This window comes from Actinoplanes sp. NPDC049265, from assembly GCF_043197135.1.
Lineage (GTDB): Bacteria > Actinomycetota > Actinomycetes > Mycobacteriales > Micromonosporaceae > Actinoplanes.
On sequence record NZ_JBICSP010000001.1, the window covers coordinates 584,771 to 640,379 of the forward strand.

At 70.1% G+C, this 55,609-nt stretch carries 53 protein-coding genes and 3 pseudogenes (2 of these 56 cut by a window edge); 26 read left to right on the plus strand and 30 right to left on the minus strand.

All coding sequences use genetic code 11. The annotated features are described in order from the left end of the window. On the minus strand, window positions 1-44 hold the 5' portion of the coding sequence (locus ACGFIO_RS02860; protein WP_392821179.1) for a hypothetical protein. 196 nt of this gene lie to the left of the window's left edge; only the first 44 of its 240 coding nucleotides appear in the window; it begins with the start codon at window positions 42-44; the stop codon falls past the left edge of the window. A gap of 57 nt (window positions 45-101) precedes the next feature. Continuing rightward, the gene (gene ychF / locus ACGFIO_RS02865; RefSeq protein ID WP_392821181.1) at window positions 102-1,187 is read right to left on the minus strand and encodes a redox-regulated ATPase YchF; all 1,086 of its coding nucleotides are present in this window, start codon (window positions 1,185-1,187) and stop codon (window positions 102-104) included. 183 nt (window positions 1,188-1,370) lie between these two features. Between ychF and ACGFIO_RS02870 the strand changes: the two genes are divergently transcribed. The 3 genes from ACGFIO_RS02870 (at window position 1,371) to valS (ending at window position 6,116) form a co-directional block, all read left to right on the plus strand. Beyond that, window positions 1,371-2,837 carry an AlkA N-terminal domain-containing protein gene (locus tag ACGFIO_RS02870; RefSeq protein WP_392821183.1) on the plus strand — a complete coding sequence of 489 codons (1,467 nt, stop codon included), beginning with the start codon at window positions 1,371-1,373 and terminating at the stop codon, window positions 2,835-2,837. Window positions 2,838-2,852: 15 nt separating this feature from the next. Beyond that, on the plus strand, window positions 2,853-3,350 hold the full coding sequence (locus ACGFIO_RS02875; protein ID WP_392821186.1) for a methylated-DNA--[protein]-cysteine S-methyltransferase: 498 nt from the start codon (window positions 2,853-2,855) through the stop codon (window positions 3,348-3,350). 240 nt (window positions 3,351-3,590) lie between these two features. After that, window positions 3,591-6,116, plus strand: a complete 2,526-nt coding sequence (gene valS, locus ACGFIO_RS02880; RefSeq protein ID WP_392821189.1) for a valine--tRNA ligase — start codon at window positions 3,591-3,593, stop codon at window positions 6,114-6,116. 82 nt (window positions 6,117-6,198) lie between these two features. Here valS and ACGFIO_RS02885 read toward each other — a convergent pair whose 3' ends face one another. Together ACGFIO_RS02885 and ACGFIO_RS02890 are read right to left on the minus strand one after the other, a co-directional pair. Then, window positions 6,199-6,744 (minus strand): hypothetical protein, encoded by a 546-nt coding sequence (locus tag ACGFIO_RS02885; RefSeq protein WP_392821190.1) that lies wholly within the window; start codon window positions 6,742-6,744, stop codon window positions 6,199-6,201. 22 nt (window positions 6,745-6,766) lie between these two features. Continuing rightward, window positions 6,767-7,477, minus strand: coding sequence for a hypothetical protein (locus tag ACGFIO_RS02890; RefSeq protein ID WP_392821192.1), 711 nt, complete (start codon window positions 7,475-7,477; stop codon window positions 6,767-6,769). Between the two features lie 54 nt (window positions 7,478-7,531). Between ACGFIO_RS02890 and ACGFIO_RS02895 the strand changes: the two genes are divergently transcribed. Together ACGFIO_RS02895 and ACGFIO_RS02900 are read left to right on the plus strand one after the other, a co-directional pair. After that, entirely contained in the window at window positions 7,532-8,704 is a 1,173-nt protein-coding gene (locus tag ACGFIO_RS02895; RefSeq protein WP_392821194.1) for a DNA recombination protein RmuC, read from the plus strand. A 13-nt stretch (window positions 8,705-8,717) separates the two neighbouring features. Beyond that, window positions 8,718-9,809 (plus strand): nucleotide disphospho-sugar-binding domain-containing protein, encoded by a 1,092-nt coding sequence (locus ACGFIO_RS02900; protein WP_392821197.1) that lies wholly within the window; start codon window positions 8,718-8,720, stop codon window positions 9,807-9,809. A 130-nt stretch (window positions 9,810-9,939) separates the two neighbouring features. Here the strand turns inward: ACGFIO_RS02900 and ACGFIO_RS02905 are convergent, their stop codons facing one another. The 3 genes from ACGFIO_RS02905 to ACGFIO_RS02915 are packed head-to-tail and all read right to left on the minus strand — an operon-like array spanning window position 9,940 to window position 12,126. Continuing rightward, complete coding sequence (locus ACGFIO_RS02905; RefSeq protein ID WP_392822560.1) at window positions 9,940-10,944, minus strand: 4-hydroxy-3-methylbut-2-enyl diphosphate reductase; 1,005 nt, start codon at window positions 10,942-10,944, stop codon at window positions 9,940-9,942. Next, window positions 10,938-11,567, minus strand: a complete 630-nt coding sequence (locus ACGFIO_RS02910) for a hypothetical protein (RefSeq protein WP_392821199.1) — start codon at window positions 11,565-11,567, stop codon at window positions 10,938-10,940. The genes ACGFIO_RS02905 and ACGFIO_RS02910 overlap by 7 nt, the downstream gene beginning before the upstream one ends. Before the next feature lie 46 nt (window positions 11,568-11,613). Continuing rightward, on the minus strand, window positions 11,614-12,126 hold the full coding sequence (locus ACGFIO_RS02915) for a hypothetical protein (protein WP_392821202.1): 513 nt from the start codon (window positions 12,124-12,126) through the stop codon (window positions 11,614-11,616). A gap of 9 nt (window positions 12,127-12,135) precedes the next feature. On the opposite strand from ACGFIO_RS02915, the gene xseA reads away from it, so the two are divergent. Both xseA and ACGFIO_RS02925 read left to right on the plus strand, forming a co-directional pair. Continuing rightward, on the plus strand, window positions 12,136-13,410 hold the full coding sequence (gene xseA, locus ACGFIO_RS02920) for an exodeoxyribonuclease VII large subunit (RefSeq protein WP_392821205.1): 1,275 nt from the start codon (window positions 12,136-12,138) through the stop codon (window positions 13,408-13,410). Further along, window positions 13,407-13,613 (plus strand): exodeoxyribonuclease VII small subunit, encoded by a 207-nt coding sequence (locus ACGFIO_RS02925; RefSeq protein ID WP_392821208.1) that lies wholly within the window; start codon window positions 13,407-13,409, stop codon window positions 13,611-13,613. The genes xseA and ACGFIO_RS02925 overlap by 4 nt, the downstream gene beginning before the upstream one ends. A 533-nt stretch (window positions 13,614-14,146) precedes the next feature. Here ACGFIO_RS02925 and glpX read toward each other — a convergent pair. Beyond that, window positions 14,147-15,196, minus strand: a complete 1,050-nt coding sequence (gene glpX / locus ACGFIO_RS02930; protein ID WP_392821210.1) for a class II fructose-bisphosphatase — start codon at window positions 15,194-15,196, stop codon at window positions 14,147-14,149. A 100-nt stretch (window positions 15,197-15,296) separates the two neighbouring features. On the opposite strand from glpX, the gene ACGFIO_RS02935 reads away from it, so the two are divergent. Beyond that, window positions 15,297-15,977: a DUF4245 domain-containing protein gene (locus ACGFIO_RS02935; RefSeq protein WP_392821212.1), complete on the plus strand. Its 681-nt coding sequence runs from the start codon at window positions 15,297-15,299 to the stop codon at window positions 15,975-15,977. Window positions 15,978-16,188: 211 nt separating this feature from the next. Here the strand turns inward: ACGFIO_RS02935 and rph are convergent, their stop codons facing one another. The 5 genes from rph to ACGFIO_RS02960 form a co-directional block, all read right to left on the minus strand. Next, entirely contained in the window at window positions 16,189-18,669 is a 2,481-nt protein-coding gene (rph, locus tag ACGFIO_RS02940; protein WP_392821213.1) for a rifamycin-inactivating phosphotransferase, read from the minus strand. Window positions 18,670-18,767: 98 nt separating this feature from the next. Continuing rightward, the gene (locus ACGFIO_RS02945) at window positions 18,768-19,430 is read right to left on the minus strand and encodes a rhomboid family intramembrane serine protease (protein WP_392821214.1); all 663 of its coding nucleotides are present in this window, start codon (window positions 19,428-19,430) and stop codon (window positions 18,768-18,770) included. Between the two features lie 38 nt (window positions 19,431-19,468). Beyond that, entirely contained in the window at window positions 19,469-20,218 is a 750-nt protein-coding gene (locus ACGFIO_RS02950; protein ID WP_392821215.1) for a S1 family peptidase, read from the minus strand. A 73-nt stretch (window positions 20,219-20,291) separates the two neighbouring features. Beyond that, window positions 20,292-21,017, minus strand: coding sequence for a lytic transglycosylase domain-containing protein (locus ACGFIO_RS02955; protein ID WP_392821217.1), 726 nt, complete (start codon window positions 21,015-21,017; stop codon window positions 20,292-20,294). Between the two features lie 312 nt (window positions 21,018-21,329). Continuing rightward, on the minus strand, window positions 21,330-22,739 hold the full coding sequence (locus tag ACGFIO_RS02960; RefSeq protein WP_392821220.1) for a PhoH family protein: 1,410 nt from the start codon (window positions 22,737-22,739) through the stop codon (window positions 21,330-21,332). Window positions 22,740-23,012: 273 nt separating this feature from the next. Between ACGFIO_RS02960 and otsB the strand changes: the two genes are divergently transcribed. Further along, the gene (gene otsB, locus ACGFIO_RS02965; RefSeq protein WP_392821222.1) at window positions 23,013-23,819 is read left to right on the plus strand and encodes a trehalose-phosphatase; all 807 of its coding nucleotides are present in this window, start codon (window positions 23,013-23,015) and stop codon (window positions 23,817-23,819) included. Between the two features lie 18 nt (window positions 23,820-23,837). Here the strand turns inward: otsB and ACGFIO_RS02970 are convergent, their stop codons facing one another. Beyond that, complete coding sequence (locus tag ACGFIO_RS02970; RefSeq protein WP_392821224.1) at window positions 23,838-24,413, minus strand: TetR/AcrR family transcriptional regulator; 576 nt, start codon at window positions 24,411-24,413, stop codon at window positions 23,838-23,840. A gap of 107 nt (window positions 24,414-24,520) precedes the next feature. Between ACGFIO_RS02970 and ACGFIO_RS02975 the strand changes: the two genes are divergently transcribed. Next, on the plus strand, window positions 24,521-24,949 hold the full coding sequence (locus tag ACGFIO_RS02975; protein WP_392821227.1) for an ester cyclase: 429 nt from the start codon (window positions 24,521-24,523) through the stop codon (window positions 24,947-24,949). Beyond that, window positions 24,946-25,416 (plus strand): DUF1772 domain-containing protein, encoded by a 471-nt coding sequence (locus ACGFIO_RS02980; protein WP_392821229.1) that lies wholly within the window; start codon window positions 24,946-24,948, stop codon window positions 25,414-25,416. Before ACGFIO_RS02975 ends, ACGFIO_RS02980 begins: the two co-directional genes overlap by 4 nt. Before the next feature lie 239 nt (window positions 25,417-25,655). Here the strand turns inward: ACGFIO_RS02980 and ACGFIO_RS02985 are convergent, their stop codons facing one another. Both ACGFIO_RS02985 and ACGFIO_RS02990 read right to left on the minus strand, forming a co-directional pair. Further along, on the minus strand, window positions 25,656-26,426 hold the full coding sequence (locus ACGFIO_RS02985; RefSeq protein ID WP_392821231.1) for an isoprenyl transferase: 771 nt from the start codon (window positions 26,424-26,426) through the stop codon (window positions 25,656-25,658). Between the two features lie 32 nt (window positions 26,427-26,458). Continuing rightward, on the minus strand, window positions 26,459-27,706 hold the full coding sequence (locus ACGFIO_RS02990) for an NAD(P)/FAD-dependent oxidoreductase (RefSeq protein ID WP_392821232.1): 1,248 nt from the start codon (window positions 27,704-27,706) through the stop codon (window positions 26,459-26,461). Here ACGFIO_RS02990 and ACGFIO_RS02995 point away from each other — a divergent pair. Further along, a pseudogene (locus tag ACGFIO_RS02995) lies at window positions 27,678-27,800 on the plus strand (methyl-accepting chemotaxis protein); the annotation flags it as partial. The gene ACGFIO_RS02990 and the pseudogene ACGFIO_RS02995 overlap by 29 nt on opposite strands. A gap of 100 nt (window positions 27,801-27,900) precedes the next feature. On the opposite strand, the gene ACGFIO_RS03000 reads toward ACGFIO_RS02995, so the two are convergent. Continuing rightward, the gene (locus tag ACGFIO_RS03000; RefSeq protein ID WP_392821235.1) at window positions 27,901-28,716 is read right to left on the minus strand and encodes a hypothetical protein; all 816 of its coding nucleotides are present in this window, start codon (window positions 28,714-28,716) and stop codon (window positions 27,901-27,903) included. Between the two features lie 110 nt (window positions 28,717-28,826). Next, window positions 28,827-30,623, minus strand: a complete 1,797-nt coding sequence (locus ACGFIO_RS03005) for a phosphoenolpyruvate carboxykinase (GTP) (RefSeq protein WP_392821237.1) — start codon at window positions 30,621-30,623, stop codon at window positions 28,827-28,829. 279 nt (window positions 30,624-30,902) lie between these two features. Here ACGFIO_RS03005 and ACGFIO_RS03010 point away from each other — a divergent pair, with 279 nt between their 5' ends. From ACGFIO_RS03010 to ACGFIO_RS03020, 3 genes are read left to right on the plus strand one after another with little or no spacing between them, the layout of a single operon-like run. Continuing rightward, window positions 30,903-31,664, plus strand: coding sequence for a sigma-70 family RNA polymerase sigma factor (locus ACGFIO_RS03010; protein ID WP_392821238.1), 762 nt, complete (start codon window positions 30,903-30,905; stop codon window positions 31,662-31,664). Between the two features lie 25 nt (window positions 31,665-31,689). After that, the gene (locus tag ACGFIO_RS03015) at window positions 31,690-32,223 is read left to right on the plus strand and encodes a GtrA family protein (RefSeq protein WP_392821241.1); all 534 of its coding nucleotides are present in this window, start codon (window positions 31,690-31,692) and stop codon (window positions 32,221-32,223) included. A 37-nt stretch (window positions 32,224-32,260) separates the two neighbouring features. Then, on the plus strand, window positions 32,261-32,827 hold the full coding sequence (locus ACGFIO_RS03020) for a GtrA family protein (RefSeq protein ID WP_392821242.1): 567 nt from the start codon (window positions 32,261-32,263) through the stop codon (window positions 32,825-32,827). On the opposite strand, the gene ACGFIO_RS03025 is transcribed toward ACGFIO_RS03020, so the two are convergent. The 4 genes from ACGFIO_RS03025 to ACGFIO_RS03040 form a co-directional block, all read right to left on the minus strand. After that, a complete protein-coding gene (locus tag ACGFIO_RS03025) occupies window positions 32,751-33,356 on the minus strand; it encodes a PH domain-containing protein (protein ID WP_392821245.1) in 606 nt (201 codons plus the stop codon). The genes ACGFIO_RS03020 and ACGFIO_RS03025 overlap by 77 nt on opposite strands. 4 nt (window positions 33,357-33,360) lie before the next feature. Next, on the minus strand, window positions 33,361-34,185 hold the full coding sequence (locus ACGFIO_RS03030) for a biotin--[acetyl-CoA-carboxylase] ligase (protein WP_392821247.1): 825 nt from the start codon (window positions 34,183-34,185) through the stop codon (window positions 33,361-33,363). Between the two features lie 51 nt (window positions 34,186-34,236). Beyond that, window positions 34,237-34,395 (minus strand): hypothetical protein, encoded by a 159-nt coding sequence (locus ACGFIO_RS03035; protein WP_392821250.1) that lies wholly within the window; start codon window positions 34,393-34,395, stop codon window positions 34,237-34,239. A 241-nt stretch (window positions 34,396-34,636) separates the two neighbouring features. After that, window positions 34,637-35,926, minus strand: coding sequence for a hypothetical protein (locus ACGFIO_RS03040; RefSeq protein ID WP_392821253.1), 1,290 nt, complete (start codon window positions 35,924-35,926; stop codon window positions 34,637-34,639). 78 nt (window positions 35,927-36,004) lie between these two features. Between ACGFIO_RS03040 and ACGFIO_RS03045 the strand changes: the two genes are divergently transcribed. Further along, window positions 36,005-37,594 (plus strand): acyl-CoA carboxylase subunit beta, encoded by a 1,590-nt coding sequence (locus tag ACGFIO_RS03045; protein ID WP_392821254.1) that lies wholly within the window; start codon window positions 36,005-36,007, stop codon window positions 37,592-37,594. Between the two features lie 52 nt (window positions 37,595-37,646). Then, window positions 37,647-37,934: a hypothetical protein gene (locus tag ACGFIO_RS03050; protein ID WP_392821257.1), complete on the plus strand. Its 288-nt coding sequence runs from the start codon at window positions 37,647-37,649 to the stop codon at window positions 37,932-37,934. On the opposite strand, the gene ACGFIO_RS03055 is transcribed toward ACGFIO_RS03050, so the two are convergent. The 3 genes and pseudogenes from ACGFIO_RS03055 to ACGFIO_RS03065 form a co-directional block, all read right to left on the minus strand. Next, window positions 37,920-38,657, minus strand: coding sequence for a M50 family metallopeptidase (locus ACGFIO_RS03055; protein ID WP_392821260.1), 738 nt, complete (start codon window positions 38,655-38,657; stop codon window positions 37,920-37,922). The genes ACGFIO_RS03050 and ACGFIO_RS03055 overlap by 15 nt on opposite strands. 137 nt (window positions 38,658-38,794) lie before the next feature. Then, window positions 38,795-39,004 carry a hypothetical protein gene (locus ACGFIO_RS03060; protein WP_392821261.1) on the minus strand — a complete coding sequence of 70 codons (210 nt, stop codon included), beginning with the start codon at window positions 39,002-39,004 and terminating at the stop codon, window positions 38,795-38,797. A 3,100-nt stretch (window positions 39,005-42,104) separates the two neighbouring features. Next, window positions 42,105-43,388: pseudogene (locus ACGFIO_RS03065) on the minus strand (serine/threonine-protein kinase); the annotation flags it as partial. A 102-nt stretch (window positions 43,389-43,490) separates the two neighbouring features. On the opposite strand from ACGFIO_RS03065, the gene ACGFIO_RS03070 reads away from it, so the two are divergent. The 6 genes and pseudogenes from ACGFIO_RS03070 (at window position 43,491) to ACGFIO_RS03095 (ending at window position 48,093) form a co-directional block, all read left to right on the plus strand. After that, window positions 43,491-43,700, plus strand: a complete 210-nt coding sequence (locus ACGFIO_RS03070; RefSeq protein ID WP_392821262.1) for an acyl-CoA carboxylase subunit epsilon — start codon at window positions 43,491-43,493, stop codon at window positions 43,698-43,700. 90 nt (window positions 43,701-43,790) lie between these two features. Beyond that, window positions 43,791-44,213: a hypothetical protein gene (locus tag ACGFIO_RS03075; RefSeq protein WP_392821264.1), complete on the plus strand. Its 423-nt coding sequence runs from the start codon at window positions 43,791-43,793 to the stop codon at window positions 44,211-44,213. Next, a complete protein-coding gene (locus ACGFIO_RS03080) occupies window positions 44,206-45,507 on the plus strand; it encodes a hypothetical protein (protein ID WP_392821266.1) in 1,302 nt (433 codons plus the stop codon). Before ACGFIO_RS03075 ends, ACGFIO_RS03080 begins: the two co-directional genes overlap by 8 nt. Then, window positions 45,507-46,607 (plus strand): S8 family serine peptidase, encoded by a 1,101-nt coding sequence (locus ACGFIO_RS03085; protein WP_392821267.1) that lies wholly within the window; start codon window positions 45,507-45,509, stop codon window positions 46,605-46,607. Before ACGFIO_RS03080 ends, ACGFIO_RS03085 begins: the two co-directional genes overlap by 1 nt. A gap of 213 nt (window positions 46,608-46,820) precedes the next feature. Beyond that, window positions 46,821-47,435, plus strand: a complete 615-nt coding sequence (locus ACGFIO_RS03090; RefSeq protein WP_392821270.1) for a Maf family protein — start codon at window positions 46,821-46,823, stop codon at window positions 47,433-47,435. Between the two features lie 5 nt (window positions 47,436-47,440). Continuing rightward, a pseudogene (locus ACGFIO_RS03095) lies at window positions 47,441-48,093 on the plus strand (O-methyltransferase). On the opposite strand, the gene ACGFIO_RS03100 reads toward ACGFIO_RS03095, so the two are convergent. The 3 genes from ACGFIO_RS03100 to ACGFIO_RS03110 are packed head-to-tail and all read right to left on the minus strand — an operon-like array spanning window position 48,090 to window position 50,446. Next, window positions 48,090-48,845 carry an ABC transporter permease gene (locus tag ACGFIO_RS03100; RefSeq protein WP_392821272.1) on the minus strand — a complete coding sequence of 252 codons (756 nt, stop codon included), beginning with the start codon at window positions 48,843-48,845 and terminating at the stop codon, window positions 48,090-48,092. The pseudogene ACGFIO_RS03095 and the gene ACGFIO_RS03100 overlap by 4 nt on opposite strands. 3 nt (window positions 48,846-48,848) lie before the next feature. Further along, window positions 48,849-49,799, minus strand: coding sequence for an ATP-binding cassette domain-containing protein (locus tag ACGFIO_RS03105; RefSeq protein WP_392821274.1), 951 nt, complete (start codon window positions 49,797-49,799; stop codon window positions 48,849-48,851). Window positions 49,800-49,843: 44 nt separating this feature from the next. Further along, a complete protein-coding gene (locus ACGFIO_RS03110) occupies window positions 49,844-50,446 on the minus strand; it encodes a helix-turn-helix transcriptional regulator (RefSeq protein ID WP_392821277.1) in 603 nt (200 codons plus the stop codon). A gap of 154 nt (window positions 50,447-50,600) precedes the next feature. Between ACGFIO_RS03110 and ACGFIO_RS03115 the strand changes: the two genes are divergently transcribed. After that, a complete protein-coding gene (locus ACGFIO_RS03115; RefSeq protein ID WP_392821280.1) occupies window positions 50,601-52,343 on the plus strand; it encodes an acetyl/propionyl/methylcrotonyl-CoA carboxylase subunit alpha in 1,743 nt (580 codons plus the stop codon). Between the two features lie 500 nt (window positions 52,344-52,843). Then, complete coding sequence (locus ACGFIO_RS03120; protein WP_392822562.1) at window positions 52,844-53,650, plus strand: DedA family protein; 807 nt, start codon at window positions 52,844-52,846, stop codon at window positions 53,648-53,650. Here ACGFIO_RS03120 and ACGFIO_RS03125 read toward each other — a convergent pair. Next, window positions 53,577-54,977 (minus strand): NAD(P)H-quinone dehydrogenase, encoded by a 1,401-nt coding sequence (locus ACGFIO_RS03125; RefSeq protein ID WP_392821282.1) that lies wholly within the window; start codon window positions 54,975-54,977, stop codon window positions 53,577-53,579. The genes ACGFIO_RS03120 and ACGFIO_RS03125 overlap by 74 nt on opposite strands. 92 nt (window positions 54,978-55,069) lie before the next feature. On the opposite strand from ACGFIO_RS03125, the gene ACGFIO_RS03130 reads away from it, so the two are divergent. Beyond that, a complete protein-coding gene (locus ACGFIO_RS03130; protein ID WP_392821284.1) occupies window positions 55,070-55,531 on the plus strand; it encodes a gamma-glutamylcyclotransferase in 462 nt (153 codons plus the stop codon). Window positions 55,532-55,538: 7 nt separating this feature from the next. On the opposite strand, the gene ACGFIO_RS03135 is transcribed toward ACGFIO_RS03130, so the two are convergent. Beyond that, on the minus strand, window positions 55,539-55,609 hold the end of the coding sequence (locus tag ACGFIO_RS03135) for a GNAT family N-acetyltransferase (RefSeq protein WP_392821285.1). Its footprint extends 886 nt past the window's final position; only the last 71 of its 957 coding nucleotides appear in the window; the start codon falls outside the window, past its right edge; the stop codon is at window positions 55,539-55,541.

The window sequence follows — 55,609 nt, forward strand, 5'->3', positions numbered from 1 at the left end:
AGCTCGACCGGAAGCGTGATCGTGACCTTCCTCGTCTTCGCCATGTCGTGACCATACCGCGGTATTACCGGCGGGCCGGTCCGCTACACGTTGAACCGGAACTAGACATTAAACCTGAATTCGACCACGTCGCCGTCCTTCATGATGTAGTCCTTGCCCTCCATGCGGACCTTGCCGGCCGCCTTGGCCGCGGACATCGAGCCGGCCGCCATCAGGTCGTCGTAGCTGATGATCTCGGCCTTGATGAAGCCGCGCTGGAAGTCGGAGTGGATGACGCCCGCCGCCTCGGGGGCCGTCGCGTCCTTCGGGATCACCCAGGCGCGGGCCTCCTTCGGCCCGGCGGTCAGGTAGGTCTGCAGGCCGAGGGTCTCGAAGCCGACGCGGATGAGCTGGTCGAGGCCGGGTTCGGTCTGGCCGGTGGACTCGAGCAGTTCCTGCGCCTCGTCGGGGGCCAGGTCGATCAGCTCGGACTCGATCTTGGCGTCCATGAACACGGCGTCGGCCGGGGCGACCAGGGCGCGCATCTCGGAGAGGAACGACTCGTTGTTGAGTTCCTCCTCGTCGACGTTGAAGACGTACAGGAACGGCTTGGTGGTCAGCAGGTGCAGCTCGCTCAGCAGGCTGACGTCGAGGCCCGCGCCGGTCGCGCCCTTGTACAGCGTCACGCCGTCGTTGAGCAGCTTGAACGCGGTCTCCGCGGCGGCCGCCACGGGGGCGCGGTCCTTCTTGAGCTTCGCTTCCTTCTGCAGACGCGGGATCGCCTTCTCGACCGTCTGCAGGTCGGCCAGGATCAGCTCGGTGTTGATCGTCTCGATGTCGTCGGCGGGCGAGACCTTGCCCTCGACATGCAGGACGTTCGGGTCGGAGAAGGCGCGGACCACCTGGCAGATGGCGGTGGCGTCGCGGATGTTGGCGAGGAACGCGTTGCCGCGGCCCTGACCCTTGGACGCGCCGCGGACCAAGCCGGCGATGTCGACGAACGACACCGGCGCGGGCACGATTTTTTCACTCTTGTGCAGCTCGGCGAGCTTCTCCAGCCTCTCGTCGGGCAGGCCGACCACGCCGACGTTGGGTTCGATCGTCGCGAACGGGTAGTTCGCGGCGAGAACGTCGTTCTTGGTCAGGGCGTTGAACAGCGTGCTCTTGCCGACGTTGGGCAGGCCGACGATTCCGATGGTGAGGCTCACAACCGGCCAGTCTACGTGTCCGCCGGCGAGCCCAGCGGGATCATCCACTCCGGCTCCGGATCGGCCGGAAAGTCCAGGATGATCCGGTTGATCGCGGCCGGCCGGGCCGGTCGAGACATCCGCTCACCCCCATGTCCGAAACCCGCCAGCCAGGCACCCTGGCGCGGGAGCAGACTCAACCGCATGGAGTTGGACTTCGAGCGCTGTTACCGGGCCGTGAGCAGCCGCGACCAGCGGTTCGACGGCTGGTTCTACACGGCCGTGCGGACCACCGGCATCTACTGCCGGCCGTCCTGCCCGGCGGTCACCCCGAAACGCGAGAACGTCGAATTCCATCCCAGCGCCGCCGCCGCTCAGCGGGCCGGTTTCCGGGCCTGCCGCCGCTGCCGCCCGGACGCCGCGCCCGGCTCGCCCGAGTGGGACGTGCGCGCCGACGTCGTCGGGCGGGCGATGCGCCTGATCGGCGACGGTGTGGTCGACCGCGAGGGCGTACCCGGTCTGGCCGTACGGCTCGGATACACCGAACGGCACCTGCACCGCATGCTCACCGCCGAGCTGGGCGCCGGCCCCCTGGCGCTGGCCCGCGCGCAGCGGGCGCAGACCGCACGCATCCTGATCGAGACCACCGACCTGGGGCTGGCCGAGATCGCGTTCGCCGCGGGTTTCGGCAGCGTGCGGCAGTTCAACGACACGATCCTCGAGGTGTACGCCCGACCGCCCGGCCAGTTGCGGGAACGGCGGCCGAAGGCGACCACGGAGGCCGGCACGATCGCGCTGCGGCTGGCCTTTCGCGCGCCGCTGCACATCCCGTCGCTGCTCGATTTCCTGGCCGCCCGCGCGCTGCCCGGCATCGAGGAGGTGACCGGCACCGCGTACCGCAGGGGTCTTCGTCTGCCGCACGGAAGCGCGACCGTCACGCTGCGGCCGGGTGATCGCTGGGTCTCCGCCTCGCTGCGGCTCGCCGACGTGCGGGATCTGGCGCCCGCGGTGGCGCGGTGCAGGCGTCTGTTCGACCTCGACGCGGACCCGATCGCCGTCGACGGCACGCTGGGTGAGGACCCCGCGCTGAGTGCGGCGGTCAGAGCCGAGCCGGGGGTACGGGTGCCCCGGTCGGTCGACGGGTTCGAGATGGCCGTCCGGGCCATCGTGGGCCAGCAGGTGAGCGTGGCGAGCGCGCGGACCACGCTGACCCGCCTGCTGCCGGCCGGCGCCGCCGATCTGGTCGGTTTTCCCAGCGCCGAGACGGTGGCCGAGATGCCGGACAGCGCTTTCCGGATGCCGGCGGCCAGGCGCGCGACGATCCGCGCGCTGGCCGAGGCGGTGGCGGACGGCAAGGTCGATCTGGAGCCGGGCGCCGACCGGGCCGAAGCGGTCGCGCGGCTCATGGAAGTGCCGGGCATCGGGCCATGGACGGCAGGTTATGTCGCGATGCGTGCGATCGGCGACCCTGATGTGTTCCTGCCCACGGATGTCGCCGTCCAACGTGGAGCCGGGCTACTGGGACTGCCAAGTACGCCGAAAGCGTTGGCGCAGCACGCTTCCCGCTGGCGGCCGTGGCGCTCGTACGCCGTCATCCGTCTCTGGCGGAGTTATCCACAGGCCGCTCCGGCGTCGGCCCGAAAGCGGCACTCTGTAATCCCCAACCGGTGATCGAAGGAGCTTCCGATGTTGCGGTACGCCACCATGCCCACCCCCACCGGCCCGTTCACGGCGGTGGTCGACGACGACGGCGCCGTCCTGGCCTCCGGCTTCACGGCCGACGCGGCGCTGCTGGTCAAGCTCATCCACCCCGAGCTGATCAGCGACCTGACCCCGGTCAACGACGTGGGGCCGGTGAGCCGGGCGGTCCAGTCCTACATGGAGGGTGACCTGACCGCGATCGACGATATTCCGGTACGGCAGAAGAGCGCCGGCGCGTTCATCACCCAGGCGTGGACGGTGATGCGCGACATCAAGCCCGGCGCCCCCTGCTCGTACACCGACTTCGCCGCGATGTCCGGCCGTCCGGCCGCGGTCCGCGGCGCCGCTCAAGCCTGCGCCCTGAACGCGGCCGCCCTGTTCGTCCCGTGCCACCGCGTCCTGCGCCTCGGCGGCAAGCTGGGCGGCTACCGCTGGGGTCTGCCGGTCAAGCAGTGGCTGCTCGACCATGAGTTCGCCGCCTGACGGCCTGGGTGCGATGGCTGCTCGACCACGAGTTCACGGCCTGGGTCAGGGGGCGAAGTCGCGATGCTTGAGCCTGGCCCGGCGTCCGTCGGGTGCCAGACGATGCCTTCGTACTCCGGATGGGCCAGGAGCCACGCACGCAGTCCTTCGAAGTCGCGCGGTGGGCAAAGCGAAATACGGGCGGGTGCCGCGTGGGTAAGTCGGATGCTGACCCGGACGCCGCGGTCCTACGCTGGGCGCATGACTGACCCTGGGCGTGGCCGCATGCCGGATCGCCCCTCCCTGGACGGCCTCGAGGACAAGTGGGCCGCGAAGTGGGAGGAGGCCGGAACCTATCGGTTCGACCGGCAGGCCGAGCGAGCGAATGTATTCAGCATCGACACGCCGCCGCCCACCGTATCCGGCGAGCTGCACATGGGGCACGTCTTCTCGTACACGCACACCGACCTGGTCGCGCGCTTCCAGCGGATGCGCGGCAAGGCCGTCTTCTACCCGATGGGCTGGGACGACAACGGGCTCCCGACCGAGCGGCGAGTCCAGAACGTGTATGGGGTCCGGTGCGACCCGTCGCTGCCGTACGACCCCTCGTGGGAGCCGGGGCCGAAGTGTAAGGACACCGTAAGCATCTCCCGGCGCAATTTCGTCGAGCTCTGTGGAAGGCTTACTGCCGACGACGAAAAAGCATTCGAGGCGCTCTGGGTCCGGCTCGGCCTGTCGGTCGACTGGGGAATGACTTATACGACAATCGGCCGCAAGTCGCAGCTCGTCTCCCAGCGCGCGTTCCTTGACAACTTGTTCCGTGGCGAGGCTTATACGGCCGAGGCTCCGACGTTGTGGGACGTCGGTTTCCGGACGGCGGTGGCCCAGGCCGAGCTGGAGGACCGCGAGCGGCAGGGCGCATACCACCGGCTGCTGTTCCAGGGCCCCGATGGCGCGATCGAGGTCGACACCACCCGGCCCGAGCTGCTGCCGGCCTGCGTCGCCCTCGTCCATCACCCGGACGACGAACGATTCGCCGGGTTGAGCTCGGTGCGCACGCCGGTCTTCGGGGTCGAGGTTCCGGTGTACGCCCACCCGGCCGCCGAGAAGGACAAAGGTACGGGCATCGCGATGGTCTGCACCTTCGGCGACCTGACCGACGTCGTCTGGTGGCGTGACCTGCACCTGTCCACGCGCGTGGTCATCGGGCGTGACGGCCGCTTCCTGCCCGACGCACCGGCCGGCGTCCCGGCCGAGCTCTACGCCGAGCTGGCCGGGAAGAACGTCAACCAGGCCCGGCGCGAGACGGTCCGGCTGCTCACCGAGGGCGGCGGCATGCTCGGCGAGCCCAGGCCGATCACCCATCCGGTCAAGTTCTACGAGAACGGCGACACCCCGCTGGAGATCGTCACCAGCCGGCAGTGGTTCATCAAGAACGGTGGCCGCGACCCGGAGTTGCGCGAGGCTTTGCTGGAGAAGGGCCGCGAGCTGCGCTGGGTGCCCGAGCACATGAAGCACCGCTACGAGCACTGGGTGAACGGTCTGACCGGCGACTGGCTGATCAGCCGGCAGCGGTTCTTCGGCGTGCCCATCCCGATCTGGTACCGGCTCGACGACGCTGGCGAGCCGATCCACGACGACCTTCTCATACCAGACCAATCCGCCCTTCCGGTCGACCCTTCGTCGGAGTGTCCGCCGGGCTACGACGAGTCCCAGCGGGGCGTGCCGGACGGCTTCGTCGCCGACCCGGACGTCATGGACACCTGGGCCACGTCGTCGCTGACCCCGCAGATCGTCGGCGGGTGGGGCACCGATCCGGAACTGTTCGACACGGTCTTCCCGATGGACCTGCGGCCGCAGGGGCAGGAGATCATCCGGACCTGGCTGTTCGCAACGGTGGTCCGCAGCCATCTGCGGCGCGGAGTCCTGCCCTGGCGTACGGCGATCCTCTCGGGCTGGATCCTCGACCCCGACCGCAAGAAGATGTCGAAGTCCAAGGGCAACGTGGTCACCCCGATGGGGTTGCTGGTCGACAACGGCTCGGACGCGGTCCGCTACTGGGCGGCGAACGGGCGGCCCGGCATCGACCTGGCCTTCGACCCGGCGCAGATCAAGGTTGGCCGGCGGCTCGGCACCAAGATCCTCAACGCGTCGAAGTTCGCGCTCGGGCTGGGCGCGCAGGAGGCGCTGCGGCAGCCGGTGACCGAACCACTGGACCGGGCGATGCTGTCCCGGCTGGCCACCGTCGTCGACACGGCGACCAAGGCACTGGACAACTTCAACCACACCGACGCGTTGCAGGCGGCCGAGGCGTTCTTCTGGACCTTCTGCGACGACTACATCGAGCTGGTCAAGGACCGGGCGTACGGCGACGGACCGGCGGCCCAGTCGGCCCGGGCCGCGCTGGCCGCCGGGTTGTCGGTGCAGTTGCGGCTGTTCGCGCCGTTCCTGCCGTACGTGACGGAGGAGGTCTGGTCGTGGTGGCGGTACGGGTCGGTGCACCAGGCGACCTGGCCGACCACGTACGAGCTGACCCGGGTCGCCCCGGATGGCGACGCCACCCTGCTGGGCCTGGCCGGCGAGGCGTTGCGGCAGGTCCGGCGGGCCAAATCGGACCGAAAGCTGTCGATGAAGGCCGAGGTGCCGCTGGCCGAGGCGCTCGGGCCGGCGGCGGTGCTGGAGCAACTCGCGCGGTTCGAGGGCGACCTGCGGGCGGCCGGGCGGATCACCAAGCTCGACTACCTGCCCGACCGCACGCCAGAACTGGTGATAGCCAGCGCCTTCTAAGAGCCGGCGCTGTCCTGGAGCCGACGCCTTCCAAGAGCCGGCGCCGCGTAGGAAGCCAGCGCCGACTCGGAGCCAGCGCCGACTAAGAGCCGGCGCCGGCGCTGGTGTGCATCCGGCGCTCGAGCTCGCGCCTCAGTTTCCGGGGTGAGGGCCAGAGCTGGGTGAGGTCGGCGGTGAACGCACGTCCGTCCATCGCCGGCCCGCCCACGTCCGTGCCCTCGACCGGGTGGACGCGGTCCAGGTCGACCGGGGTGATCTCGAGGATCGTCCGGGTGCCCGAGCGGCGCACCACCACATGCTCGATGTCGGCCCAGGCCAGCCACACCGGGTCGCTGCCCTGGGCGGCCAGCTCGACGCCGGCGCTGGACACACGGACCCAGGTGGCGAGCGACGAACGCGACGAGAACGCGAACCCGGCCGCCACCACGACCGCGATCACGACCGCCTGCACCAGGGTCTGCCACCACGGGTCGTCGTCGTCCCCGAGCAACCAGGAGACCAGCGGGGACACGACCAGGTAGGCGAGCGTGAACAGGATCGCCATGACCCCGAACGTACGCACCGGGGAAGAGCGGAAGAGGACCGCGTCGTCCGCCGGCGCGGCTACCTCGTCTGGCTCGACCGACATGAGCCCATGCTCCCGTCCGGAGCTAGAAATCGCCCCCGAAATCGCCGAAGTCGCCGCCGCCGAGGTCACCGCCGCCGAAGTCACCGGCGGCGTCCTGGTAGCCGTCGGCGAAACCATCCCCGTAACCCATGTCGCCGAAACCAGGCGAGAACAGCGCGTCGAAGACCAGCAAGCCGGCCAGGGCGCCGGCGCCGGCGCCGAGCGCGGTCCGCCAGATCGGCTGCGAATACCACCCGGCCGGCACCGGACGACCCTGCACGCGGCCGCCCGGGTAGTAATACGGAGTGTCCACACCGGGCTGCGGGCCGGCCTTGTAGTGGGCGCCCTGCACGTCGACCTCGCGCTCCTTGGTCAGCTGGCCGACGCCCTGCGAGCCGGCCAGCGGCGGGAGGTCGGGGCCGGGGTCGATGCCCATCGCCAGGCGGGCCGCGCGGGCATAGGTCAGACCCTCCAGCGAGGTCTCGCGGGCCAACTCGAACTGGCGGACGGTCTGGGCCTGCTGCAACTGGCCACCGGCGGCGTTGTACCGCTCGCTCGCGTCGGCCAGGGCCTGGCGGGCGGCCGCGTCCTCGGAGTGCAGGTTGAGGACCTGACCGCCGAGGCGTTCGTACCAGCGCTGGGCCTCGGCCCGCGCGTCGTCCAGACGGGTGACCTGACCGGCCTGACCACGCCGCCACGTGAAGAACAGGGCGACCGCGATCAGGATGACGATGACCAGCAGAAACGCCTTCATGTATTCACGGTACCCGCGGAAATCTCGTCGTACACGTGTGGCAAAGTGCTATACGTGACATTCCCGACGCTGGCCGTGGTGGTGATCTGCCTGGCGGTGGGCGGTGCGCTGGGCTGGCTGTCCGCCCGGCTGCGCGCCGCCGCCGACATCGCCCGGCTGGAGGCGACAGTGCAGGCCGGTCGGGATGGCGAGGCGCGGCTCGAGCAGTCGATGCGCGCGCTGACCTACGAGTCGACCGCGCAGTCGCAGGAGGCTGTGGCCCGGGCGGTGGCGCCGCTGCACGACGCGTTGCGCCGCTACGAGCAGCGGGTCGCCGATCTCGAGCACGAGCGTGTCGACGCGTACTCCGAGCTGCGCGAACAGGTCCGTTCGATGGGTGCGGTCTCGAGCGAGCTGCGCACCGAGACCCGCCAGCTCGTCGCCGCCCTGCGCGCGCCTCAGGTCCGGGGCCGCTGGGGCGAGCATCAACTGCGCCGGATCGTCGAGGCGGCGGGGCTGCTCGAGCACTGTGACTTCGCCGAGCAGGTCACAGCCACCACCGATGATCAGGGGGTACGCCCGGATCTGGTCGTCCGCCTGCACGGCGGCCGCTGTCTGGTGGTGGATGCCAAGGCGCCGTTCGAGGCCTACCTATCGGCCATGGAGGCGCGGGACGAGCGTACCCGTGACAATCATCTCGATCAGCACGCGCGGCACCTGCGCGCGCACGTCGACCAGCTCGCGGGCAAGCGCTACTGGACCGCCTTCGAGTCCACACCAGACTTCGTGGTGCTCTTCGTGCCGGCCGACACGTTCATGGACGCGGCGCTGCAGCACGATCCGACGCTGATGGAGCACGCGTTCCGGCGCAACGTGGTGCTGGCCACCCCGGCCACGCTGATCGCGCTTCTGCGGACGGTGGCGTTCAGCTGGCGCCAGGAGTCGCTGGCCCGCAACGCGGTGGCCGTGCACGGACTGGCTCGCGAGCTGTACGGGCGACTGTCCACACTGGGCGATCACGTCGGCAAGCTGGGCACGGCGCTGGGCAGCGCGGTCACGTCGTACAACAAGGCGGTCGGCTCGCTCGAGTCGCGCGTGCTGGTGAGCGCGCGCAAGCTGGCCGAGATGGGCGTAGCCGACCGCGACATCGCGGCGCCCGCGCAGGTCGAGCTGACCCCGCGCCAGCCTCAGGCCCCCGAGCTGCTGGAACCGCTACCGAACCTCAGCAACAGCTCAGTCGCGCCGTGATACAACGCGCTTCATGCGCATCGTGTTCGCCGCGGCCCCGCTCCAGGGCCACCTGCTGCCGCTGATCCCGCTCGCGGCGGCCTGCCGCGACGCCGGACACGACGTGGTCCTGGCCGCCGGCAACTTTCCCCCCGACGTCCGCGGCCTGCGCACCGCCGACATCGGTGCCTCGTTCAGCCTTCCGCGCAGCGCCGTCCGCGCCTCGCTGCGGCATCCGGCCCTGGCCCGGTCCGAGATGCGCGGCACCGCCGGGCACGGCTTCGTCGGCGAGCTCTTCGGCCGGGCCAACCTGGCCCTGGTCGATCCGCTGCTCGCGCTGGCCGAGCGGGAACGGCCCGACCTGATCGTCTTCGAGCCGCTGTGCGAGGCCGGCGCGATAGTGGCCGGGCGGCTGTCCGTCCCGTCGGTGCTGCAGGAGAACACGCTGTGGCCGGCCACCGAGCTGTTCCAGGCGGTGACGACCGGTTCGGCGCTGAGGCGGCTCGACATCCCGGCGCCCGAGCTGATCATCGGGGTGACCCCGCCGTCGCTACGCCCGTTCACCCCGGGGGCGCTGCCGATGCGGCCGGTCCCCTACTCCGGTGGTGGCAGTGTTCCGGACTGGTTGCGCACGCCCTCGGAACGGCCGCGGGTCCTGGTCAGCCGCAGCACCCTGGACGGGCCGAACGACGGCGACCCCGGCCCCGCCATCATCGCGGCGGCCGGCCGGGTCGACGCCGAGTTCGTGCTGGTCCGGCCGTCGGCCACGCGGGGGCTGCCGCCGAACGTCCGCGGCGTGGGCCGGGTGCCGCTGGCCGAGCTGCTGCCCGGGGCGGCCGCCTTCGTCCACCACGCGGGGGCGGGCAGTGTGCTCGGCGGGCTCGCGGCCGGCGTACCCCAGCTGGTCACGCCGGGCGCCGGCGACCGCAAGCACAACGCCGAGCTGCTGGCCCGCCGGGGCGCCGGGCTGGCCGTGACGGCCAAGGCGATCACCGCCGACGACCTCAACCGGCTGCTGACCGACCGGTCGTTGCGGACCTCGGCCCAGGAGGTCGCGGCCGAGATCGCCGCCATGCCCGACCCGGCGACGGTCGTGCCGGCACTGGAGAAACTGGTCAGCGGCTAGCCGCAGCCTCACGGTCATGCCGGCGCGGGAGAAACTGGTCAGCGGCTAGCCGCAGCCTCACGGTCGTACCGACACTGGAGAAAGCGGTCAGCGGCTAGCCTCACGGTCATGCCTGCGCGGGAGAAAGCAGTCAGCGGCTAGCCGCAGCCTTCATGTCGCGGCGCAGCTCCTTGGGCAGCGAGAAGGTCAGGCGCTCCTCGGCCGTGGTGAACTCGGTGACCTCGCCGAAGCCACGCCCGGCCAGGTACGCCAGCACGTCCATGACCAGGTCGTCGGGCACGCTGGCGCCAGACGACACGCCGACGGTGGTCGCACCCTCGAGCCACTCGTCCTGGATCTCGGACGCGTAGTCGACCAGGTGCCCGGACCGGGCGCCGGCACCCAGGGCCACCTCGACCAGGCGTACCGAGTTGGACGAGTTGGTCGACCCGACCACGATCACCACGTCGCACTCAGGCGCGATCTGCTTGACGACCTGCTGCCGGTTGGACGTGGCGTAGCAGATGTCGTCGCTCGGCGGCGACTGGAGCAGCGGCAGCCGCGTCTTCAGCCGGGCCACCGTCTCGAGCGTCTCGTCGACCGACAGCGTGGTCTGCGACAGCCACACCACCTTGGCCGGGTCGCGGACCGTCACGTTGGCGACGTCGTCCGGGCCGTCGACCAGCTGGATGTGGGCCGGCGCCTCGCCCGCCGTACCGATCACCTCTTCATGGCCCTCGTGGCCGATGAGCAGGATGTCGTAGTCGTCGGCGGCATACCGTTTCGCCTCCTGATGCACCTTCGTCACCAGGGGGCAGGTCGCGTCGATCGCCTTGAGGTTGCGCTCGCGGGCCTGCTCGTGCACCTCGGGAGCCACACCGTGCGCGGAGAACACGACGGTCGAGCCCTCGGGGACCTCTTCGTTTTCCTCCACGAAGATCGCCCCGGCCGCCTCGAGCGTGGTCACGACGTGTTTGTTGTGCACAATCTGCTTGCGTACGTAGACCGGAGCCCCATACAGCTTCAGCGCCTCCTCGACCGTCTGCACGGCCCGGTCGACGCCGGCGCAGTAGCCCCGGGGCTTGGCCAGCAGGACACGCTTACGAGATTCGGTCACCCGACCATGGTAGCCAGACCCGGCCGTCCGGCTCAGGATCCGTCGGCACGCTGACGGAGATCCTCGGCACGTGGCGTGGCCTCGATGATCGTGTTCTCGTCGGCCAGCGCACGCTGCTCGGCCCGGGCCTCTTCGAACGAAGAACCGTCGCCGGTCACCGCCCGGCGGACCGAGGCGGCGATGACCAGGGCGATCAGGCCGACATAGCCCCAGAAGAGCAGGTCGGCCAGCAGGTGCTGGCTGTCGATGTGCCAGCGGGCCCCGGTGTCGCGCGCGGCGAACGTGAACGGCCAGCCGTGCCGGATGTCGAACGCCGTCATGCAGCACACCGACGGCGTGACCGGCACCCCGGTGATCACCAGGCCGGCCGCCGTGACCAGGCCACCGGTGAGGAAGCCGGGCAGCCCCGGGCGGCGGCCGAGCCAGCCGACCGAGAGCAGAGCGATCCCGCCCACGAAGAGCATCGCGTGGAAGACGAAGTACGGGGTGTCCGGCGGATCGCCGCTGTTCCGGTCAACCTCGACGAGCAGGTTGAGCACCCCGATGGCGATGCAGAACCAGCCGACGATCAGCCGCAGCGCGGTCGCGAACGACGTCCATAGCCCGGGCGCCTCATCCTCGAGCTCGTCCTCGTCCACCTCGGCGTTACCCGTGCTGCTCACGGCCCGAGTATCGCCCCGATCACCCAGCGTACGGGGCGAAACGGACTTACCGCCTCCGGCGCAGCAGCGTGACGAGGGTCAGGACCAGGATTCCGGCGTACGCCCAGACGAACACGTCCAACAGCAGGGGCGCCACGCCCACGTCCCAGCCGGCACCGAGGGCGACCCGGCGGGCGGTCTCGGCCGAGTCGCCGGTGCCCAGCCGGGACAGCCACTCGAACGGCCAGCCCCGACCCTCGCTGAAAGCGTAGGCACAGCACGTCGCCGTGGACTCGATCAGCAGGCCGGCCAGCGCGCCGGCCACCGCCGCACCCAGCGCCACCAGCCCCGCGGCGCGGCCGGGCAGGCGTACCCGATGGGGCATGAGCAGCACCAACCCACCCAGCGCGATGATCGTGCCGACCGCGACCCCGGCCCAGTCCGGGGGTGAGCCGAGGTGCAGCAGGATCCAGGTGAGGCCGGCGACCAGGCTCACCGCGCCGAGGATCCAGGACCAGAAGCGACCGCTCCCGCCCTCGCCCGCCGCCACGTCAGCATCTTCGTCCGCCACCTCAGCCATCGACGAAGTATGACGCCCGGCCGGGCGCGCGGAACTGTCGGACCACTTCCGTACCCTGATGCCGTGACCCCGGAGCCGAAGAGCAGCGCCGACGAGCCCTGGCCGGTCCGCGTCGTCAGCCAGAAACTGCAGGCGTGGGTGGCCCGGCTCGGTTGGGTGTGGGTCGACGGCCAGGTCGCCCAGATCAGCCGGCGACCCGGGTCCACGGTGGTCTTCCTCACCCTGCGCGACCCGTCGGCCGACCTGAGCCTGACCGTCACCACGCACCGCGACGTGCTCGACGCGGGCGCGCCCGAGCTGGCCGAGGGCGCCCGGGTCACGCTGCACGCCAAGCCCGAGTTCTATCCCGCGCGGGGCACGCTGAGCCTGCGCGCCGACGAGATCCGCCAGGTCGGGCTGGGTGAGCTGCTGGCCCGGCTGGAACAGTTGAAAAAACTGCTCGGCGCCGAGGGCCTGTTCGCGCGGGAACGCAAGCGGCGGCTGCCGTTCCTGCCCCAGCGCATCGGTCTGATCACCGGCCGGGCGTCGGCGGCCGAGCGCGACGTCCTGATGAACACGCGCCGGCGCTGGCCCTCGGTCGACTTCCGGGTGGTCAACGTGCCGGTACAGGGCCCGACCGCGGTGCCACAGATCATCGACGCGCTCAAGGTGCTCGACGGCGACGACACGGTCGACGTGATCGTCATCGCCCGCGGCGGCGGCAGCGTCGAAGATCTGCTGCCGTTCTCCGACGAGGCGCTGTGCCGGGCGGTGTTCGGCGCGCGGACTCCGGTGGTCAGCGCGATCGGCCACGAGACCGACGCGCCGCTGCTCGACTATGTGGCCGACGTACGCGCCTCCACCCCGACCGACGCGGCCAAGCGACTCGTCCCCGACCTGGGCGAGGAACGCCAGCTGATCGACTCGGCCCGCCGCCGCCTCGACCGGGCCGTACTGACCATGGTCGACCGCGAGCAGCACCGCCTCGACGCCTGGCGTTCCCGCCCGTCGCTGGCCCGCCCCGAGACCCTCGTCGAGGCCCGCGCGACCGAGGTCACCGCGCTGCGCGACCGTGCCGTCCGCAGCCTGGAGCACCGCCTCCGCCGCGCCGACGACGACCTCCGGCACACGGTGGCCCGCCTGCGAGCCCTGTCCCCGCGGTCGACGCTGCAGCGCGGCTACGCGATCGTGCAGCGTGCCGACGGCCATGTGGTCCGCGCGGCCGACGAAGTCAAGACCGACGACCATCTCCGGGTACGCCTGGCCGAGGGCGAAGTGCGAGTGACGGTGGGAGAGCCCGAATGACCGACGACCAGAAGCTCACGTACGAGCAGGCCCGCACCGAGCTGGCCGGCGTGGTGGAACGCCTCGAGACCGGCGGCAGTTCGCTCGAGGAGTCGCTGTCCCTGTGGGAACGCGGCGAGAAGCTGGCCGACATCTGTCAGACCTGGCTCGATGGCGCCCGCACCCGCATCGAGGAGGCCCGCGCCGCCCGCGCCGCCGACTGACCGCCCCCAATCCGCCTCGGCCAACCGCTCGCCGCGCCAGCTTCACGACAGCGCCCCGGTCGCCGAAGTGCTGGGGCCCCCGTTCTCCGGGGTGAGAGTCTGGCCGTGGCGGGCCGCTTGCGCTGAGCGGCTCGCCCTAGGCACGCGGGCCGCTTGCGCTGAGCGGCTTGCGCTGAGCGGCTTGCGCTGAGCGGCTTGCGCTGAGCGGCTCGCGCTGAGCGGCTCGCGCTGAGCGGCTCGCGCTGAGCGGCTCGCCCTGGGCGCGCGGGCCGCTTGCGCTGAGCGCGGGCCCGACCCGGGATCGCCAGGCGGCCGGGCTGCCCACTCACGGCCACTGCCGCCGCTCCGGGTCACGACCACAGTCAGCGCCCTTGGCTACCACGGCGCCTTCAAGTGGTAGCCAAGGGCGGTGTATCAGCCCCCACAGCGCCTAGCTACTACTCCAGGTCGAGTGGTAGCCCTTGGCGGTATGTCGGCCTCCGGACAGCGCCGCTGGCTACCACGGCCAGGGCGAGTGTTAGGTCCGTGTGGTCTCAGGGGATCTCGGCGATCTCCGGGCTCTGGCCGACCGTCGGCAGGTGGCCGTCGAAGTCGACCGCCGAGTAGAGCGCCAGCTTTTCCAGTCGGTGCCAGGAGTCGATGACGCGGATCGTGCCCGACTTGGAGCGCATCACGATCGACTGGGTGTGCGCACCACCAGCGCGGTAGCGGACGCCCTTGAGCAGGTCGCCCGAGGTCACCCCGGTCGCCACGAAGAAGCAGTTGTCGCCGGTGACCAGGTCGTCGGTGGTGAGCACCCGGTCGAGGTCGTGCCCGCCGGCGACCGCCTTCTCGCGCTCGGAGTCGTCCAGCGGCCACAGCTTGGCCTGGATCATGCCGCCGAGGCACTTGAGCGCGCACGCCGCGGTGATGCCCTCGGGCGTGCCGCCGATGCCCATGAGCACGTCGACGTCGGATTCGAGCCGGGCCGCGGAGATCGCGCCGGCGATGTCGCCGTCGGAGATGAACCTGATGTTCGCCCCGGCGTCGCGCACCTCCTTGACCAGGCCGGCGTGCCGCGGCCGGTCGAGGATGCAGACTGTCACGTCGGAGATGTTGGAGCGCTTGGCCTTGGCGATGCGCCGTAGGTTCTCGGTCGCGCCGGCGTTGATGTCGATCACGTCGGCGCAGTCGGGACCGACCGCGATCTTCTCCATGTAGAAGACGGCACTCGGGTCGAACATCGCGCCCCGCTCGGCCACCGCCAGCACCGCGACCGCCCCGGGCATGCCCTTGGACATCAGCGTGGTGCCGTCGACCGGGTCGACCGCGACGTCCACCTCGGGGCCGGTGCCGTCGCCCACCACCTCGCCGTTGTAGAGCATCGGGGCGTTGTCCTTCTCCCCCTCACCGATCACCACGACGCCGCGCATCTGTATCGAGTTGATCAGCTTGCGCATGGCGTCGACGGCGGCACCGTCGCCGCCTTCCTTGTCGCCGCGGCCGACCCAGCGGCCGGCCGCCATGGCCGCGGCCTCGGTGACCCGAACCAGATCGAGGGCGATGTTGCGGTCGAGATCCTGCGGGACACGGGCGCCGGGCATGCGAAGGGCCTCCTCGCGACTCTGCGATTGTGGATGTCCCGATCCTCACACGAGCCCAGCCGCAAAGTCCCGCCCACGCGACATGGTTAACAATGGTCCCGTGGCAGATGACGCAGCCAAGCAACCGGCCCGGCCCGGCTCCGAGCCGTCGTCGGCCACCCCGAACGACGGTGGTAGCCCAGAGCGGCAGCAGAGCGCGGTGGAGGCGGGCGGGGTCGTCACCGAGGGTGAGCGCGGCGACGACCAGGAGGCGGCGCCGGCTCGGCTGGACCGTCGCGCCGGGCGTTCGCCCCGCGACATGGTCATCTCGCTGCTGGTGTTGCTGATTCCGATCGCGCTGCTGCTGGTCTTCTACCGCGTGGTGCTCGACGGCGACGCCCCGGCCACGGTCGACCCCTCGGACGCGATACAGCAGGCCCGGGCGGCCGCCGTCTTCCCGGTCGAGGAGCCGCGCGGCCTCGGCGACGACTGGCACACCACCTCGGCCAACTGGGCCAAGACCGCGGACGGCGCCACCCTTCGGCTCGGCTACGTGGCCCCGGACGACGACTCGGCGCTGGTCGTGCAGAGCAGCATCGCGCCCGACAAGCTCCTCCGGACCGAGCTCGGCGACAAGGCCGAGCCCCGGGGCACGGTCCGGGCCGGCAACGCGGCGTGGCGGAGCTATCTGGCCCGGCCGGGCGAGACCGCCCTGGTCCTCAGCGACCAGACGCACACGGTCATCGTGACCGGCAACACCGACCCGAAACACCTGACCGCGCTGGCCGCAGCCCTGAACTGAGCCGTCAAAAGGCTCAGCTGGCAAAGGGCTCACCCGGCACAAAGGCTCAGCTGACAAACGGCTCACCCGGCACAAAGGCTCAGCTGACAAACGGCTCACCCGGGCAGAATGGCCCAGCCGAAAAAGGGCCCAGCCGACAGAAGGCTCACCCGGCACCAAGGCTCGGCCGGCAGATGGGCCAGCAACAGAAGGGCCCGGTCGGCAGAAGGGCTCAGCCGAGGATCTCGACGTACCCCTCGGTGCCGTGCACGCGGATCCGCTGCCCGTCCCGGATCAGCGTGGTCGCCCCCTCGACCCCGACGACGGCCGGCAGCCCGTACTCCCGAGCGATCACCGCACCGTGCGTCATAGTGCCGCCGACCTCGGTGATCAGCCCGGCGACGGCGACGAAGACCGGCGTCCAGCTCGGGTCGGTGTAGGCGGTGACCAGGATGTCCCCGGGCGACAGGTCGGCCGCGTCCAGGTCCCGGACGACGCGGGCCCGGCCCTCGACCGTCCCGGCCGAGACGGGCAGCCCGGCCAGCGCGCCGGCGGGCAGATCGTCGTGACCGTACCGGCCGGTGATGATCTCGCCCTCGGAGGTGAACACGCGTGGCGGGGTGAGCGACCGGTACGACTCGAAGGCCGCGCGCCGCGAACGGATCAGCGCCTCGTCCACGTGTTTCGTGCGTACCACCTCCTGAAGCTCGTCGAACGAGAGGAAGAAGGCGTCCGCGGGTTCCGGGAAGAGCGGACCGACCTCGGCCGTCAGCGCCTGCTTGTAGACGAAGTAGCGGCTGACCATGTGGTATTTCGGGTACTCGCGGTAGCCGATGAACGTGCGGACCCGGTCGATCATCGCTTTGGTCTCGGCCGCCTTCGCCTCGCCGCCGGGCAGTTCCCGCAGGCGCGCCAGCACTTCCCGCTCCTTCTCCCGAGCCTGCCGGCGGCCCTCCTCGAAGAGCCGCCGGTGCGCGCCGGGCTCGAAGTTGCGGATGTTGGCGCGGATCAGCGGTACGAGCGCGGCCGGCTGCTCGGCCCACCGCGTCCTGGTGATGTCGATCTCGCCGACGCAGCGCATCCCGTACGTCGCCAGGAACGCGTCGACCGCCTCGCGCGCCGGCGGGGGCAGCTCGTCCAGGCTTTCGAACGGTGCGTACGGCCGGATCGCGTCGGCCACGTCGAGCAGCGCCAGCCCCATCTCCGAGGTGATGTTGTTCGGTACGGATTGACTGAGCGTGTCGGCCGCGTTCTTCTCGCCCAGCCATTCCCGCAGCCGGTCGTTGAGCCACCAGGTGGCTTCCATCCCGGCCATCACCACCTGCATGCTGCGCTGCCCGAACTGCACGCCGCGCATCTGCTGGATGTCGGACCGGATGAAGTCGAACAGGCCGGTCCCGGATCTGGTCCGGATCTCGTGGCGCAGGGTGACTATCGCGGCTTGGATGTCCTCGATCAGCCCGGTGACGATGGCCGGATCGGTCTCGATCGGTGACGTCTCGCCGCCGCCGGGCGGCACCCAGACCGGGCCGTCCTCGGTCGGTGCGGGCAGGAAGCCCTCGCGTTCGGTGACGGTCCGCAGGGCGTCCCCGATCAGCGGATCGGATTTACCGAGGGCCTCGATCAGCCCGGCCCGCCCGGCGACGGTGGACATCGGCCCGGAGACGTCGACGAACAGCCGCCCGCCGGCCTCGGCCATCGGCCGGGGTGTGGTCATCTGCCAGAACGCGAGCCCGAGCGGCTTGAACGGGTCGGTCATCATCTGCTGATGGCCGACCGACACGTAGACGTGGTTGGCGTCGTCGGCGACCGGCGGCACCGGGAACAGCGTGGTGATCGGCCGGCTCTGCACGATCGTGAACTCGTCGCCGGTCAGGCACCACTCGATGTCCTGCGGCCGGCCGAAGTGCGCCTCGATCCGCCGGCCGAGCCGGACCAGCCGCCGCACCTGGTCGTCGGTCAGCGCCGGCTGTTCCCGGCGGTCGGGTTCGATCACCTGTTCCTCGGTGCCGCCGCCGGGTAGCGCCCGCACGGCGAGCCGCTTGGCGGCGATCGTCCGGCTGATGATCGTGTCGTCCCGCACCCGGTAGACGTCGGGGTTGACCAGGCCGGAGACCAGTGCCTCGCCGAGGCCGTAGCCGGCGTCGACCGAGGCGACGTTCCGGTTGGCGGTGACCGGGTCGGCGGTGAACAGGATGCCGGATGCCCGCGGGTCGGCCATCTGCTGCACCACGACGGCCATCCGGACGGCGCGGTGGTCGATGCCGTGGTGACGGCGGTAGCTGATCGCCCGCTCGGTGAACAGTGACGCCCAGCAGCGGGCGATGTGCTCGAGGACGGCTGCCGGGCCCAGAACGTTGAGGTACGAGTCGTGCTGGCCGGCGAAGGAGGCGGTGGGCAGGTCTTCGGCGGTGGCGCTGGAGCGGACGGCGTACGCGACCCGCTCGTCGATCCGTGCGGTGATGGCCGAGGCCAGGTCGCCGGGGATCACGGTGGACCGGATGGCCTGCCGAATGCCGGCGCTGCGGGACGGGTCGAGCGGGCCCGGGGGCGGGGAGACGACCCGGGCGAAGGCCTCGGTGGTGACGCAGAAGCCGGGCGGCACGCGGACGCCGTCGATGCGCGTGAGCTCACCCAGGTGCGCGCCCTTGCCCCCGGCGAGCTCGATCTGGTCCGGGCCGACGTCGGTCAGATCCAGCACGTACTCGGTCATGGTTTCCTTCCCCTGGCGATTGACCTGGGAATTGTCGGTCAAACCGGGGGTCTTGCGGCAAGCCGGGCACTCCGATATATGTTGAAGTGGGGCCGAGGTCAGTCGCCGTAGAGGTTGGGGCCGCCGAGCAGCGGCTCGGGTGCGCGTGGGCGACGACGGCGGAAGACGACCGCGGCGACCGCGCCGCCGAGTAGGCCGAGCAGGTGGCCCTGCCAGGAGATGGGCTGGTCGGTCGGCAGCACGTTGTAGAGCTGGTACCAGTAGAGCAGGCCGATGAACGCGGCCACCCCGAGGTTCCACCAGCTGCGCTCGACCAGGCCGCGGGTGACCAGCAGGCCCAGGTAGCCGAAGATCACGCCGCTGGCCCCGACCACCACGCTGTTCGGGTCGCCGATGAACCACACGCCCAGGCCGCTGATCAGCATGATCAGGAAGGTCGACCAGATGAACCGCTTGGCCCCGCCGGCCAGGGCGAACGTGCCGACCAGGATGAGCGGGACGGCGTTGCCGTAGAGGTGGTCCCAGCCGGCGTGCAGGAACGGGCTGAACAGCACGCCGTCGAGGCCCTCGACCTGGTGCGGGATGATGCCGCCGGCCACGTCGAGCTGACCGTGTGTGCCGATGTCGAGCACCTCGACCAGGAACAGGACCGGGATCACCGCGCACATGGTCACGAACGCCCGGCCCAGCGACGTGTAGAACGGCGTCGTGCCGAATCTGTTCGCGGCGTCGTCGCCGGTGTCCCCCCACCCGATAGCCATGTCGCCCATGGTGACAGGCGTCAGCACGGTCGGCCACCTCAGCCCAGCTTGCGTACCGCCGCCCTGATCGCCGGCCGGAACGTACCGACCTGGCTGTAGACGCCCGGATATCCTTCCCGCGCACAGCCGTAGCCCCAGCTGACGATGCCGACCTGCAGCCACCGGTCGCCGGCCTTGGCCACCATCGGGCCACCGGAGTCACCCTGACAGGTGTCGACGCCCTTGCGCCCGGCGCACAGCGAGTCACTCTTGACCAGTTCGACGTCGGCCTTCAGGTATGCCTTGGCGCACGCGTCGTCGCCGATGGCGGGCACTGTCGCATAGCGCAGCCGCGTCTGCTGCTTGTCGCCGGTCTCGCTGGTCAAACCCCAACCCATGATGGTGTACGGGCCGGCCGGTGTCGCCTCGTCGGTGAGGTCGAGCGTCGGCAGGTCCAGCGCCCGGTCCAGTTTGATCACCGACCAGTCGTCGCCCTTGGTCTCGCTCTGGAAGCCGGCCGCGCGGATCACCCGTACCGACTTCGCGGTGACCTTCTTCGACGACGTGAGGTCGGCGACTCCGGCGGTGACCTTGATGCCTTTGGTCGGGCCGCTGCCGCTGACGCAGTGCCCGGCGGTCAGCACCACCTTGGGCGCGATGAGCGAGCCGCCGCACCCCATGGACAGCCGGACCACCCACGGGAAGCGCCCTTGCGGCGCGAGGTCACCGCCGACGACGACGTCGGCGGCCAGCGCCGGAGCCGGAGCGAGCAGGAGAGCGGCGATAACGAGCATCACTTTCCGGACCATGTGGACATTTGACCACCGCCCAGACACAAAAGAGGGGGGTACGCGCCAGGCGTACCCCCCTCTCCGTGTGCGTCTAATACCAGCCGGAACTCTGCGAGTGCGACCAGGCACCACAGGGCGTGTTCCAGCGGCCCTTGATGTACTTCAGGCCCCAGCGGATCTGGGTCGCCGCGTTGGTCTTGTAGTCGGCGCCCTCCGACTTCATCTTGCTGAACGGCAGGGCCTGCGGGATGCCGCCGGCGCCGGACGAGGAGTTGTACGCGCTGGTGCTCCAGCCGCTCTCCTTGTTCCAGAGCTTGTTCAGGCACGGGAACTGGTCGATCCCGAAGCCGGACGAGAGCATCAGGGCGCAGCCGATCGCGCGGTTGCCGCTGAACTCGTCACAGGAGGCCGGGATGTCCCCGGTGAACGGCACGGACTTGCCCGTACCGCCGCCCTCCTTCTCGGCCTTCTCCTTGGCTGCCTTCTCGTCGGCGGCCTTCTTGTCGGCAGCCTTCTTGTCGATCGCCTTCTTCTCCAGCGTCCGCGCCTTGCCGGCGGCGGCCTTGGCTTCGGCGGCGGCCTTGGCGGCGGCGTCGTTCTCGGCCTGGCGCTGCCACGCGCGGGCGGCAGCGTGCTGAGACTGGCGTTGCTTGAGCAGGTGCTCTTCTTCAGCGTCGGCCTGAACGACGAGTTTCGCTTCGGCACTCCGCTGCTGGACTGTCCGGTTCTGCCCGAAGTACACGCCGGCGACGATGCCCAGAACGAGCAGACCGACCGAGGTGACGCGGATTCCGACCCGGCTCCAGAGCCGATTCACGAAGTGATCCCTTCGTAGGGGGCAATGACGCGACACGGAGAGTCACCGGCGAATCGCACCGGCGGCGGACCGTGCCGCGAGCACCGCGACCCTTTCCGGGGCCGTCGCCTCGACCGGTCTCGATCGAGGCGGTGGCCACGAAGTCGATCACAACAAGGTGGGCCACGCGATGGCGCTCGCCAGACACCATGGCGCACCGTGAAGTCGATGTGAAACGGCGGCGCGCTCTTGTGAAGCAGCTCACACGCCATTCCCCATCAAACTACGACAGAATCCCCCATTTGAGGGTCACCACCTAGAGCAGGCATGCGGTTACTGAGGGATTTCCTCCAACAGGTCGGTGACCACCTCGGCGATCGGCGAACGCTCGGACCGAGTCAGTGTTACGTGGGCGAAGATCGGGTGTCCCTTCAGCGCTTCGATGACGGCGGTCACACCGTCGTGCCGGCCCACCCGAAGGTTGTCCCGCTGCGCGACGTCGTGGGTGAGCACAACGCGTGACCCCTGCCCGATCCGGGACAGCACGGTCAGCAGCACATTGCGTTCCAGCGACTGCGCCTCGTCCACGATCACGAAGGCGTCGTGCAGGCTCCGGCCCCGGATGTGGGTCAGCGGCAGCACCTCGAGCATCCCGCGCGCCATGACCTCCTCCATCACGTTCGCGTGCACCACCGCGCCCAGCGTGTCGAAGACCGCCTGCGCCCACGGCGACATCTTCTCGGCCTCGCTGCCCGGCAGATAGCCAAGCTCCTGGCCACCGACCGCGTAGAGGGGACGGAACACGACCACCTTCTTGTGGCGGTTGCGCTCCATCGTCGCCTCCAGGCCCGCGCACAGCGCCAGAGCCGACTTGCCGGTGCCCGCGCGGCCGCCCAGCGACACGATCCCCACCGACTCGTCGAGCAGGATGTCCAGGGCCACCCGCTGCTCGGCGGAACGGCCACGGAGGCCGAACGCCTCGCGGTCCCCGCGTACCAACCTGACGGTCTTGTCCGGTCCGACCCGCCCCAGCGCCGAACCCTTGGACGAATGGATGACCAGGCCGGTGTGGCAGGGGAGGTTCTCGGTCTCCTCCAGCTGGAGCTCCTCGCCGCCGTAGAGCCGGCTGACGTCCTCCTCGGCCAGCTTCAGATCCGCCATGCCGGTCCAGGTCGGGTCGCTGGCCTGGCCGTGGCGGTACTCGTCGGCGGCGAGGCCGACCGACGCGGCCTTGACCCGCAGCGGCATGTCCTTGCTGACCAGTGTGACCTCACGGCCCTCGGCGGCCAGCCCGAGAGCGACCGAGAGGATCCGGGTGTCGTTCGAGTCGTTGCGGAAGCCTTGCGGGAGCACGCTCTGGTCGGCGTGGTTGAGCTCGACCCGCAGCGTGCCGCCCTCGTCGTTGCAGAGCACGGGCTGGTCCAGCCGGCCGTGCTTGATCCGCAGCTCGTCGAGCATCCGCAGCGACTGCCGGGCGAACCAGCCGAGCTCGGGGTGGTGCCGTTTGCCCTCCAGTTCGGAGATCACCACGAGGGGGATGACCACCTCGTGGTCGGTGAACCGGCGGAAGGCCGCCGGATCGGACAGCAGGACCGAGGTGTCCAGCACAAAAACCCGCCCGGCGGGGGCGGGTTCCTGTTCGGTGTGCCGATCGCGGGCCCGACGGCGGCCCGATGCGGCGCGAGTGCTGGAGGCGTCGGCGGCCGGGGAGGGAGTCCCGGCGTCGGTACGGCGAGATGTCACAGGCCTGCTCCAGCGGGCGTGCAACCCGGTACGCCCGCGGTCCGCCACCTCCGGCGCCCATCGCCAAGGCACGGGGTCGGGATGCGGGCCCCGTGGCGCTCTCTGTCGCAGGTCCGGGCGGCCGGCTGGCTGGGGTTGACCCCCGGCCATACCTGAAACGCTAGCGTCCATCCGCCTTACGCGGTAGTAGCGTCGTCACACGCCGCGCCGGACGCCGTGAGATCAGGACTTCACGTGCATGAACCACCCGGCTGTACGGGTATTCTCAGGCTCGTGGCAGAGACCGCACGCCCCTCTCATCCACCGACCCTCTCCGATGCGTGGCAGTTCACCGCCGAACGCGCCAAGGACTCCACCTTCTTCTTCGACTTCGACGGTGTCCTCTCCCCCGTCACCGACGACCCCGACGCCTCCCAGCCGCTACCCGACGTGCTGGAGGTGCTCGACGGGCTGGCCGGTGCCGTCGCCCGGGTGGCGATCGTGTCCGCCCGCCCGGTGAGCTTCCTGCGGTCCCGCTTCGAGCGGCTGGGCCGGGTCGACCTCTACGGGCTCTACGGCCTCGAGGTGTGGCACGAGGGCGAGGTGGTCACCGAGCCGGCCGCCCTGCCGTGGGTGCCGGCCATGTCCGATCTGGCCGAGCGAGCCCGCACCGAGCTGCCGCCGCAGATCCTGGTGGAATACAAGCGGCTCTCGGTCGCCCTGCACTACCGCACGGCGCCGCAGCTGTCCGACGCGGTCGAGCGCTGGGCGCACGAGCAGGCCGAGTCGCTGGGCCTGCGGATTCAGGGCGGGCGCATGGTGTCCGAGCTGAAACCGCCGGTCGACCAGGACAAGGGCATGGTGATCAGCGAGGGCGTCAAGACGTCCGGCTGCGCGTGGTATTTCGGCGACGACATGAGCGACATCAAGGCGTTCGACGCGCTGCGGGCCCGTGAGGCGGTCGATCCCGGCTTCTTCGGCATGTGTGTGGCCGTGGCCAACCCGGAGACCGGGGCCGAGGTGTCCAGCGCGGCCGACCTGACCCTGGAGTCACCGGCCGCGGTGGCGGAATTCCTGCGGGCCGGGCTGAGCAACTTCTAGACGACCAGAACGGGCTGGTCAGCCGCCGCGGACCTGCGCCACCAGCAGTTCCAGGCGGCCGGCGGCCCGCTCCGGGCGCAACCTGCCGTCCCGGCTGAGCACGACCAGCCCGTGCAGCGCCGCCCAGACGACCTCGGTGAGCGTGACGACATCGCGCGGCCCGACGACGGTGGCGACGGCCTCGCGCAGCTCACCGAACGACCCGGCCAGCGGCGCGGGGGTGCCCTCGGCGTTGAAGTCGAGCCGGCTGAACCGGGTGAACATCGCGTCGAAGAGCGCCGGGCTCCTCGCGGCGAAGCCGTAGTAGGCGTCGGCGACCCGGCTGAGCTCGTCGCCGGGGCCGGTGCCGTCGAGCCGGGCCGCGCGAAGCGTCTCGGCCAGTTCCGCGAATCCCTCCAGCGCGACGGCCTCGACGATGTCCTCCATCGATCCGAAGTGCTGGTACAGCACCGGCTGGCTGTACTCGATCTCGGTGGACAACCGGCGCGAGGTGACCGCCTCCCAGCCCTCGGTCTCGGCCAGGGTGCGCGCTGTCGCCGTGATGAGCCGGCGCCGGGCCATGCGCTCGCGTCGCCTCCGGTCTTCGATAGCCATACCCGACTGTAGCACCGCTAACTTTCCTAGCAACGCTATTGACGCGAGTGGCCCCAGGGATTAGCTTCGGTGTTGCTAGCAACGCTAACCAACGCACGGAGGCAGTCATGACCACACCGGAACGCCGGCTCGCCGACCTCTTCGTCGAGATGACCAACACCCACAACCCCGACCTGGTCGACCAGTTCATCGCCGCGGACTACATCAACCACAACGACTTCGTCGCCGACGGGCCCGAGGCCAACCGCCAGTTCTGGGCCGCGTTCTTCACCGGCCTGCCCGACGTGCGGGTCACCATGGAGGATCTGATCGTCTCCGGTGACCGCGTCGTGGGCCGCTTCACCTACCGGGGCACCCACACCGGCGACCTGCTGGGCATCCCCGCCAGCGGCGCGGCCGTCGAGATGCGCAGCATCGACATCTGGCGCGTCGCGGACGGCAAGTTCGTCGAGCACTGGGACGAGCTGAACCTCATGCAGATGTTCCAGCAGGTCGGCGCCCTGCCGCCGCTCGGCGGAGCCGAGGCCGGAGCATGACGCTGCTCTCGCAGCTCGCCGCGCTGCTGGCCATCGTCAGCACCGGGATCGTCTACGGCACCGACGCCTTCTGCGCCCTGGTCCAGCGATCCGCGCTCGCACGGGTCGACGACGCCACCCTGACCACCGTCATGGGCAACCTGCACGGCGTCGCCGACCGCCGGATGCCGGTCCCCGGAATCCTCGGCGTCATCGCCGCCGGCGCCGCGGCCGTCACCGCCGCGGTGGCCGGCCGCACCGCCGGAGCGCTGACCGCGGCCGCCGCCTTCCTGCTGCTCGTCATCTGGGTGCTGCTCTACCTGCGGATCAGCGCACCTATCAACCGCAGGCTCACCGCGGCCGCCAACGCCCACGAGACCCCCGCCGACGTCCGCGCCTGGCAACAGGACTGGGACCGCGTCATCGTCCCCCGCGCCGTCCTGCAGGGCCTGGCCATCCTCGCGCTCGGGGTCAGCCTCATCAGCTGACCGACGCCGACTGGTTCTACGTCAGCCCGCCCCTGACCTTCGGCGCTCACGCGCCGGGGGAGCGCACCGGCACCTATCGGACCGGCGACGACGTCCCGGTCACCGACGCCATGGGAAACTCGGCGATCGGTGGGGCGGATTTCGGGATCGCCATCGTCGACGAGATCGAGAAGCCGGCCCACCACCGCACGCGCTTCACGGTTGGCTACTGACCGCGGCCGAGATGCCCGGAACGAGTGTCAGGCGCCGTATCGGCGCTGGCGGCTGCCGTACGACCGCAGCGCCCGCAGGAAGTCGATGCGGCGGAAGTCCGGCCAGTTGGCGTCGTGGAAGTAGAACTCCGAGTGCGCCGACTGCCAGAGCAGGAAGCCGGACAACCGCTGCTCGCCGCTGGTCCGGATGACCAGGTCGGGGTCGGGCTGCCCGCGGGTGTAGAGGTGCTCGGCGATGTGCTCGACGTCGAGGATCTCGGCCATCTCCTCGATGGTCCGGCCGGCCGCCGCCTGCTCGTGCAGCAGCGACCGCACGGCGTCGGCGATCTCGCGCCGGCCACCGTAGCCGACCGCCATGTTCACCTCGACGCCACCGGTGCGGCTCCGAGTCTTTTCCTGGGCCGCCTTCATCGCCGTAGCCGTGGAGGCGGGCAGCACGTCGAGCGCGCCGACCATCCGCAACCGCCACGGGTTGCCCTCCTCGGCCAGCTCGGTGGCGAGGTCCTCGATGATGGTCAGCAGCGGGTCGAGCTCGGCCGCCGGCCGCTGCAGGTTGTCGGTGGCCAGAAGATAGAGCGTGACGTGCTTGATGTCGGCCTGGTCGCACCAGGCCAGCAGCTCTTTCACCCGGGTGGCGCCGACCCGGTGGCCGTCGTTGGGGTCGACGAAGCCCATCTCGCGCGCCCAGCGGCGGTTGCCGTCGCACATGACGCCGACATGCTGCGGCACCGGCTTGCCGGCCAGTTTCCGGGCGAGCCGCCGCTCATAAAACGAATAAATGAGGGACCGCAGATTCATCGCCCCAAAGCCTAGCCATCTCCCGCCAGCGCTCAAGTGCGGCGGTGCAGTTCCCGGCCGATCCGGCCGATCGTGCGAAAGTCGAACATTCCGTCAGCGAGCCCCAGAGCGGTCATCCGGTCGAAGACCCGCTGATCCCGGGCGGCGGCACGCACCGCCGCGTCGACCGCCGACGGCCGCCGGGTGAGAAAAGTCGCAGCACGCGAGTGACGCAGGTGACGTCCGAGGCGCGTACGCAACGAGCTGAGGTAGGCGGCGGCCGGGTCGGCGGTCAACGCGGCCGCGCCGGCCAACGCCCCCGACAGCACGGCGTAGAAGATGCCCTCGCCGGTCAGCGGGTTGATCAACGAGAGGGCGTCGCCGGCCAGCAGCACCCGGCCAGTGGCCGGCGGCGGCCGGTGGGTCGACAGCGGCAGGTGGTGGGCGCGCAGGCTGTGCGGCCGGGTTCCGGTCAGCAGGTGGTCCAGGCGTTCCAGGAGGTAGGCGCGGCTGAGCGCCGCCCCGCGCAGGACCTCGCCGTACCCGACGTTGGCGGTGCCGTCGCCGATCGGGAACGACCACGCGTACGCCGGCCAGCGCGCCTCGGTCGTCACAATGACCTGCTCGGGGCTGGCCGCCGGGGCGTACCCGCGGATGGCGATCGCCACGTGGCCGGGCGGGTTGGGCCGGTGCCCGCACAGCCGCCGGACCACCGACCCGGCACCGTCCGCCCCGATCAACACGCCCGCCCCGAACCGCCCGTCGATCACCACCCGGCCGCCCGCGTTCCCGCCGGCCTCGCCCGCCGAGCTCCCGTCCGCCTGCCCCGCCGGGGTCCGGCCGGGCTCTTGGCGCAACTCGCGCACGGTGTGGCGGCAAAACTCGACGCCGGCATCCTGGGCCGCGCGGACCAGCCGGTCGTCGAAGACCCGGCGCGGCACGGTGTGCGCCGGTCGGGGCAGCGGACGGGCCACCGCCCCGCCGCCCGGCCCGACCAGCCGCAGCCGCTCCACCGGCGGGTAGCCGTCGGTCACCCCGGTCACGCCCAGCCCGGCCAGCACGTCCAGCGCCTCGGCCGCGATGCCGTCCCCGCACGGCTTGTCCCGCGGGAAGGCGGCCTTGTCGAGCAGCAGCACGCGCGCACCGCCCCGCCGGGCGGCGATGGCCGCGGTGGCGCCGGCCGGCCCGGCGCCCACGACCACCACGTCGACATCCATTCGCCCGTCATACCCCGCGGATCCTTCACATACGGCCACGTACCCGCCGTTCCTTGCCTCGGCCGAGATCGGCAACGTGATCAAACTGATCACGTCGATCGCCGAACCGACCAACCTGCTGGCGTTGAATGCGACGATCGAGGCGGCTCGGGCCGGTGACGCGGGTAAGGGTGCCGCCGAGGAGTTGGCGCGCATGTCCAACGAGCTGCAGAAGCTGGTCGGCACGTTCCGCGTCTAGTTCCAGTGGTAGGCCCGGACACCGCCCGGGGCTACCACTGTCAGCCTTTGACCAGCGCGTACGACGCCAGGGCGACCGCCACGACCAGGGGCGCGCCGTCCCGGATCAGGCCGTCGGTGCCCAGCAGCAGGTAGCACAGCGGCAGGTCGATCAGCAGCACGCCGACGCCGGCCCAGCCGAGGACCACCTTGGCCAACCGCTTGCCCCGCAACAGGAAGAACGTGTTGAGCAGCACGACGTAACTGACCCCGAAGCCGGCCACGAACCAGAAGATCACGGCCAGCAGATATTCGGGCTTGTCGCCGAGCTCCCCCACCGAGATCAGGCACGGCACCAGCATCAGCGGGCTGTAGGTGAAGGCGGCCACCCGAGCCGTCATCAGCCAGCCGCTGACCACCCGCCGGGGCGCGCCCTCCTGCCAGGACAGCCCGTCCGGCCCGAAGGTGAGCCGCTTCGCCGGCCGGGTCAGGTGCTGATCGATCGCCGGATGCTTGTACAGCAGCGCCACCACGCTCACGCACAACACCACCAGCACGCCGAACCCGACCACACCGGGCAGCGCGGGACGGCCGGTCGGCGGCACGATCAGCCGGCCCACCGCGAAGATCGTCGTGACCGCCAGGATCAGCCCGAACGGCCTGGCACCGGTGCGGCCCTTGCGGACCTGGTTCAGCAGGATCAACCACGCGAGGGTACGCATCAGCGCCCACCCGGTCCGCACCCAGAGCCCGAGGCCGGGCTCCGGGGCGTACCAGAAGTTGAGCAGCTCGACCACCACCGTGGCCGCCGCCGTCGCCACCAGCAACCAGGTCAGCGCCCGGACCGCGACCGGGCGCACACCGCTCTCGACCGTCATGCCCTCAGCGCTCCCATCGAGAACGCTTCTTACCCGAACCGAACGCCCCTCACCCTCCGCACGAGCGCACGGCCCCGCCGCGCACGGACCCGCCGCGCACGGACCCCCGCTCAGGCTTTCGCTGATGTCAGGCGGGCCCGGAGCGCGTCCAGCTCGGACCACAGGACCGTCGGCAGCTTGTCGCCGAAGCGCTCGAACCACTCGGTGATCTGCGGCAGCTCGGCCTCCCACTCGGCCCGGTCCACGGCCAGCGCCGCCGCGACATCCGCCGGCGGGATGTCGAGGCCGGTCAGGTCGAGCGCGCCGGGCGCGGGCACGTGACCGACCGGCGTCTCCACCGCCTCGCCGCCACCGTCGAGCCGCTCGCAGACCCATTTCAGCACGCGCGCGTTCTCCCCGAACCCGGGCCACAGGAAGCGGCCGTCGTCGCCCCGGCGGAACCAGTTCACGTAGAACACCTTGGGCAGCTTGGCCTCGTCACCGGACGCGCCCTTGGCCATGTCCAGCCAGTGCTGGAAGTAGTCGCCGGCGTGATAGCCGATGAACGGAAGCATGGCCATCGGGTCGCGGCGTACCACCCCGGTCCGTCCGACCGCGGCGGCCGTGGTCTCCGACGACAGCGTCGCGCCCAGGTAGACGCCGTGGGTCCAGTCGCGGGCCTCGGTGACCAGCGGGATCGTGGTGCGCCGGCGGCCACCGAAGAGGATCGCGTCGATGGGCACGCCGCGCGGGTCGTCGTATTCCGGGGCCAGGATCGGGCACTGCTCGATCGGCGTGCAGAACCGGCTGTTCGGGTGGCTGGACGGGGTGTCCGAGGCGGGCGTCCAGTCTTGGCCGCGCCAGTCGGTCAGGTGGGCCGGCGGCTCGCCCATGCCCTCCCACCAGACGTCGCCGTCGTCGGTCAGGGCGACGTTGGTGAACACCGAGTGGCCCCGGGCGAGCGTCCGCATCGCGTTCGGGTTGGTGTGGAAATCCGTACCCGGGGCGACGCCGAACAGGCCGTACTCCGGGTTGGTGGCCCACAGCCGGCCGTCGGAGCCGAACCGCATCCAGGCGATGTCGTCGCCGACGGTCTCCACCTTCCACCCGGGCAGCGTCGGTTCGAGCATGGCCAGGTTGGTCTTGCCGCAGGCCGAGGGAAACGCACCGGCGATGTACCGGACCCGCCCCTCGGGCGAGGTCAGCTTCATGATCAGCATGTGCTCGGCCAGCCAGCCCTCGTCCCGGGCGGCGACGCTGGCGATCCGCAGCGCGTAGCACTTCTTGCCGAGCAGCGAGTTGCCGCCGTAGCCGGAGCCGTACGACCAGATCTCCCGCGTCTCGGGGAAGTGCGAGATGTACTTGGTCTCGTTGCACGGCCACGGGACGTCCTCGTCGCCCTCGGCCAGCGGCGCGCCGACCGAGTGCAGCGCCGGCACGAAGGGCGCGTCGTCGCCCATCGCCTCGAGCACCGCGCGGCCCATCCGGGTCATGATCTTCATCGAGGCGACGACGTATGGGCTGTCGGTCAGCTCGACCCCGAACATCGGGTTGGGCGCGTCGAGTGGGCCCATGCAGAACGGGACGACATACATCGTCCGGCCGCGCATGCAGCCGGCGTAGAGCTCGGTCATGGTCGATTTCATCTCGGCCGGGGCCATCCAGTTGTTGGTGGGCCCGGCGTCGGCCTGGTCGACCGAGCAGATGAAGGTGCGTTCCTCGACCCGTGCGACGTCACCGGGGTCGGTGCGCGCCCAGAACGACTGCGGACGCTTCTCGGGGTCGAGGCGCACCAGTGCGCCGCTCTCGACCAGTTCGTCGGTGATCCGGGTCCATTCCGCCTCGGAGCCGTCGCACCAGACCACGCGGTCGGGGGTGGTGAGGGCGGCTACTTCGGCGATCCAGTTCAACAGTCGTTGATGCGGCATGGGTGATCTCCTGAAGGTCGGCTCTGACCAATGGCGAACCCGGCCGTGTGGGCGGCCGGTATCCAGTGGAGTCACGTCAGCCTAACCGTCAGTTCATCGGCTGACCCTGTGGACAACCGCACAATCCACGGCGGCTTTGCTCAATGACGATCGATCCTTCACCGCTTGGCGCAGTTATGCGCAGCACGCCCTGCCGACGCTACTTTCACAAATCAGACTTAACGTCATAAGCTGGTCGTTAATCGGGCTTTCCTCACGCTCCCGGCTCAGGAGGCAGGAATGACGATGGCGGGCACGGACGACACGGACACCGATTTACTAACCGCGGTGCGGCAGGGAGACACCGCGGCGTACGGGACGCTCTATGAACGGCACCGTGCCGCGGCCCGGCAGCTCGCGTACTCCCTGGCCCGCGATCCGGCCGAGGCCGACGACCTGGTCGCCGAGACCTTCGCCCGGGTGTTCGCCACCCTGCGCGCCGGCCGGGGCCCGCTGGCCGCGTTCCGCGCCTACCTGGCCACCACCCTGCGGCACGTCTGCTACCACCGCGCCCGCCGCGACCGCCGCCTCGAGTTCACCGACGACCTCAGCCGGTACGACGCCGGCGAACCGTTCCTCGACCCGACCCTGGAACGCCTGGAGCGCACCTACGCCGCCCAGGCCTTCCGGCAACTGCCCGCGCGCTGGCGGGACGTGCTGTGGATGACCGAGGTCGAGGGGGCCGGGCCGGCCGAGATCGCGCCCCGGCTGGGCCTCACCCCGAACGCGGTGGCCGTCCTCGCGCACCGCGCCCGCGAGGGTCTACGCAGCCTCTACCTGCAACAACACGTCGCCGTGGCGGATCATCCGCAGTGCCGGTTCGCCGGCGAGCGGCTCAGCGGGCACGTCCGCGGCCGCCTCTCGCCCCGGGACGCGGTGCGGGTCGCGGCCCACCTCAACGGGTGCGCGTCCTGCCGATCGAAGGCCGCCGAACTGACAGAGGTGGACACCCTCCGCTACCCCACGTATAGGCAACGTCACCATTCAGCACCGACCTGTTAAGAGTCGCTCACGAAAAAGGCAGCGCATGACGGCCGCCGGTAGTCTCGAATCCGTGTCCGCAACCTCGCCGCAGCCCCGCACGCTGCGCGGACGCCTGCTCGCGCTGGTCCGCGAGGTGGGCAAGTTCGGCACCGTGGGCGCGATCGCGTTCCTGATCGACCTCGCGATCTTCAACGTTCTGCTGAGTACGGGCACAGAGAGTCGCGTCGCCAAGACGATCTCGATGATCGTCGCCACCACCGTCGCGTTCCTGGGCAACCGCTTCTGGACCTGGCGGCACAGCCGGCACACGCACATGGCCCGGCAATACACCCTCTTCTTCGTGATCAACGGTGTCGGGCTGGGCATCAGCCTCGCCTGCCTGACGATCAGCCACAACCTGCTCGGCGACGTCTGGCCGGTGCTGCGGACCCAGGCCGCCGACAACATCTCCGGGCAGCTCATCGGCACTGCCCTGGGCACTCTGTTCCGTTTCTGGTCCTACCGCCGATTCGTCTTTCCCGCCGATGACGACGACCACGCCGATCCTGTGACCTCGGTTTCAGTCACCCGGCCGTGACCCCTCTTCCGCGTCCCCTTCCCCGTAAGGTTGCCGAATGCCATCAGCCCGCACGCTGACGGAACGACTGCGCCGGATCGCTCCCGAGGCCTTGGCCTTCGGGGTCATCGGCGCGGCCAACGCCGCCCTCTACTTCGCGATCACGTACGTCGCGATGCCGATCGGCGCCGTCAAGGCCACCGTCATCGCGACGGTAGTCACCACCACGCTGGCATATTTCGCGAACCGTTACTGGACCTACCGCCACCACACCAAGACGGCGCTGCGTCGCGAGTACGCGCTGTTCTTCGGCTTCAACCTGGTCGGCATGGTGATCCAGTCGGGGTCGGTGGCCGTGGCCAAGTATGGCTTCGGGCTCAGCGAGAGCGACCACCGCTGGCTGATCATGGGCGTGACGGTGTTCGCCGCCGGGGTGGCCACGCTGTTCCGCTTCTGGGCGTACCGCACCTTCGTCTTCCTCAAGCCCCCGGTGGACGGGCACGAGGCGGCGATGGCCGAGATGGACGTGGCGGCCGGGCTGGCCGAGCTCAGCGCCGGAGATCCTGCCTTCGAGGCCGAGCTTTCTGTGCTGGAGGAGTCGGAGCGGGCCGACCGCCGGCACTGAGCTCGTCCTCCTCGTCGTCCTCCTCGTCCTGGTCGTCGACCCGCAGGTGATCGTCCTCGACCAGCTGATAGAGCGTGGTCTGCAACTCCTGTGCCCGGGGCACCGACGGCAGCACCAGCGGCTGGTCGCCGATCGAGGTGATGGTCACCGTGCCGCAGCCGAACATCCGGTCCCACAGTGACTGGCGCACGGTGTGATCGTTGACCCGGCCCAGCGGGATGTCCCGCCGTATCCGGGTCAGCACGCCCTCCTGGGTCAGCACCCGCTGATCGGTGAAGACGTAGTGCGTGCACCGCCAGACCACCAGCGGTGCCACGCCCCGGGTCAGCGCGAAGAACAGCGCCAGCGCCGCGACCACGCAGACCCCGATCAGGCCGCCGTCGTTGTCCGGCAGCATCACCCAGGCGACGATGGTCACGGCCAGCGAGAAGAGCAGCGCGAGGACCGGCCGCACGGCCGCCTTGGCGTGCGGGTGGAGGTGGAGGACGAGCTCCTCCTCCTCGGTCAGGACGTCGTCGGGGAAGGGCACGCGGTCAGCGTACGTGGCGCACGTCACCGGCCGAGACACGGTTGTCCCGCCCGTCAGCCGTTCGGATCACCAGCTGCCCGTCGGCATCCACGTCGACCGCGGCACCGACCAGGTCCCCACCGGCCGGCCGCTCCACCCGGACGTCGCGCCCGATCGTCGAACACCCTCGCCGGTACGCACCCAGCAGCCCGCACATCTCGGCGTCGCCGCCGGCCTCCCGCCAGCCCGAATACCACTGAGCCAGGCTTCGCAGCAACGCCTTGAGCAGTGGATCCCGGTCGGTGCTCTTCGCACCGGCGATCTGCAGCGAGGTGGCCGGCAGCCCGGTGACCACGGGCAACTCGTCCACCCGGGTGGTCACGTTGAGCCCGATGCCGACCACGACCCCGTCCTCGACCACCTCGGCCAGGATGCCGGCGCACTTCGCGTCGTGTACGAGCAGGTCATTGGGCCATTTCAGGGCGGCGTCGAGCTCGGTGATCCGGTGCACCGCCTCGCGCAGCGCGACCCCGGCCAGCAGCGGCAGCCAGCCCCACTGCCGGCTGGGCACCTCGGCCGGACGCAGCAGCACGCTCAGCGTCAGGCCCGCGCGCGGCGGCGAGGTCCAGGTGCGATCGCGGCGGCCACGGCCCGCGATCTGCTGCTCGGCCACGACGATGAGGCCCTCGGGCTCGCCCGAGCGGGCGGCCTCGGTCACGTCGGCGTTGGTCGAGCCGGTTTCGGCCCGGATGTCGAGACGTCGCCACAAGCCGCCGGGTACGAGCAGAGCACGCTCAAGACTGCGACGACTGAGCGGCGGACGCTCCAGATCTCCGTACGGCGAGCCCATCCGTCCAGGCTAGCCCCGTCCCGTGCCCGCCCCCAGCTACCGCCCCAGCCGTCATCGCCCCAACCACCGTCGCACCCGCACCCGCACCCGCCCAGCCACCGCCGCGCCCGAACCCGCCCAGCCACCGCCGCACCCGGCCCGTACCCAGACCCAGGCCCGGACCCGGACCCGGACCCGCACCCGCACCCGCACCCGCACCCGCACCCGCACCCGCGAACAGTGCAGTGCATTGCGGCAATGGGTCGCTGCCGGCGGCGGCTGTACCCGATCGCGTTACGGACCCCTGCCGTGGGGCGTCGTCTGAACAGCGGGACGCAGGGCAGCGGACACCGCCCTGGCCTACCTCGGAGCCGCGCCTTTGCTCTGAGCACAAAGACGCATCACTTGGATACCGCCGGTCTGTGAACGATGCATATTTGTGCTCAGAGCAAAGGGCGGTGGGGCGGGGGGCTCAGCTGGGGTCGGCGGCGTGCCGGCTGCGGTAGACGGTGCTGCGTTCCGGTTGGGCGCCGGTCGAGGGGCGGGGCCGGGGGCGAGGCCGGGGGCGCGGCGGGTTCTCCGGCTCGGCGCCGGCCGGCTCGGCCGACCCGCGGACCGGGCGCTGTTGGACGTTGCGAGCCGACCAGGTGGGGGGCAGTTCGACCCGGCCGCTGGGCTGCGCGGGTGGCCACGGGGGCGCGACACCGGTGGGTTCGGGCCGGGAGTCCGTCCGCGTCTCAGCCGAAGACTCCGGGCTGGGCTCCGGCTCGGCGGCGGTTTCCGACTCGACGTTGGGTGGGTTCTCGCCCAGCGGGCCCGGGCGGACCCCATGCAGGCTGGACCGGGACACGTCGGAGCTCGTACGAGACACATCGGAACCCGGGCGGACCGCGTCGGAACCGAGGCGGGATGCGTCGAAAGTCGGGCGGGTCTCTTCCGCGGGCGGGCCGAAGCGGAGCGGGCCGGTGGGCTCGGGCTCGCCGATCGGGTCGAAGCGCGATGACGGGTACGGCGGGGCCTCCGGCAGGCGCTGCAGCGGCGTGGGCCAGCCGTACGACTGTTCGGGCACCGGCATCCAATAGTCGCCGGCTGCGGGCTCCTCGTCCTCGTACTCGGGGCGGACCCATCCTTCGATCCGGTCGCCCTCGCGGGCCGGGCGCTTGCGGTCCGGTGGTGTGGGCGGGACGGCGGCGACGGCGCTGGTCGGCTCGTCGACGATGCCGCGCGGGGCGAACCGGGTCTTGACCGACTGGGTCGGCCCGTCGAGGTCCTTGGCCCGGGAAGTGAACGTTCGTGCCCGCGACGCGCGCCGCCCGGCCTTCCCCGAACGCGTCACCGGGGCATCGGCCGCGTGCTTGGGCTCATCCGCGGGGAACGAAGGGAGTACGGCCGCGTGCTTGGGCTCGTCACCCCAAAAGGAGGGCAGGTCAGCGACGCGCTTCGAGTCGCCGGCCCGGAACGAAGGCTGGTCCGGCGGGGTAGAGACCGGTGCCGACGGTTGGTTGGCCGGAGTCGGGGGCAGGGCGGCCGCGGGTGGTGCCTCGATGGCCGCTCGGGTGGGCGCCGCGGGCAGGGCGGCCAGCGCCTGGCGCCGGCGGCGGGCCCGGATCTGCGAGCGCACGGTAACCGGCGAGCCGCCACGTCGTCGTTCGCCGCGCGGGGCCGGCTCGACCCGGCCGAGCAGGACGTGCCGGAATCCGATCAGGGTGGCGACTCCCCCGGCGATCAGGGCGAGGCCGGCCGCGGTCATCCAGTTCGTCACGGCAGGAGTAACGAATAGGGCATTCGGTACGAAACGCTACGGGGTACCGGGCCGGACGGACATGGATACGATCGCCGGGTGACACTCCAGCAGGATGCGCCCACCCCGGGCGAGCAGCAGATCGACGTGCACACCACGGCCGGCAAGCTCGCCGACCTCGACCGGCGCATCGAGGAGGCGGCACACGCTGGTTCCGAACGCGCGGTCGAGAAACAGCACGCCCGCGGCAAGAAGACCGCCCGCGAACGCATCGAACTGCTGCTCGACCCGGGTTCCTTCGTGGAACTCGACGAACTCGCCCGGCACCGGTCGACCAACTTCGGGCTGGAGCAGAACCGCCCGTACGGCGACGGTGTGGTCACCGGCCACGGCACCGTCGACGGCCGCCAGGTCTGCGTGTTCTCCCAGGACTTCACGGTCTTCGGCGGCTCGCTCGGCGAGGTCTTCGGCGAAAAGATCGTCAAGGTGCTCGACCTGGCCATGAAGATCGGCTGCCCGATCATCGGGATCAACGACTCCGGCGGCGCGCGCATCCAAGAGGGGGTGGTCGCGCTCGGGCTCTACGCCGACATCTTCTTCCGCAACGTACGCGCCAGTGGTGTGATCCCCCAGATCTCGCTGATCATGGGCCCCTGTGCCGGCGGCGCCGTCTACTCACCGGCCATCACCGACTTCACCGTCATGGTCGACCAGACGTCGCACATGTTCATCACCGGGCCCGACGTGATCCGCACGGTCACCGGCGAGGACGTCGGCATGGAGGAGCTGGGCGGCGGGCGTACCCACAACACCCGCAGCGGGAACGCGCACTACCTGGCGTCGGACGAAGAGGACGCCATCGACTACGTTCGCGCGCTCCTCTCGTACCTCCCCAGCAACAACCTGGACGACCCCACCACCTTCGACCTGCCCTCGGACCTCGACCCGACCGAAGCCGATCTTGCTCTTGACACCCTGATCCCCGACTCGGCCAACCAGCCCTACGACATCAAGACCGTCGTCGAGACCGTGGTCGAGGACTTCCTCGAGGTGCAGCCGCTGTACGCGCAGAACATCGTGGTCGGCTTCGGGCGGGTCGAGGGGCGGCCGGTCGGCGTCGTCGCCAACCAGCCGATGAACCTGGCCGGCACGCTCGACATCGCGGCGTCGGAGAAGGCGGCCCGGTTCGTGCGCACCTGCGACGCCTTCAACCTGCCCGTGCTGACCTTCGTGGACGTGCCCGGCTTCCTGCCCGGCACCGGCCAGGAGTGGGACGGCATCATCCGGCGCGGAGCCAAGCTGATCTACGCGTACGCCGAGGCCACAGTCCCCAAGGTCACCGTCATCACCCGGAAGGCGTACGGCGGCGCGTACGACGTGATGGGCTCCAAGCACCTCGGCGCCGACTTCAACTTCGCCTGGCCGACCGCCCAGATCGCCGTGATGGGAGCGCAGGGGGCGGTGAACATCCTCTACCGGGGCGAGATCTCGTCCGAAGAGAGGCGCGCCGAGCTCATCCGGGAGTACGAGGACACGCTGGCCAACCCCTACGTCGCGGCCGAACGCGGCTATGTGGACGCGGTCATCGCGCCGTCCCGCACCCGGGAACAGGTCACCCGCGCGTTGCGAGTACTCCGTACGAAGCGCGAGACCCTCCCGCCGAAGAAACATGGAAACATCCCACTGTGACCGACCATTCGGGCTAGTGACAATGCGTTAGGACGCGAGCACCCTCGTACGCATGTCATTGAGCTCGATGTCCCTGCTCACGGCCATCCTGGTCGGCATCGCGGTGTTCGGACTCGGCTACGTGTGGAACGGCTTCCGCGCATCCCGTGTCGTCCTCAAGGGAGCGAAGGGTAGCGTCCCGAAGGCTCGCGCCCTCTACTGGGGCAACCTCGGCCGGCTGATCAAATGGGGCCTGGCAGTGGCCGCGATCCTCTTCGTGCTCGTCACCTGGAGCGCCCGCGACGCACCGGCCGCCCCAGCGACTCCGTCGCCTTCGTCGTCGCCGTCAGCTCGCCGATAGTTCCGGCAGCCACTGCCCCGCCAGCATGAACGCGCCGACCACCAGCACCGCGATCGTCACCAGATAGAAAAATCCCACCCACATGACCGCGGGTACGCGCGTGAGATGCGCCAACTGATCGGCGTCGGACTCGGGCATCCGCCCCCGGCGCCGCAGCTTCTGCAGCTCGCCGACCGGACGCACGCCCCCGATCAGCAGGAACCACACTCCCGTGTAGGCGAACGCGGCCTGCACCTCCGGCGACGCATACCACGACACGGCGAAGACGATCGCGCCGGTGACCAGCAGCGAGATCACTCCGAACAGGTTCCGGATGTTGATCAGCATGAGCAGCAGCAGCACGATCGCCAGCCAGAGCAGCAGCGTGATCCGGTTCCCGCCGAGAATCCAGGCACCGGCCAGCCCGACCAGCGACGGCGCGATGTAGCCGCCCAGCAGCGTGAAGATCATGCCCGGGCCGGTCGGGCGCCCCGCCGACAACGTCAGACCGGAGGTGTCGAACTCGAGCCGAATCCCCCGCAGGCGGCGGCCGGTGAGCAGGGCGGCGAGCGCGTGGCCACCCTCGTGGGCGATGGTCACCGCGTTGCGGGCGATCCGCCACACCGGGCGTACGGCCACCGCGACCAACGCCACCAGGGCCGTAATCAGCGCCAGCAGGGCGGGCGGGTCGGGCTGGGCGCTGAACAGCTCATCCCAGATGCTCGTCACACCGTCGATCGACACAGCCCGGGAGCGTAGTCGATCTGCGCTTCACAGGGTCGAGCGGCTGTTTCGACGGGCCTGGCGGCTGACGTACTTCTTCCGGTCGCTTCGCAGCTTTTCAGTGCGGCCGGGCGTTTCCGCCCGGCCGCGGCGCACGGCTAAGCTCGTCTCCGATATGTCGCCTTCGCCGGCTGCGGGCGGTTGAGGACCCACTTTCCGGCGAACGCACCGGCCACGATCACCAGACCGGCGATGACCAAAATGGTCACCAGCGGACTGGCAGCCGCGGCGAGCAGTGCCACGTCAGCCACGGCGACGAGCATCCACAACGCCAGTGTGGGCATGCGGCCGTGTTTCCTGCGTACCATGGTGCACCTCCATCCGTGTCCGGATGGATCAATACCCCGCTCAGAGCGGCTTGAACCCCTGGTAGATCTGCGCCAGCACGTCCTTGTTGGCGTCCCAGTCCTTCGGCGACGTGTAGAACGAAATGCCGAACGCCTTCTTCGCGCTCACGATGACGCCGCGCTTCTGGGCGTGCTGCGGGTTCCCCGAGGGATTGAGGTACGTGAATTCCCAGTCGGCCGCCTTCTGGAAGTAGCCGTCCACCGCGACCAGCCGGATCCGCTGGTAGTCGCGGTACTGGCTGCCCCGGCGGTCGGCCTCCTGCTGCTCCCAGTCCTTGACCGGGTCCGGCTTCGGCTGGTCGGTCTGATCGATGATCAGCAGCCGGAACGTCTTGTCGTCCTGCAGATAGACCTCGGTGCCACGCTGCGACTGGACATGGAAGCCCTTGGGCAGCGGCACCGTGAAGCCGTTCCCCTTGTAGACCGTCCAGCCCGCCGGCACGGTCCCCTGCGTGGACGGCTTGTCACTGGTCTTCGGCGGCGTACTGGCCGGAGTCTTGCCCTCATCCGGCGTCCGTCCACCGTCGCCGGACCCGGTGGCCGGCGCCGCCCCGGCGTTGTCGGTCGGCACCGCGGGCGGCTGCGTACTCCCGCCGCCCTCCTCGTCGTCCCCCGCGAAGGCCAGCGGCACCAGAATCCCGACCAGCAGCACAACCACCGCGACAATGGCGACGCCGATCGCCGTCTGCTTCCGGGTCAACGTGGTCCCGAAGATCGTCACTCCCCGCGACCGCATGGTCGGCGGAACCATCGGCTGCCAGGCCGGCCGGTTCGACCGCGGGAACGACGGGCTGTCGCTGGTCCGATCGGCGGTCACCCCGATGACAGCGGTCCCCGCCGCGGTCTGAGCGGTGCCCGAGTCATCGTCGTCCCGCCCGGTCAGGTCGCTCCGCGTAGCGTTGGCCAGCGAAGCGGTGGTGACCCGGGTCCTGTCGTCATCGGTGCTGCTCGTGGCGCCGGGCTTGCGAGCGGCGGGCACCGAGGCCGCCCGCTGGGGCGGAGTCGCCGAGCGTTCGTTGATCTGGGCGGCCACCTGGGTAGCGGCCAGCTTGGCGTCGGTGTCGGTCAGCGGCTTGGCGTTCGCCTTGCCGGCCTTGGCCTCTGATTTGCCGGTGTCGCCCTCGTCCTCGGCTGCGGCGTCCGTCGTGACGCCATCTTGGACCTGCTCCGCGGAAGCCTCGCCGCCCTTGGTCCCGCCTTGGGTGTCGGCTTTCGCGGAATCGTTGCTGGTGGCCTTGGCCTCGGTGGCCGACTCGGAGTCGGTGGGCTTCGAGTCGCCGGCCGTCGCCACGTCAGCCTTTGCGCCATCGGCCTTCGCCATGGCTGCTTCCGGCTCGCTGGTCCCGTCTGCTTCGGGGTCGCCGACGTCGCCGGCTGCTTCCGCCTCGCTGGTCCCGTCTGCTTCGGGGTCGCTGACCTCGTCGGCTGCTTCCGCCTCGGTGGCGACCGCTCCGTTCGCCTGGTCGGCCGGCTTCGAGTCGCCGGCCGCCACGGTCTCAACGGCATCCGCTTCGACGGCACTCACTACGCCGGCAGCCGCCGAGTTCGTGTCCTTGTCACCGGCGGTCGGCTTGGCTCCGGTGATCGACTTGAAGCCGGCGTCCGGCTTCGCCGCGGTCGTGCGCCCGCGTCCCTTGCGATTCCGCGTGGCCTTGCCCGGCGCCTTCGATCCGGTCTCGGACTCCGCGCTCGCGGATTTCGTTTCGGCCGAGGTCTTGGAGCTGCTCTCCGGATCAGGCTCAACGGCATCGGCGGAGTCCTGCTTCGACTTCGAAGCCGAGGCGTCCGGTGTCGTCTTCGACGCTTCCGCTTTCGACGACTCGGTATCAACCTTCGACGCGGCGGAACCCGAGGTCGCCCCGGAACCGTCCGCCGCCATGGAGGCCGAATCCGCCTTCGTCGTGGCAGCGCCCGACGTCGCCGCCGGACCATCCGCCTTCGTCGCAGCAGCACTCGACGTCGCCACGGGACCGTCCGCCTCGGTCGCAGCAGCACTTGACGTCGCCACCGCACCATCCGCCTCGGTCGCGGTGTCACTTGACGTCGCCACGGGACCGTCCGCCGCCGGATCCGCCTTCGTCGCGGCGGCACTCGACGTCGCCACAGGACCGTCCGCCGCCGGATCCGCCTTGGTTACGGCGGCACTCGACGTTGTTGCCGGATCGTCCGACGACTTGGGGTCGGCCGAGGGGGCTGCGCTGTCTGGCTTCGGGGCTGCTTCGGTGGAGGTTGCCACGGAGCTTTCGGGCGTGGCGGGCTCTGTCTTTTCGGGCTCGTCGGTCAGCGGGCCGCCTGCGCCGGAAGCCTCGGCGGGGGCGGTGGCAGCGTCGGCCTGAGCGGCGGTGAGGCCAGTCCGGGCGGCGCCGGTGTCGGGCGTGTTGCGGGTGGGTGGCTTACCGCCGGGCACCACGGTCGTGCGGTCGTCGGTCCTGGGGGCCGGTGGGCGACGGACGATCGACGTCGCGGCGGTGTCGGTCGGTGTCGGCGTCTGGTTGCCCGGGATGACGACCGGAGCGTGGGAGCTCGGGGCCGGAATCCGCGGGGACCGGGTGCGCGGCTGCTCGGTCGGCGGGGCCACGGCGGCGTTGCGGGGCGACGGCGCCGATGCGCTGCCAGGCGACGCGGGCGCGGATGCGCTGCCCGGTGAGCCCGGAACAGACGCGCTGCCAGGAGACGCCGGTGCCGACGCGCTGCCAGGAGACGTCGGTGCCGACGTGGTGCCGGGCGAGCCCGGTGCCGATGCGCTGTCGGGGGTGGCCGGCTGGGAGGGGCGGTGAACGACTGTGGTCGGGTCGGCGGTGGGGCGCTGGCGGGACGGGGGCAGGCCGCGGGCGGCGCGGCGGGCCTCCTGGGCGGCCAGGTAATGCTGGGAGGCTTCGGCCAGGCGGGCCTCGGCCTCGGCCTCGGAAAGTGCGGGGCCGCTGCGGGTCTGCGCCGATGGCGGCTCAGCTGCTGTCGGCTGGGTGGGCGGCTGGGCGCGGCCGGGGCGGCTGGGACTCTGCGGGCCTGGGACGGTGCCGTAGGTGCCCCGGCTGCCGTGTGCGAGCGCGCCATTTGCGCTCGACGACGCGGGACCCGGTGCCGCCGCTGAGCCGTCCCGGCCCGCTGTTGCTCCTGTCGAGCCCCGGGAGCGCGTACCCCCCGAAGGATCTTGATCTTCTCTGACCGGAGGGGTGTCCAGGCGGGTGGAGTCGAGGCGCGGGCCGTCAACGCGGGTGGGGGTCTCGGGCGCGGGGCGCGCGACCGACGCCTTGCCCGGCGCGAAGACCGGACGGCCGGTGGGCGGCGGACTACCCGGAGCGACCGGCGGCTGCGACGTGGATTGACCCGGAGGCTGCTGGCGGGACGCGGCCGGCGGCTGCTGGCGGGAGACGCCGGGCTGCGGGCGCGAGACCGGCGGGCGCGGACCTGGTACGACCGGAGCGGCGCCCGTGCCACCGCCGGGGACGACCGGCGGGGCGGTGCGCTCGCGGCCGACACCGGGGCGGCGCATCGTCGGGCTCATCGGGAACGACAGCTTCGACCGGCGGCCGGTGGCCCGCTGCAGAAGGCGCTCGGCCTCGACGGCGTCGATGCGGTGGGCGGGATCTTTGCGAAGCAGGCCGTTGAGCACCGGCTTGAGCGGACCGGCGTTGCGGGCCGGCGGCGGATTTTCGGTGGCCAGGGCGGCCAGCGTGGCGATGGCGGACGGGCGCGCGAACGGCGAGCTACCCTCGACAGCGGCGTAGAGGGTGGCGCCCAGCGACCACAGGTCGGCGGCCGGGCCCGCTGTGCCGTCGCGAGCGCGCTCGGGGGCGATATAGGCCGGCGAGCCCAGCACCAGGCCGGTCCGTGTGACATCCGGGTTGCCGGGCAGCGTGGCCAGGCCGAAGTCGGTGAGCACGACCCGGCCGTCCGACCCGATCAGCACGTTGCCGGGCTTCACATCGCGATGCACGACGCCGTTGCGGTGGGCGGCGCGGAGGGCGTTGAGCACGCCAAGACCAATTTCAGCGGCGCGTACGGCGGGGAAGGGCCCGTCGGCGGCCAGCTTGTCCTGCAGGGAGCGGGACGGGACGTACTCCATGACGATCCACGGGTCGGCATCCGTCCGCAGCACGTCGAAGACGCGCACCACGTTGATGTTGTTGAGCCGGGCGATCGCGCGCGCCTCACGCAGCGACCGCTCGCGCATCTCCTGCCGCTCGTCGTGCGTCAGCCCCGGCGGCGGCACGAGTTCCTTGATGGCGACCTCGCGGTGCAGCACCACGTCGGTCGCCCGCCAGACACGACCCATCCCGCCCTGACCGAGCGGCGCGACGAGCCGGTAACGGTCAGCGACAATGAGCGGGGGGGAAGTAGACATCACGCAGAAAATACCCGGTCATGTCTAGGCGCAGCTAATTGATCAGCCGAGTGTGGGATGCGTGTCACCGCCCGCCCCCCGACATTGTCGTACGCTCTGTCGATGGATGCGGAACCGCAGGTCAGGGTCACCCGAGGCACACCGACCGCGGAAGAGCTGGCCGCATTGGTCGCGGTGGTCGTCGGCCGGGCCCACAGATCATCCATGTACGCGGTTTCACATTCGCCCCGGTCGGAGTGGGCTCGCAGCGCCCGCCCGGTAGAGAAGCCGTCGTCGTGGCGCGCGTCGGGCTTCGTCCACAGGGTGCTCTGAGGCTCTGGGGTTCCGCTACCCTCGCGGTGGATCCGATTCATAGACGCACGTAAACGGATCTTCGCGCCGGCAGCGGGAGGGGGAGCGACGGTGCTCGCGGAAGAGGACCGGGGCCCATCGTGGCTCCGCGACTACGGCAACACCAACTTCGGCACCATCGACGCCGACATAGCGGCAATGGAGAATTTCGCCAAAAAACTCCGCGCCGACGTGGAAACCAACTACGTCCCCCACCTGACCAGCGTGACCGACAAGATGCTGACCAAGCTTCCGCCCGCGGCCACGACGTTTCCCGAGCTGGTGGCCTTCATGCAGGACCACGTCCAGGCCCAGGACGCCACCCAGAGCAACGTCTACGGATTCGCCGACGGCACCGCACGCTTCGCCACCGTGGCCCAAACCATCAGCAAGGAGTACGCGGGCAGCGACGCGTTCGCGCAAGCCCGGGTCGGTGACGTGGAGGACGCCTTTGTCGCCTCCGTGACCCCGACGGAGGCGACGCCCGATGCTTGATGCCGGCGGAGGCGGCGGCTACGGAGGAACCGACTGGAGCGGCATGTCGATGACCGACATGTGGAAGGCGCTCCAGAACCAGGACACGACACCGCATTGGGAACTGGTCGACGGCTGGCGGAAGTCCTACGAGCTGACGCTGCAGCACATTTCCGCGGTTCGGAGCTACCGCGACAATCTCGCGTCGGCGTGGCCTCCGGACAAGAGCCGCGCGTCAGCGGCCTACATCGATCGGCTGGACGCTCTTCTGGAGCATCTGCAGGAGACCTACGACGCCGCGATCGCCAACCACAGCGCCTTCAGCAGCGCGACCCTGTCGATCAGTTCATCTCGGCGCGAGCTCGAGACAGTCGTGACAGAGTACTTGGCGAACGAGACCAAGCTCGCCGACTACGAGCAGGCCAAGGAAGCCGCCAACGTCCCGCTGGGCGAAGACAACCTCCCTCGCCCGACTCCGACGAACCCGGTGGCCGCAGGACGCCAGATCCAACTCGAAACCCGCGCCCGCGCCATCATGTCAAGCCTCAGCACAGACCTCATCCAGGCACGCTCCCAGCTAAAACAACCGGCGCGATACACGCCCACGGCGAAGGGCGGGATAGACGAAGACGACAGCGACGTCGTCGGTCCTCCGCCGCCGATTCCACCAGTCGCCACGTTCGATCCCGGCTCTTCCAGCGCTTCTGGTAGTGGGCATTCGGCCGTCGGGTCAGCGCGAACTCTGCCAACTGACGCAGGCGTCACGACCCCGTCAGGTGGAGGTGGTCGCCTACCTGGCCTCGTCCTTGGGGGCGTCCAACCACCCGTGGCCGCTCCGCTCGCCCCACCACCCGTCGTGAGCCCGCCTTCACCTGGTCCGACCTATGGGACTCCGATCTCACCTCCCATTGCTGGACCGAGCGGATACAACGGTCTGAGAGGCGGAGCCTCAGGCTTGACCGGACCATCGGGAAAATTGCCGTCGGGCGGGCGAGGCATTCCTCCTTCCGGCGTAATCAGGAATCCATCAACTGTGACGCCCGGACAGAGCACACCCGGCCGCCCAGCCGTCAACCCCGTCGGCGGCGTCATCGCTCCGAACACGCCTGGCAAGACCAGCGGTTCACCGGGTCGACCAGGCATGGCGCCAATGGCTCCCATGGGTAGCCGTCCAAACGAGCCAGACGACCACTCCCCGGATAAGCAACGCTGGGATCCCGATAATCCGTGGCGGACGGCCAAGGGCGTAGATCCAGTCCTCATGCCGACTGAGGAGCCACCGATTGACCCCGGTCCCGCGATCGGACTCTCGTAATGCCAGTGGCAAAGACGTCAATCGGTCTCGTTAGCGCACTTACGGCAATCGCCATTGTGCCGTTCCAGACACCGGCGAAAGCCGATGCAATTCGAGACCGGGAATGGCATCTTGGGTTCCTGCACATTGCGGAGGCTCAGAAGATCAGCACCGGCGCGGGCGTATCCGTCGCCGTTGTGGACACGGGAGTCCATCCACATCCGGACCTGAAGAGGAACCTCAAGGCTGGCACAAGCACCTTGCCGAGTGCACCTGGCGACGGCACCGACGACAAAAACGGTCACGGGACTGCCATGGCGGGACTGATCGCCGGCCACGGCCGAACTGGCGATGCGGGAATTCTTGGCATAGCACCTGCCGCCAAGATCATCCCCGTCAGGAGCACCGATGCGGAAGCCACGGAGGCAGACGGTTTTCTCTCAACTGGAATTGCCTGGGCCGCACAGAACGGAGCCCAGGTCATCAATGTGTCCGGCGCAACCGCACCGACTGTCGGCATGCGGGACGCAATCGACAAAGCGGACGAAGCCGACGCTGTAGTCGTCGCCAGCTCCGGCAACCGCCCACAGGACTCGCGCATCGGATACCCAGCGGCAATGCCAGGGGTCCTTGCGGTGGGCGCCGTCGATCGGTCCGGCATGCACGCTGCCTTCTCGGTCGAGGGTGACCCCGTGCAGATCTGCGCTCCGGGCGTTGAGATTGAAACCACCCGAAACAACAATCGATATTCTGTCGCTATTGGGACCTCCCCTGCTGCCGCGATTGTGTCGGGGGCGGCTGCGCTGGTGCGGGCCAAGTTTCCTGACCTGTCTGCTCCAGAGGTGATTGCGCGTCTTACCTCGACCGCTACCGATATCGGGCCTCCGGGGCGGGACAAAGAATGCGGCTTCGGTGTGCTCAATATTGTCAAGGCGCTGACCGTCGGCGGCACGGACAGCGGCGACAAAAGTGAAGCCGTCTCGCCTGCGCCGACTCAGCAGGCGGCGCCGGGCCAGGATGATGGCGAGGGCGCTCCTGTTGCGCTGATCGTCGGGGGTGTCGTGGTCGTCCTCGGCGGGCTTGCTGCTCTGTTTGTCGCTCGGCGGCGACGGCGCGGGTAGGCAACAAAGAGCTCGGAGGCGGGACCGCGCGAGCCGGGAGACACGGACGCGGAGGCGGGACCGCGCGAGCAGGAAGGCAAGGACGCGGAGGCGGGACCGCGCGAGGTGGGAGAACGGCGGGAGAACTGAGGCGGGGACGTTGGACTGCTTCGTTCGGAGACACATCAGTGCAGTGGAGGGTCACTGTGGGGTGTGGTCTGTAGCGTGCAGGCTGTGCTGACCGACATTTCGTACCGACTTGTTCTCGCTTCCGCCAGCCCGGCGCGGCGGGCTCTGCTGAAGGCTGCCGGCATTGATGTGGACGTGCTGGTCAGCGGGGTGGACGAGTCTGTTGTCGAGGCTGAGGACGCGTACACGCTGAGTTTGGCTCTGGCTCGGATGAAAGCGCGCACCGTGGCGGCCCGGATGCAGGCCGACCCGGGGGTGCTGGTGCTGGGGTGTGACTCCGTCCTGGCGTTCGAAGGGCAGATTCTGGGGAAGCCGGGGGACGCGGACGAAGCGGTCCGGCGGTGGCACTCCATGCGCGGCAAGTCGGGGGTGCTGCACACGGGGCACCACCTGACCGATCTGGTCACCGGGCGGCAGGCTGAGGATGTGGGTACGACAGTCGTGCACTTCGCCGACATCACCGACGCCGAGATCGAGGCGTACGTGGCGACCGAGGAACCGCTGCACGTGGCCGGCTCATTCACCATCGACGGGCGGGGCGGCGCCTTCATCGAGCGGATCGAAGGCGACCCGGGCAATGTGGTCGGGCTGTCCCTGCCGCTGATGCGCCGCCTGCTCGGCGAGCTCAACGTGTCCATCACCCAGCTCTGGAGAGATTGAGCACCGTGACCTACGAGCCGCTTCAGCTGACCCCGCCCCTGCACGAATATCTGCTCGCCCACTCCTCCGCGCCGGACGACATCACAGCCGACCTGATCGCCGAGACTCGGGCCAACCTGCCCGACCGGGCCGGCATGCAGGTCGCCCCGGAGCAGGCCGCCTTCCTGAAGATCCTGGCCGCGGTCACGCGGGCCCGGAACGCCGTCGAGATCGGGACCTTCACCGGCCTCTCCAGCCTGGCCATCGCCCAGGGCATGGGCGCGGACGGCAAGCTGATCTGCTTCGACGTCTCCACCGAGTGGACGGACATCGCCCAGCGATACTGGCGCCGGGCCGGCGTACACGATCGCATTGAACTCCGCATCGGACCCGCGGCCTCGAACCTGACCGCCCTGCCCGCGGAAGAGCACCTGGATCTGGTTTCATCGACGCCGACAAGGAGAACTACACGACCTACTGGACCGAGCTCGTCCCGCGCCTGCGCCCGGGCGGCCTGATCCTGGTCGACAACGTCCTGTGGAGCGGCCGCGTCCTCGACCCGCAGAATGAGCGTGACCAGGGCGTCGTCGACTTCAACGCCGCCGCCGTGCAGGATCCGCGGGTCGAACTGGTGATCGTGCCCATCGGCGACGGCATCACCATGGCCCGCAAGCTTTAGCGGACGCTCCGGGCGAAGAGTCGCGCCGACCAGGCGACGGCCAGTATCGCGAGCACCGCCATGATGACCAGGCCCTGCCACACGTCGGGCGACCCGAGATCGCCTCGGAACAGCGCTCGCGTGCCGTTGACCGCCCACGAGAACGGGTTCCAGTTCGCGATGCCACGGAGCCAGCCAGGGGCGTACGTCAGCGGCAGCAGAATGCCGGAAAGCAGCAGCACCGGCTGGGCCACGGTGTTCATCAGCGGCGCGAGCGCGTCCTCGCTCTTGACCGCCAATGCAACGCCATAGCTCACTGCCGACGTCATTAACGATATGAGCGCGAGCATGAGGTACGCCAACAGCAGGTTCCCGATGACCACTCGCAGGTCGAAGACCAACGCCAGCAGGGTGATGATCACCGCCTGGGCGATCAGCGACACCGTGTCCCGCAACGAGCGCCCGAGCAGCAGGGCGAGCCGGCTGACCGGGGTGACCCGGGAGCGCTCGATCACCCCGGCGCGCAACTCGGCGATGAGGCCGAAGCCCTGAAACAGCCCGCCGAAGATGGCGAGCAGCACCAGCAGGCCGGGCACGAAGATCTCGTACGCCTCGGCGTCGGTGTCCACGCCCAGCGCGGGCTTGAGCAGCGGCGCGAACAGCAGCAGATACATCACCGGCTGAAAGAGCCCCACGCCGATCCACACCGGGTTGCGGAGGAGCAGCATCATCTGGCGCGAGAAGATCAGCGAGGTGTCACGTACCAGTTTCATCGCTCAGCTCTCCCGCAGCGATCGGCCGGTCTTGGTCAGGAACACGTCGTCCAGGCTGGGCCGGTGCAGTTCGATGGCACCGAGCTCGACCGAGGCGGCGTCCAGCGCCCGCAGGATGAGCGGGATCGCGGCCGCGCCGTCGTCGACGTAGAGCCGCACCCCGTCCTCCGAAGTCTCGATCTTGGTCACGAAGGCGGCCGAGTCGAGAACCTCGGCCGCGGCTGTGACGGCCGGCGTCGACACCCGCACCACCTCGCCCGAAATGTCACGTTTCAGCGAGGCCGGTGACCCCGACGCGACGACCTCCCCGTGGTCCATGATGGAGATCCGGTCGCAGAGCGCATCCGCCTCGTCGAGGTAGTGCGTAGTGAGGAAGACGGTCATGCCCTCGTCCCGCAGCCGCCGCACCTCGTCCCACATGTGCGCCCGGCTCTGCGGATCTAGCCCGGTGGTCGGCTCGTCGAGAAACACCACTTTCGGCTCGTGGATGATGCCGAGCGCGATATCGACCCGGCGCCGCTGGCCACCGGAATACGTCTTGCACTTGCGGTCGGCGTACCCGGCCAGCTGAAAGCTCTCGAGCACGGTCGCCGCACGCGCCTGAGCGGCCGCCTTCGACACGCCGTACAGTCGCGCCTGCAGCACCAGTTCCTCGCGCGCGGTCGACTCGTCCCACGTGCTGCCGCCCTGCGCGACATACCCGATCCGGCGCCGCACCCCGCCCGGGTCGCGCCGCAGATCGGCGCCCGCGATCGTCGCGGTGCCGCCATCGGGCTCGATGAGCGTGGCCAGCATTCGCAACGTCGTGGTCTTGCCCGCACCGTTGGGCCCGAGGAAGCCGAAGATCTCGCCCTCGGCCACCTCCAGGTCGACCCCGCGAACAGCCTCGACCGTCTTCTTCTCTCGACCCTGGCGGGACACGAACGCTTTGCGAAGCCCCTTCGTAAGGATCATACGAAGGAGGCTATCAGTCAAGTTTTAGTAGTCAAGCTTGATTATCAAGCGACCCAGCCCTCGGGCGCCGCCCCCGGCCGCTGCGGCGTGAAGGCCTCGGGCAGGTACGGCGCCCCGCCCTCGATCAACGTCGCCGTCCGCTCGCACCAGCGGATCTCCGCCTCGGAGATGTCGATCGACCGTTCCCACAACCAGCTCACGAAGACCGGCTTGTTCACGACCCAGTCGGCCGAGGTGGCCGCCCGCAACTGCTCCACGCCGGCCCGCAGCTGCCCCGCCCGGTTCCGCAGCGCCGCGGCGGCTTCGTCCCGCGGAATCGCCGGCAGGAACGAGAACGCCGCCATGAACGGATCGGCCGGCGCGGCCAGGTTCCACCACTGGTTACGCAGCAGCGACTGAAACTCCTCGGCGCCGTTCTCGGTGATCTCGTAGGTCGTCCGAGCCGGCCGCGACCCCACCTGCTCGGTGGCGACCTCCCGCAACAGCCCCTCTTCCGACAACTTCCGCAAAGCGTGATAGATCGACCCCGGCTGCACGTTGGCCCACTTGTCCGCACTCCAGCTCAGCAGCTCACGCCGCACGTCATATCCGTGCACCGGTTGCATCCACTGCACCAGCCCGAGAATCATCATCCGAGTCGCCGACATACCGCCCAGTTTATTAGCCAAGTTTGACTAAAACTCAAGATCAAGTGCTCGCGTGGGTACGGCGGTCTCCGGTCGTTGTCCACAGGCGGGCCGGGGATCGAAGAGGTGTGGATGAATGGTGCGGGTGGGCGGACGGCTCATCTAGGCTCGGCTCGTGCGCAAGGTATTGATCGCCAATCGTGGTGAGATCGCGGTGCGGGTGCTTCGGGCCTGCCGCGATGCGGGGCTGGGCAGCGTCGCCGTCTACGCCGACAGCGACCGGGACGCGCCGCATGCGCGGCTGGCCGATGAGGCTTACGCGCTGGGTGGGGAAACTGCGGCCGAGACCTATCTGCGCATCGACAAGCTTCTCGATGTGGCCCGGCGGAGCGGGGCGGACGCGGTTCACCCGGGGTACGGGTTCCTGTCGGAGAACGCCGACTTTGCTCAAGCCGTACTCGACGCGAACCTGATCTGGATCGGACCGGCCCCGCAGGCGATCCGCGATCTCGGCGACAAGGTGACCGCCCGCCACATCGCGCAGCGGGCGGGGGCGCCGCTCGTGCCGGGCACGTCCGAGCCGGTGGCCGGCGCTGAGGAGATCGTGGCCTTCGCCGACGAGCACGGGCTGCCGGTCGCGATCAAGGCGGCGTTCGGTGGTGGCGGCCGGGGGCTCAAGGTGGCCCGCACCCGTGCGGAGATCCCGGCCCTGTTCGAGTCGGCGACGCGGGAGGCGGTGGCGGCGTTCGGGCGGGGCGAGTGCTTCGTCGAGCGCTACCTGGACCGGCCGCGGCACGTCGAGGCGCAGGTGCTGGCCGACACGCACGGCAATGTCGTGGTGGTCGGCACGCGCGACTGCTCGTTGCAGCGCCGCCACCAGAAGCTGGTCGAGGAGGCGCCGGCGCCCTTCCTCACCGACGAGCAGCGGGCGCAGATCCACCAGAGTGCCAAGGCGATCTGCCGGGAGGCCGGTTACCACGGGGCGGGCACGGTGGAATACCTGGTCGGGCCGGACGGGACGATCTCGTTTCTCGAGGTGAACACCCGGCTGCAGGTGGAGCATCCGGTCAGCGAGGAGACCACGGGCCTCGATCTGGTTCGCGAGCAGTTCCGGATCGCCGACGGCGAGGCGCTCGGGGTGACCGAGGATCCGGAACCGCGCGGGCATGCGATCGAGTTCCGGGTCAACGGCGAGGACGCGGGGCGTAACTTCCTGCCCGCCCCGGGGACGGTCACGGCGTTGAGCTGGCCGGCCGGGCCGGGCGTACGCGTCGACTCGGGCGTGGAGAACGGCAGCGTGATCGGCGGGAACTTCGACTCGATGCTCGCCAAGATCATCGTCATTGGCGCGACTCGGCGGGAGGCGATCGAGCGGGCCCGCCGGGTGCTGGACGAGACGGTGGTCGAGGGCATCGCGACGGTGCTGCCGTTCCATCGTGCGGTGGTGCGTGACCCGGCCTTCGCCGACGACTTCACCGTGCACACCCGCTGGATCGAGACCGAGTGGGCCGGCGGCGTGGCACCGTTCGAGGCGGCGCCGGCCGAGGCGGCTGAGCCGGCCGAACGCGAGACCATCGTGGTCGAGGTGGGCGGCAAGAGGCTCGAGGTGACGCTGCCGGCCGAGTTCGCCGCGCCGAGAGCGGCGGCGGGGCGGAAGCCGGCGGCACGGCGGACGGGCCGGGCCACGGCGGCCGGAACGGCGAGTGCGGCCGCGCTGGCCGCCCCGATGCAGGGCACGATCGTCAAGGTCGCCGCGCAGAACGGCGACGAGGTCGCGGAGGGCGACGTCATCGTGGTCGTCGAGGCGATGAAGATGGAGCAGCCGCTGACCGCCCACAAGTCCGGCACCGTGAACGGCCTGGCCGCCGAGGTGGGCGCCACCGTCACCGCCGGCACCACGATCTGCACCATCGACTAGGACCAGGCCGACGAGCCACGAGGGGCCGGCGGGCGCTGGCTAGCCGTTGAGCCGAAGAACGCGTCCTCCAGCGAGATGGCGCGGGCGCGGCGGAGATCCGTGCGGGCCGGCAGGGCGCCCAGCCAGCCCAGGCGCGTCCTATTCAGGAAGGGCGGGCAGCACTAAAAGGCAACACAAGTCGCATTTCGCCCGGGCGGTGATACCTTACGGGCCGTCGGCACGGGACCCGCCGACGGCCCTGCGCCGCCCGATGGAGCGGCACGGCATTCACGTTACGCCCACCGTGCGTATTCCGGATGACGAGACCGTGGAGGCGAGCGACACTCGGCAGAACACCCCTGGACAGCACCGCTCTGCACGTAGCGTGTCGGGCATCACCGTCACGATGACGGGTACTCGGCGCATGCTGAAACTCAGCACCTTCTCAGGGGTGCGAACGCAGAATGACGTGATCCGACCACCGCGAGGGGCACTGCCCGATGACCGATCTGTTGGCCGCCATGGCGACACCGGCATGGGTGTATCTCGCGCTCTTCGGGTTTCTGGCCGTCGACGCGATGGTGCCGGTGGTGCCGATCCAGGCGATCATGATCACCACGGGTGCACTCACCGTGTACGGCCAGCTCGATTTGCCGGTGGTGATCGCGGTGGGTGCGCTCGGGATGTTCACCGGTGATCTGATCGCGTTCGTGCTCGGGCGTACGGCGGGGCACGCCGGGAACCGGTGGCTGAGTGACAAACTGTCCGGTTTGCGCGCTCGATTCGGGCCGAAGCATGACGACGACGGTGACGATCACCCGTCGCGGACCAAGCAGGCGGCCGAGCGCTTCACCCGCGGCCTGCGCCGGCCGGGGCCATTGGTGCTTCTGCTCTGCCGCTTCGTGCCGGGGGGCCGGATGGCCGGCGGCTACCACGCCGGCCGTCGGGGGTACCCGATCAAGCTCTTCGTCGCCTACGACGGGGCCGCCGCGCTGGCCTGGGCCACCTACGGCGGGCTGGTCGGGCACATCGGCGGCACCGCGGTGACCCAGTCGGCGTGGCGGCTGTTCGCGATCGCCGCCACCGCCGCTGTGATCTTCGGCACCGCCGGGTGGATCCTCGCCCTCTTCGGCGGCCGCAAGGAAGCGAAGCAAGAAGAAGCGAAGCAGCTGGAAGCCAAGCACGAGGCCGCCGCGGGCAGGGAAGCGAAGGAGCACCACGGCGGGAACATGCGAGTGCGGACAGACGAAGCGGCTACTGAAGCTCGTGCTGCATCAGCTGACGAGCAGCCTCGGCGATCGACCCCGACAGCGACGGGTAGATCGTGATGGTGTGGGCCAGCTGATCGACCGTCAGGTTGTTCTCGATCGCCATGGTGATCGGCAGGATCAGCTCGCTCGCCTTGGGCGCGACCACCACGCCCCCGACGATCTGCCCGGTCGCCGGCCGGCAGAAGAGCTTGACGAACCCGTCCCGCAGCCCGGCCATCTTGGCCCGCGCGTTGCCGGTCAGCGGCAGCATCACCTGGCGGGCTGGCACCCGGCCCCCGTCCACGTCGTTCTGCGAGACCCCGACGGTGGCCAGCTCGGGGTCGGTGAAGACGTTGGCCGAGACGGTACGCAACCTCAGCGGCGCCACCGCCTCGCCCATCGCGTGCCAGATGGCGATCCGTCCCTGCATCGCGGCCACGCTGGCCAGCGGCAGCACGCCGGTGCAGTCCCCGGCCGCGTAGATGCCGGGCACGTTGGTGCGCGAGACACGGTCGACGGTCACGTGGCCGCCGGCCGACACGTCCACGCCGTACTCCCGTAGCCCCAGGTCCGCCGTGTTCGGGATGGCGCCGACGGCCATCAGCGCGTGCGACCCCTCGACCACCCGGCCGTCGGCCAGCGTGACCCGGACGCCGTCACCCGAGCGCACCACCGACTCGGCCCGGGACTGGTTCAGGATGGTCATGCCGCGCTCCCGGAAGACCCGCTCGATGGCCATCGCGGCGTCGGCGTCCTCGTGCGGCATCACCCGGTCGCGGGAGGAGACCAGGGTGACCGCCACGCCCATGGCCAGGTAGGCGCTGGCGAACTCGGCGCCGGTCACACCCGACCCGATCACGATCAGGTGCTCGGGCAGCTCGGTCAGGTCGTACACCTGCCGCCAGTCGAGGATCCGTTCGCCGTCGGGGACCGCGCTGGGCAGCACGCGCGGGGTGGCTCCGGTGGCGAGCAGGACGGTCGAGGCGTCCACCGCGTACGGTTCACCGCCGGCCGGCGTGATCAGCACCTGGTGGGTGTGCCCGAGGGTGTCCTCGCCGAGCCGGGCCCGGCCGGTCACCACGTCGACCCCGGCCTTGATCAGTTTGGCCTGGATGTCGCCGGACTGGGCCAGGGCCAGCTTCTTGACGCGGGTGTTGACGGCGACCGCGTCGACCGTGACGCCGTCCAGCCCGGGGCCGCTGACTCCGAAGCTCTCGTTGTTGCGATAGCCGGTGACCACGTCGGAGCTGGCGATGAACGTCTTGCTGGGCACGCAGTCGGAGAGGACACAGGCGCCGCCGGCTCCGTCGGCCTCGACGAGCGTGACGTCCGCGTCGAGTTGCGCGGCGACCAGGGCCGCCTCGTACCCGCCCGGCCCGCCGCCGATGATCACAATCCGGGACAAAGGGATCAAACCTCCATGAAATACGTCGCATGCCCAACGACACGCACCCCTCGTATTCTCCCTCACCCGCTCATGCGGTTATCGTCATCGCCGTGCGTCATTACGCCGCGTATGGCTCGAACCTCGACCCCGCCCGCATGCGGGCCTACTGTCCGCACTCGCCCATGGTGGGCGTGGGGTGGATCGAAGGCTGGCGCCTGACCTTTGCCGGTGAGGGGGATATGGGCTGGGAGGGGGCAGTCACGACGATCGTCGAGTCGCCCGGCGACCGGGTCTTCGTGTCCGTGTACGACGTCCACCCGTGGGACGCGTCGCAACTGGACGAGGTCGAGGGGGTGACCGCGGGCGCGTACCAGAAGCTCACCGTCCGTGTCGCCTCGCTCGAAGGCGAGTTCACCGCGTGGGTCTACGTCTTCGACGGGTACGAGGGCGGCATGCCCACGGCGTGGTATCTCTCCGAGATCGCCAACGCCGCGGAGAAGGCCGGCGCCCCCGACGACTACGTCAACGAGCTGCGCCAACGTCCGACTCAGACGGCCACCCCGGAAGGCTGAGACGACGTCAGGCGAGGCGGGCGTAGATGTTCGCCTCGTACAGCGGGTGCATGCCGACGGCCCGGTAGAGCCGCGCCG

Excerpts from the sequence above, each read along its gene's own strand:
- rph (WP_392821213.1), bottom strand. The coding sequence starts at position 18,669 with ATGACCGAGTACGTGCTGGATCTGACCGACGTCGGCCCGGACCAGATC.
- ACGFIO_RS03060 (WP_392821261.1), bottom strand. The coding sequence starts at position 39,004 with ATGGTACGCAGGAAACACGGCCGCATGCCCACACTGGCGTTGTGGATG.
- ACGFIO_RS03020 (WP_392821242.1), top strand. The coding sequence starts at position 32,261 with ATGCCATCAGCCCGCACGCTGACGGAACGACTGCGCCGGATCGCTCCC.
- ACGFIO_RS02950 (WP_392821215.1), bottom strand. The coding sequence starts at position 20,218 with ATGGTCCGGAAAGTGATGCTCGTTATCGCCGCTCTCCTGCTCGCTCCG.
- ACGFIO_RS02975 (WP_392821227.1), top strand. The coding sequence starts at position 24,521 with ATGACCACACCGGAACGCCGGCTCGCCGACCTCTTCGTCGAGATGACC.
- ACGFIO_RS03030 (WP_392821247.1), bottom strand. The coding sequence starts at position 34,185 with ATGGGCTCGCCGTACGGAGATCTGGAGCGTCCGCCGCTCAGTCGTCGC.
- ACGFIO_RS02890 (WP_392821192.1), bottom strand. The coding sequence starts at position 7,477 with ATGAAGGCGTTTCTGCTGGTCATCGTCATCCTGATCGCGGTCGCCCTG.
- ACGFIO_RS02980 (WP_392821229.1), top strand. The coding sequence starts at position 24,946 with ATGACGCTGCTCTCGCAGCTCGCCGCGCTGCTGGCCATCGTCAGCACC.
- ACGFIO_RS02925 (WP_392821208.1), top strand. The coding sequence starts at position 13,407 with ATGACCGACGACCAGAAGCTCACGTACGAGCAGGCCCGCACCGAGCTG.
- ACGFIO_RS03010 (WP_392821238.1), top strand. The coding sequence starts at position 30,903 with ATGACGATGGCGGGCACGGACGACACGGACACCGATTTACTAACCGCG.
- ACGFIO_RS02985 (WP_392821231.1), bottom strand. The coding sequence starts at position 26,426 with ATGAATCTGCGGTCCCTCATTTATTCGTTTTATGAGCGGCGGCTCGCC.
- ACGFIO_RS03005 (WP_392821237.1), bottom strand. The coding sequence starts at position 30,623 with ATGCCGCATCAACGACTGTTGAACTGGATCGCCGAAGTAGCCGCCCTC.
- ACGFIO_RS03000 (WP_392821235.1), bottom strand. The coding sequence starts at position 28,716 with ATGACGGTCGAGAGCGGTGTGCGCCCGGTCGCGGTCCGGGCGCTGACC.
- ACGFIO_RS03015 (WP_392821241.1), top strand. The coding sequence starts at position 31,690 with ATGACGGCCGCCGGTAGTCTCGAATCCGTGTCCGCAACCTCGCCGCAG.
- ACGFIO_RS03100 (WP_392821272.1), bottom strand. The coding sequence starts at position 48,845 with ATGAAACTGGTACGTGACACCTCGCTGATCTTCTCGCGCCAGATGATG.
- ACGFIO_RS02885 (WP_392821190.1), bottom strand. The coding sequence starts at position 6,744 with ATGTCGGTCGAGCCAGACGAGGTAGCCGCGCCGGCGGACGACGCGGTC.
- ACGFIO_RS03080 (WP_392821266.1), top strand. The coding sequence starts at position 44,206 with ATGCTTGATGCCGGCGGAGGCGGCGGCTACGGAGGAACCGACTGGAGC.
- ACGFIO_RS02945 (WP_392821214.1), bottom strand. The coding sequence starts at position 19,430 with ATGGCTATCGGGTGGGGGGACACCGGCGACGACGCCGCGAACAGATTC.
- glpX (WP_392821210.1), bottom strand. The coding sequence starts at position 15,196 with ATGCCCGGCGCCCGTGTCCCGCAGGATCTCGACCGCAACATCGCCCTC.
- ACGFIO_RS02970 (WP_392821224.1), bottom strand. The coding sequence starts at position 24,413 with ATGGCTATCGAAGACCGGAGGCGACGCGAGCGCATGGCCCGGCGCCGG.
- ACGFIO_RS03120 (WP_392822562.1), top strand. The coding sequence starts at position 52,844 with ATGGCGACACCGGCATGGGTGTATCTCGCGCTCTTCGGGTTTCTGGCC.
- ACGFIO_RS03085 (WP_392821267.1), top strand. The coding sequence starts at position 45,507 with ATGCCAGTGGCAAAGACGTCAATCGGTCTCGTTAGCGCACTTACGGCA.
- valS (WP_392821189.1), top strand. The coding sequence starts at position 3,591 with ATGACTGACCCTGGGCGTGGCCGCATGCCGGATCGCCCCTCCCTGGAC.
- ACGFIO_RS03070 (WP_392821262.1), top strand. The coding sequence starts at position 43,491 with ATGGATGCGGAACCGCAGGTCAGGGTCACCCGAGGCACACCGACCGCG.
- ACGFIO_RS02900 (WP_392821197.1), top strand. The coding sequence starts at position 8,718 with ATGCGCATCGTGTTCGCCGCGGCCCCGCTCCAGGGCCACCTGCTGCCG.
- ACGFIO_RS03110 (WP_392821277.1), bottom strand. The coding sequence starts at position 50,446 with ATGTCGGCGACTCGGATGATGATTCTCGGGCTGGTGCAGTGGATGCAA.
- ACGFIO_RS03105 (WP_392821274.1), bottom strand. The coding sequence starts at position 49,799 with ATGATCCTTACGAAGGGGCTTCGCAAAGCGTTCGTGTCCCGCCAGGGT.
- ACGFIO_RS02875 (WP_392821186.1), top strand. The coding sequence starts at position 2,853 with ATGTTGCGGTACGCCACCATGCCCACCCCCACCGGCCCGTTCACGGCG.
- ACGFIO_RS02915 (WP_392821202.1), bottom strand. The coding sequence starts at position 12,126 with ATGGCTGAGGTGGCGGACGAAGATGCTGACGTGGCGGCGGGCGAGGGC.
- xseA (WP_392821205.1), top strand. The coding sequence starts at position 12,136 with ATGACGCCCGGCCGGGCGCGCGGAACTGTCGGACCACTTCCGTACCCT.
- ACGFIO_RS02870 (WP_392821183.1), top strand. The coding sequence starts at position 1,371 with ATGGAGTTGGACTTCGAGCGCTGTTACCGGGCCGTGAGCAGCCGCGAC.
- ACGFIO_RS03050 (WP_392821257.1), top strand. The coding sequence starts at position 37,647 with ATGTCATTGAGCTCGATGTCCCTGCTCACGGCCATCCTGGTCGGCATC.